54 protein-coding genes and 1 tRNA gene (3 of these 55 running past the window's edge) are annotated in these 57,671 nt (G+C 49.6%); 30 read left to right on the forward strand and 25 right to left on the reverse strand.

The annotated features are described in order from the left end of the window. A protein-coding gene (locus tag ACN4EK_RS11080) for an ABC transporter ATP-binding protein (RefSeq protein WP_431657930.1) crosses the window boundary here: on the forward strand, positions 1–1,574 show its 3' portion. Its footprint begins 244 nt before the window's first position; the window shows 1,574 of its 1,818 coding nt (coding positions 245–1,818); the start codon falls outside the window, past its left edge; it ends in the stop codon at positions 1,572–1,574. A gap of 66 nt (positions 1,575–1,640) precedes the next feature. Here the strand turns inward: ACN4EK_RS11080 and psbA are convergent, their stop codons facing one another. Further along, complete coding sequence (gene psbA, locus ACN4EK_RS11085; protein ID WP_431657931.1) at positions 1,641–2,723, reverse strand: photosystem II q(b) protein; 1,083 nt, start codon at positions 2,721–2,723, stop codon at positions 1,641–1,643. 656 nt (positions 2,724–3,379) lie between these two features. Here psbA and ACN4EK_RS11090 point away from each other — a divergent pair. Together ACN4EK_RS11090 and ACN4EK_RS11095 are read left to right on the forward strand one after the other, a co-directional pair. Continuing rightward, on the forward strand, positions 3,380–4,486 hold the full coding sequence (locus tag ACN4EK_RS11090; RefSeq protein WP_431657932.1) for a potassium channel family protein: 1,107 nt from the start codon (positions 3,380–3,382) through the stop codon (positions 4,484–4,486). A 92-nt stretch (positions 4,487–4,578) separates the two neighbouring features. After that, entirely contained in the window at positions 4,579–4,815 is a 237-nt protein-coding gene (locus tag ACN4EK_RS11095; protein ID WP_431657933.1) for a hypothetical protein, read from the forward strand. A 3-nt stretch (positions 4,816–4,818) separates the two neighbouring features. Here ACN4EK_RS11095 and crtH read toward each other — a convergent pair whose 3' ends face one another. After that, positions 4,819–6,384, reverse strand: a complete 1,566-nt coding sequence (gene crtH / locus ACN4EK_RS11100) for a carotenoid isomerase (protein ID WP_431657934.1) — start codon at positions 6,382–6,384, stop codon at positions 4,819–4,821. Positions 6,385–6,588: 204 nt separating this feature from the next. On the opposite strand from crtH, the gene ACN4EK_RS11105 reads away from it, so the two are divergent. The 5 genes from ACN4EK_RS11105 (at position 6,589) to ACN4EK_RS11125 (ending at position 9,102) form a co-directional block, all read left to right on the forward strand. Beyond that, positions 6,589–6,756, forward strand: a complete 168-nt coding sequence (locus tag ACN4EK_RS11105) for a hypothetical protein (protein ID WP_431657935.1) — start codon at positions 6,589–6,591, stop codon at positions 6,754–6,756. A gap of 20 nt (positions 6,757–6,776) precedes the next feature. Then, positions 6,777–7,427, forward strand: a complete 651-nt coding sequence (gene upp, locus ACN4EK_RS11110) for a uracil phosphoribosyltransferase (protein ID WP_431657936.1) — start codon at positions 6,777–6,779, stop codon at positions 7,425–7,427. Between the two features lie 171 nt (positions 7,428–7,598). Beyond that, a complete protein-coding gene (locus tag ACN4EK_RS11115; RefSeq protein ID WP_431657937.1) occupies positions 7,599–7,958 on the forward strand; it encodes a hypothetical protein in 360 nt (119 codons plus the stop codon). 121 nt (positions 7,959–8,079) lie between these two features. After that, positions 8,080–8,382: a YggT family protein gene (locus ACN4EK_RS11120; RefSeq protein ID WP_431657938.1), complete on the forward strand. Its 303-nt coding sequence runs from the start codon at positions 8,080–8,082 to the stop codon at positions 8,380–8,382. 102 nt (positions 8,383–8,484) lie between these two features. Further along, positions 8,485–9,102 carry a molybdenum cofactor guanylyltransferase gene (locus ACN4EK_RS11125; protein WP_431657939.1) on the forward strand — a complete coding sequence of 206 codons (618 nt, stop codon included), beginning with the start codon at positions 8,485–8,487 and terminating at the stop codon, positions 9,100–9,102. Here ACN4EK_RS11125 and ACN4EK_RS11130 read toward each other — a convergent pair. After that, positions 9,095–9,877, reverse strand: a complete 783-nt coding sequence (locus tag ACN4EK_RS11130) for an ABC transporter permease (RefSeq protein WP_431657940.1) — start codon at positions 9,875–9,877, stop codon at positions 9,095–9,097. The genes ACN4EK_RS11125 and ACN4EK_RS11130 overlap by 8 nt on opposite strands. 430 nt (positions 9,878–10,307) lie before the next feature. Between ACN4EK_RS11130 and ACN4EK_RS11135 the strand changes: the two genes are divergently transcribed. From ACN4EK_RS11135 to ACN4EK_RS11150, 4 genes are all read left to right on the forward strand, one after another. After that, on the forward strand, positions 10,308–10,643 hold the full coding sequence (locus ACN4EK_RS11135) for a hypothetical protein (RefSeq protein WP_431657941.1): 336 nt from the start codon (positions 10,308–10,310) through the stop codon (positions 10,641–10,643). Between the two features lie 301 nt (positions 10,644–10,944). Continuing rightward, complete coding sequence (locus ACN4EK_RS11140; RefSeq protein ID WP_431657942.1) at positions 10,945–11,478, forward strand: Dps family protein; 534 nt, start codon at positions 10,945–10,947, stop codon at positions 11,476–11,478. A 172-nt stretch (positions 11,479–11,650) separates the two neighbouring features. Further along, positions 11,651–13,201, forward strand: coding sequence for an FAD-dependent oxidoreductase (locus tag ACN4EK_RS11145; RefSeq protein WP_431657943.1), 1,551 nt, complete (start codon positions 11,651–11,653; stop codon positions 13,199–13,201). 12 nt (positions 13,202–13,213) lie between these two features. After that, on the forward strand, positions 13,214–14,032 hold the full coding sequence (locus tag ACN4EK_RS11150) for a SirB1 family protein (protein WP_431657944.1): 819 nt from the start codon (positions 13,214–13,216) through the stop codon (positions 14,030–14,032). 91 nt (positions 14,033–14,123) lie between these two features. Here the strand turns inward: ACN4EK_RS11150 and ACN4EK_RS11155 are convergent, their stop codons facing one another. Beyond that, positions 14,124–14,585, reverse strand: coding sequence for an SRPBCC family protein (locus tag ACN4EK_RS11155; protein ID WP_431657945.1), 462 nt, complete (start codon positions 14,583–14,585; stop codon positions 14,124–14,126). A 128-nt stretch (positions 14,586–14,713) separates the two neighbouring features. Between ACN4EK_RS11155 and ACN4EK_RS11160 the strand changes: the two genes are divergently transcribed. Further along, complete coding sequence (locus ACN4EK_RS11160) at positions 14,714–15,343, forward strand: precorrin-8X methylmutase (protein ID WP_431657946.1); 630 nt, start codon at positions 14,714–14,716, stop codon at positions 15,341–15,343. A 3-nt stretch (positions 15,344–15,346) separates the two neighbouring features. On the opposite strand, the gene ACN4EK_RS11165 is transcribed toward ACN4EK_RS11160, so the two are convergent. The 4 genes from ACN4EK_RS11165 to ACN4EK_RS11180 all read right to left on the reverse strand — a co-directional run bounded on the left by ACN4EK_RS11165 (position 15,347) and on the right by ACN4EK_RS11180 (position 19,897). Further along, positions 15,347–16,369, reverse strand: coding sequence for a phosphate ABC transporter permease (locus ACN4EK_RS11165; RefSeq protein ID WP_431657947.1), 1,023 nt, complete (start codon positions 16,367–16,369; stop codon positions 15,347–15,349). 549 nt (positions 16,370–16,918) lie between these two features. Then, positions 16,919–18,559, reverse strand: a complete 1,641-nt coding sequence (locus ACN4EK_RS11170) for a DUF3352 domain-containing protein (protein WP_431657948.1) — start codon at positions 18,557–18,559, stop codon at positions 16,919–16,921. A 447-nt stretch (positions 18,560–19,006) separates the two neighbouring features. Next, positions 19,007–19,360 carry a phenylpyruvate tautomerase MIF-related protein gene (locus ACN4EK_RS11175; protein ID WP_431657950.1) on the reverse strand — a complete coding sequence of 118 codons (354 nt, stop codon included), beginning with the start codon at positions 19,358–19,360 and terminating at the stop codon, positions 19,007–19,009. Between the two features lie 6 nt (positions 19,361–19,366). Then, on the reverse strand, positions 19,367–19,897 hold the full coding sequence (locus ACN4EK_RS11180; RefSeq protein ID WP_431657951.1) for a flavin reductase family protein: 531 nt from the start codon (positions 19,895–19,897) through the stop codon (positions 19,367–19,369). Positions 19,898–19,999: 102 nt separating this feature from the next. Here ACN4EK_RS11180 and ACN4EK_RS11185 point away from each other — a divergent pair, with 102 nt between their 5' ends. From ACN4EK_RS11185 to ACN4EK_RS11215, 7 genes are all read left to right on the forward strand, one after another. Continuing rightward, positions 20,000–20,305 carry a hypothetical protein gene (locus ACN4EK_RS11185; RefSeq protein WP_431657952.1) on the forward strand — a complete coding sequence of 102 codons (306 nt, stop codon included), beginning with the start codon at positions 20,000–20,002 and terminating at the stop codon, positions 20,303–20,305. Positions 20,306–21,026: 721 nt separating this feature from the next. After that, positions 21,027–23,009 carry a SpoIIE family protein phosphatase gene (locus tag ACN4EK_RS11190; protein WP_431657953.1) on the forward strand — a complete coding sequence of 661 codons (1,983 nt, stop codon included), beginning with the start codon at positions 21,027–21,029 and terminating at the stop codon, positions 23,007–23,009. Positions 23,010–23,223: 214 nt separating this feature from the next. Continuing rightward, entirely contained in the window at positions 23,224–24,075 is an 852-nt protein-coding gene (locus ACN4EK_RS11195; protein ID WP_431657954.1) for a diguanylate cyclase, read from the forward strand. A gap of 158 nt (positions 24,076–24,233) precedes the next feature. Continuing rightward, positions 24,234–24,824, forward strand: coding sequence for a slr1658 family protein (locus tag ACN4EK_RS11200; protein WP_431657955.1), 591 nt, complete (start codon positions 24,234–24,236; stop codon positions 24,822–24,824). A gap of 74 nt (positions 24,825–24,898) precedes the next feature. After that, positions 24,899–25,240, forward strand: coding sequence for a slr1659 superfamily regulator (locus tag ACN4EK_RS11205; protein ID WP_431657956.1), 342 nt, complete (start codon positions 24,899–24,901; stop codon positions 25,238–25,240). An 8-nt stretch (positions 25,241–25,248) separates the two neighbouring features. Then, a complete protein-coding gene (locus ACN4EK_RS11210; RefSeq protein WP_431657957.1) occupies positions 25,249–27,069 on the forward strand; it encodes an adenylate/guanylate cyclase domain-containing protein in 1,821 nt (606 codons plus the stop codon). 63 nt (positions 27,070–27,132) lie between these two features. Then, a complete protein-coding gene (locus tag ACN4EK_RS11215) occupies positions 27,133–28,995 on the forward strand; it encodes a leucine-rich repeat domain-containing protein (RefSeq protein WP_431657958.1) in 1,863 nt (620 codons plus the stop codon). Positions 28,996–29,004: 9 nt separating this feature from the next. Here the strand turns inward: ACN4EK_RS11215 and ACN4EK_RS11220 are convergent, their stop codons facing one another. From ACN4EK_RS11220 to ACN4EK_RS11240, 5 genes are all read right to left on the reverse strand, one after another. Further along, the gene (locus tag ACN4EK_RS11220) at positions 29,005–29,253 is read right to left on the reverse strand and encodes a hypothetical protein (RefSeq protein ID WP_431657959.1); all 249 of its coding nucleotides are present in this window, start codon (positions 29,251–29,253) and stop codon (positions 29,005–29,007) included. 60 nt (positions 29,254–29,313) lie between these two features. Continuing rightward, on the reverse strand, positions 29,314–30,582 hold the full coding sequence (locus tag ACN4EK_RS11225; RefSeq protein WP_431657960.1) for an RNA-guided endonuclease InsQ/TnpB family protein: 1,269 nt from the start codon (positions 30,580–30,582) through the stop codon (positions 29,314–29,316). Next, on the reverse strand, positions 30,575–30,970 hold the full coding sequence (gene tnpA, locus ACN4EK_RS11230) for an IS200/IS605 family transposase (protein WP_431657961.1): 396 nt from the start codon (positions 30,968–30,970) through the stop codon (positions 30,575–30,577). Before tnpA ends, ACN4EK_RS11225 begins: the two co-directional genes overlap by 8 nt. Before the next feature lie 119 nt (positions 30,971–31,089). Beyond that, entirely contained in the window at positions 31,090–31,566 is a 477-nt protein-coding gene (locus ACN4EK_RS11235) for a Uma2 family endonuclease (RefSeq protein WP_431657962.1), read from the reverse strand. Positions 31,567–31,623: 57 nt separating this feature from the next. After that, positions 31,624–33,813, reverse strand: a complete 2,190-nt coding sequence (locus ACN4EK_RS11240) for a lytic transglycosylase domain-containing protein (protein WP_431657963.1) — start codon at positions 33,811–33,813, stop codon at positions 31,624–31,626. A 305-nt stretch (positions 33,814–34,118) separates the two neighbouring features. Between ACN4EK_RS11240 and ACN4EK_RS11245 the strand changes: the two genes are divergently transcribed. Beyond that, a complete protein-coding gene (locus tag ACN4EK_RS11245; protein ID WP_431657964.1) occupies positions 34,119–35,591 on the forward strand; it encodes a leucyl aminopeptidase in 1,473 nt (490 codons plus the stop codon). 80 nt (positions 35,592–35,671) lie between these two features. Here ACN4EK_RS11245 and ACN4EK_RS11250 read toward each other — a convergent pair whose 3' ends face one another. Then, a complete protein-coding gene (locus ACN4EK_RS11250; protein WP_431657965.1) occupies positions 35,672–36,190 on the reverse strand; it encodes a GNAT family N-acetyltransferase in 519 nt (172 codons plus the stop codon). 195 nt (positions 36,191–36,385) lie between these two features. On the opposite strand from ACN4EK_RS11250, the gene ACN4EK_RS11255 reads away from it, so the two are divergent. Together ACN4EK_RS11255 and ACN4EK_RS11260 are read left to right on the forward strand one after the other, a co-directional pair. Beyond that, positions 36,386–36,459, forward strand: a tRNA-Asp gene (locus tag ACN4EK_RS11255). Positions 36,460–36,544: 85 nt separating this feature from the next. Beyond that, positions 36,545–37,897 (forward strand): class I SAM-dependent methyltransferase, encoded by a 1,353-nt coding sequence (locus tag ACN4EK_RS11260; protein ID WP_431657966.1) that lies wholly within the window; start codon positions 36,545–36,547, stop codon positions 37,895–37,897. Positions 37,898–37,902: 5 nt separating this feature from the next. On the opposite strand, the gene murJ is transcribed toward ACN4EK_RS11260, so the two are convergent. Then, the gene (gene murJ, locus ACN4EK_RS11265; protein WP_431657967.1) at positions 37,903–39,582 is read right to left on the reverse strand and encodes a murein biosynthesis integral membrane protein MurJ; all 1,680 of its coding nucleotides are present in this window, start codon (positions 39,580–39,582) and stop codon (positions 37,903–37,905) included. 149 nt (positions 39,583–39,731) lie between these two features. Here murJ and ACN4EK_RS11270 point away from each other — a divergent pair, with 149 nt between their 5' ends. After that, positions 39,732–40,118, forward strand: coding sequence for a hypothetical protein (locus ACN4EK_RS11270; protein ID WP_431657968.1), 387 nt, complete (start codon positions 39,732–39,734; stop codon positions 40,116–40,118). Between the two features lie 7 nt (positions 40,119–40,125). Here the strand turns inward: ACN4EK_RS11270 and ACN4EK_RS11275 are convergent, their stop codons facing one another. The 6 genes from ACN4EK_RS11275 to ACN4EK_RS11300 form a co-directional block, all read right to left on the reverse strand. Further along, positions 40,126–40,992, reverse strand: a complete 867-nt coding sequence (locus ACN4EK_RS11275; RefSeq protein WP_431657969.1) for a carbon dioxide-concentrating mechanism protein — start codon at positions 40,990–40,992, stop codon at positions 40,126–40,128. Between the two features lie 112 nt (positions 40,993–41,104). Next, positions 41,105–41,740: an LbetaH domain-containing protein gene (locus ACN4EK_RS11280; RefSeq protein WP_431657970.1), complete on the reverse strand. Its 636-nt coding sequence runs from the start codon at positions 41,738–41,740 to the stop codon at positions 41,105–41,107. Positions 41,741–41,798: 58 nt separating this feature from the next. After that, complete coding sequence (locus tag ACN4EK_RS11285; RefSeq protein WP_431657971.1) at positions 41,799–43,847, reverse strand: ribulose bisphosphate carboxylase small subunit; 2,049 nt, start codon at positions 43,845–43,847, stop codon at positions 41,799–41,801. A 92-nt stretch (positions 43,848–43,939) separates the two neighbouring features. Further along, complete coding sequence (locus tag ACN4EK_RS11290) at positions 43,940–44,239, reverse strand: EutN/CcmL family microcompartment protein (RefSeq protein ID WP_431657972.1); 300 nt, start codon at positions 44,237–44,239, stop codon at positions 43,940–43,942. A 6-nt stretch (positions 44,240–44,245) separates the two neighbouring features. Then, positions 44,246–44,587: a carbon dioxide-concentrating mechanism protein CcmK gene (locus ACN4EK_RS11295; protein WP_431657973.1), complete on the reverse strand. Its 342-nt coding sequence runs from the start codon at positions 44,585–44,587 to the stop codon at positions 44,246–44,248. A 118-nt stretch (positions 44,588–44,705) separates the two neighbouring features. Then, positions 44,706–45,014: a carbon dioxide-concentrating mechanism protein CcmK gene (locus ACN4EK_RS11300; protein WP_431657974.1), complete on the reverse strand. Its 309-nt coding sequence runs from the start codon at positions 45,012–45,014 to the stop codon at positions 44,706–44,708. Positions 45,015–45,660: 646 nt separating this feature from the next. Between ACN4EK_RS11300 and ACN4EK_RS11305 the strand changes: the two genes are divergently transcribed. The 6 genes from ACN4EK_RS11305 (at position 45,661) to ACN4EK_RS11330 (ending at position 55,093) form a co-directional block, all read left to right on the forward strand. Continuing rightward, complete coding sequence (locus ACN4EK_RS11305; RefSeq protein ID WP_431657975.1) at positions 45,661–47,496, forward strand: NAD(P)H-quinone oxidoreductase subunit F; 1,836 nt, start codon at positions 45,661–45,663, stop codon at positions 47,494–47,496. A gap of 66 nt (positions 47,497–47,562) precedes the next feature. Then, complete coding sequence (locus ACN4EK_RS11310; RefSeq protein ID WP_431657976.1) at positions 47,563–49,086, forward strand: NADH-quinone oxidoreductase subunit M; 1,524 nt, start codon at positions 47,563–47,565, stop codon at positions 49,084–49,086. A gap of 98 nt (positions 49,087–49,184) precedes the next feature. Then, the gene (locus ACN4EK_RS11315; RefSeq protein ID WP_431657977.1) at positions 49,185–50,330 is read left to right on the forward strand and encodes a CO2 hydration protein; all 1,146 of its coding nucleotides are present in this window, start codon (positions 49,185–49,187) and stop codon (positions 50,328–50,330) included. Between the two features lie 422 nt (positions 50,331–50,752). Beyond that, the gene (locus ACN4EK_RS11320) at positions 50,753–52,594 is read left to right on the forward strand and encodes a sensor histidine kinase (protein WP_431657978.1); all 1,842 of its coding nucleotides are present in this window, start codon (positions 50,753–50,755) and stop codon (positions 52,592–52,594) included. Between the two features lie 439 nt (positions 52,595–53,033). Next, a complete protein-coding gene (locus ACN4EK_RS11325) occupies positions 53,034–53,642 on the forward strand; it encodes a DUF3038 domain-containing protein (RefSeq protein WP_431657979.1) in 609 nt (202 codons plus the stop codon). Continuing rightward, positions 53,639–55,093: a DUF4335 domain-containing protein gene (locus tag ACN4EK_RS11330; RefSeq protein WP_431657980.1), complete on the forward strand. Its 1,455-nt coding sequence runs from the start codon at positions 53,639–53,641 to the stop codon at positions 55,091–55,093. Before ACN4EK_RS11325 ends, ACN4EK_RS11330 begins: the two co-directional genes overlap by 4 nt. Before the next feature lie 160 nt (positions 55,094–55,253). Here ACN4EK_RS11330 and sufU read toward each other — a convergent pair whose 3' ends face one another. After that, positions 55,254–55,730, reverse strand: coding sequence for a Fe-S cluster assembly sulfur transfer protein SufU (gene sufU, locus ACN4EK_RS11335; protein WP_431657981.1), 477 nt, complete (start codon positions 55,728–55,730; stop codon positions 55,254–55,256). Positions 55,731–55,903: 173 nt separating this feature from the next. Further along, on the reverse strand, positions 55,904–56,413 hold the full coding sequence (locus tag ACN4EK_RS11340) for a hypothetical protein (protein WP_431657982.1): 510 nt from the start codon (positions 56,411–56,413) through the stop codon (positions 55,904–55,906). A gap of 663 nt (positions 56,414–57,076) precedes the next feature. Further along, positions 57,077–57,671, reverse strand: the 3' portion of a protein-coding gene (locus ACN4EK_RS11345) for an HD domain-containing protein (protein ID WP_431657983.1). The gene runs 29 nt beyond the window's last position; the window shows 595 of its 624 coding nt (coding positions 30–624); its start codon lies off the right edge, out of view; its stop codon occupies positions 57,077–57,079. Continuing rightward, positions 57,666–57,671, reverse strand: the 3' end of a protein-coding gene (gene map, locus ACN4EK_RS11350) for a type I methionyl aminopeptidase (RefSeq protein WP_431657984.1). The gene runs 768 nt beyond the window's last position; 6 of the gene's 774 nt are visible here — the last part of the coding sequence; the start codon falls outside the window, past its right edge — the gene reads right to left on this strand; the stop codon is at positions 57,666–57,668. The genes ACN4EK_RS11345 and map overlap by 35 nt, the downstream gene beginning before the upstream one ends.

Consider the following 57,671-nt stretch of genomic DNA (forward strand, 5'->3'; position numbering starts at 1 on the left):
TGATTGGTCTAGCCTCCGTGGGTCGGGCACCCTTGCAACCCTGGCTAGGTCCCTGGTTTAACTGGGATACCGCCTTTCGGGCGCGACGGGATCATGCCAGAAAAGCCCTAGAAAAAGTCTTGACCTTACCACTGGAATTCTATGACGAGAATAATCCTGGACGGATTGCCGCCCGCGTTGCCAAAGGGCTATCTAACCATACCTGGACCTATCCCGAAGTCACCGGGCAATTAATCCCTAAACTGTTTCGGGTTGTGGGAATTTTTGTGGTGATCTGGTTAATTGAATGGCGGATTGCTCTGCTGTTTTCGATCTCCTTCATGTTGATTTTGGGCTATAGCCTGTTGGGGTTAAAACAACTGGCAGCCCAGGAGGAGCGCTTAGACAAATATATGGAGGATACGGAAAGTCGCACCTCGGAGATCATCACCAATATCAAAACAGTAAAAGCGTTTGCGACGGAATCCCAGGAGTTAGTGCGCCATCAGCAACGGCTCGATCGCGAGTTCAAAGTGCTGGACTACCGGATTCATTTAGGGTACGTCAAGCTTGGTATGTGGGAGCGAACGATCGTCCAAAGCTGTGTGTTTATTGTGCTGGCATGGACGTTATGGGAAACCAGCCAGGGCAATATTTCCCTGGGACATTTTATTACCACCTTAACGGTTTCCAGCATGGCATACGCTGAAGTGGATCCCATCTGCCAACTCGCTGAGGTGTTTGCCCGCCGCTATGCCGCGATGATGCGGTTCCATGAGTTCATGCAACTTCCCCCCGGACAGGATGCCGGCAATCTGGTGCTTGATCCCACCAGCGCTCCCCACTATCAGTTCACGGGTAAAGTCGAGTTTGCCCACATCACCTTCGGCTACCAGAGCGATCGCCCCGTGTTGCAAGACATCAATCTCTTGATTGAACCGTACCAAACCGTAGCCCTCGTCGGGCGATCGGGGTCAGGGAAATCCACCTTAGTCAAACTGCTATTCCGTTACTTTGATCCCCATCAAGGCGGTGTCCTGGTGGATGGGCAGGACGTTCGGCGGTTAGACATTACCGCTTACCGGAAACGGCTGGCGATCGTGCATCAAGAGGTGGATATTTTCAATGGCACCCTGCTATCCAACCTGACCTACGGCAATCCCCAGGCAACCTTAGCGCAAGTGCGGGAAGCCTGTCGCATTGCTCAGGCAGATGAGTTCATTCAGCAAATGCCTCACGGGTACGCCACGATCGTTGGGGAACGAGGAGTGCGACTCTCCGGCGGTCAACGGCAGCGGATTGGTATTGCCAGGGCACTCATTACCGAACCGGATGTACTGGTATTTGACGAAGCCACCTCCAGCCTGGACTACGAATCGGAACGGGCCATTCAACTAGCCATGCGATCGATTCTGGGCACTCGCACGTTGATTATCATCGCCCACCGCTTAAGCACCGTCCGGGAGGCTGACAAAATTGTGGTGTTAGAGAACGGTCGGATTGTAGAAGTTGGCAACCATGAGCAACTCCTGCATCATGGCGGCATCTACCACCGCTTACATTCCCTCCAAGAAACCGGAGAGTTGTTAGTCTAAACCCAATTCTATCCATGAAAAAAGCGTCCCCCAAGGAGGACGCTTTTTCGCTACAAGGTTAAGAGATTAACCGTTGATTGCCGGAGCGGTCAGAGCCACTGGAGTAGCTTCACCAGCCGCCAAGTCGAGCGGGAAGTTGTGAGCGTTACGCTCGTGCATCACTTCCATCCCCAGGTTAGAGCGGTTTAACACGTCTGCCCAGGTGTTGACAACCCGACCTTGAGAATCCAACACGGACTGGTTGAAGTTGAACCCGTTCAGGTTGAACGCCATGGTGCTGATGCCCAGTGCCGTGAACCAGATCCCAACCACCGGCCATGCACCCAAGAAGAAGTGCAAGGAACGGCTGTTGTTGAACGACGCGTATTGGAAGATCAACCGACCAAAGTAACCGTGAGCCGCCACGATGTTGTAGGTTTCTTCTTCTTGTCCGAACTTGTAACCATAGTTCTGAGATTCGGTTTCGGTGGTTTCCCGCACCAGCGAGGAGGTCACCAACGAACCGTGCATGGCGGAGAACAAGCTACCACCGAACACGCCAGCCACACCCAGCATGTGGAAGGGGTGCATCAGAATGTTGTGCTCCGCTTGGAACACGAACATGAAGTTGAAGGTACCGGAAATACCCAGAGGCATCCCGTCAGAGAAGGACCCTTGACCGATCGGGTAGATCAGGAACACGGCGGTTGCAGCAGCCACAGGAGCGCTGTAAGCGACGCAGATCCAGGGACGCATGCCGAGGCGGTAGGAGAGTTCCCATTCCCGACCCATGTAAGCGAACACGCCAATCAGGAAGTGCAGGACAATCAGTTGGTAAGGACCACCGTTGTACAGCCACTCATCCAGAGAAGCGGCTTCCCAGATCGGGTAGAAGTGTAGACCGATCGCGTTGCTGGAAGGGACAACCGCACCAGAGATGATGTTGTTGCCATAGATCAGCGAACCAGCGACGGGCTCACGGATGCCATCAATGTCTACGGGGGGAGCCGCGATGAAGGCGATGATGAAGCAGATGGTGGCGGTTAGCAAGCAAGGAATCATTAGAACGCCAAACCAACCGACATAAATCCGGTTGTTGGTGCTGGTGATCCACTCGCAAAACCGATCCCATGCATTGCCGCTTTCGCGTCTTTGAATGGTTGTGGTCATGGTTGTGATAATTGCTGAATAACGACGATATGACTCCAAAGAGTCGGTATGAATGTTCGGTAAGTTTTACCTGACCTCAGAATATCGAAATCTATTTTCATTTTTCTAGGAAATCGCGTTAATTTTTATCAAGCAAATCAACATTTTTATTTACAAGAAAATCTAACTTTAGAGCCAGGAAGTTACGGCTATATATAGCTTTCAACAGTCACCTGACCAGGCAAGGCAAGTTACAAAACAATAATTTTGTTTATATTTATTCATTTCTTAAACTTGGACAACGTTGTTTCAAGCGTTCAGGTTAATTCTACAGTTACTTTGGTTACTGGCTTCCAGGCAGTTGAGCGATTGTTCTTGAGCTATAACAAAAAGTAAAATTATGTGTTTAAAATCAGATGTAATGCAATATTTCTTTACCATCCTAGTTTGACTCACGAATCTATGTAATTACCCTGAATTAAGGGGCTGAAGGGGTAGCTAATCACCTGAGTAGTTAACTAAAGCCTATTGAATTGCAGCACATCTCCTCATCCCTGAGGAGATTAATTTCCTAAGTTTGGAGCCATCTAGTAACGTTGCTTCCATGAAGAATTAGCCAGGTTATTCTATTGACAATCACGTTAGCGATCATCCGTATCATTTGAGCTAAAACCTCTGTGAATAAAGGCATTCTTGCTAATTCCCAAGCCAGGGTAGAACAGCATTATTACCAAACCCAACAACAGTTACTGTGGGGAATTGTTGCCCTAATTGGGGTGCTATTTCTTGGCACCAGTTGGTATCACTTGGTAGAAGGCTGGCGGTGGTTAGACGCGGCTTATATGACCGTTATTACCCTGGCAACCGTCGGGTTTATGGAAATCCATCCCCTGGGCGATCGTGGACGCTTGTTCACCATCTTTTTAATCCTGTTAGGAGTCGTTGCCATTGGCTATATCGTCAACCGATTTACCGATGCCTTAATTCAGGGTTACTTTCAAGAAGGCTTACGCTTACAACAGCAGCGACGACGTATGGATGCTTTATCAAACCATTACATTCTGTGTGGCTTTGGTCGCATGGGTCAGCAAATTGCTGCCGAATTTCGCTTAGAACGTGTACCCTTTGTCGTCGTGGATGCCAATTCAGAGCCGATCCAACTGGCTGAACAATTGGGGTATCCAGCCCTACAAGCCGACGCAACTTTGGATGAAACCCTCCTCAAGCTAGGAATTGAGCGAGCTGAATGCCTGGTAGCTGCATTACCGTCAGATGCCGAAAATCTCTATACCGTTATTTCCGCCAAAGCCTTGAATGCCAATGTGCGAGCGATCGCCCGCGCCAGCACTGAAGAGGCATTAAAAAAACTCGATCGGGCAGGAGCCGATGCCGTGGTTTCTCCTTACATTACCGGGGGTAAACGGATGGCCGCCGCCGCCCTCAGACCCCAAGTGATGGATTTTGTCGATGGAATTCTAACAGGGAGCGATCGCACATTTTATATGGAAGAGTTTCAGTTATCTGCCTCTACCTATATTGGTCAGACGCTGCGAGATGCTCGGTTGCGATCGCAGTCTGGGGCCTTAGTGCTAGCCATGCGCCGCACCGATGGCACATTAATCGTCGGGCCAACGGCTGATACCCTACTACAACCCAACGATCACTTAATTTGTCTTGGTACGGATGAGCAATTGCGGCGATTAAATCAAATTCTTTCCCCCGTACATCGCCATTCACCTCGCCCCCCAGGCATCCATAACTGCTCAAGTAGTTCAGTAAATTGAGCCGAGGAGCAGCCATCTGGCTACCGAGTGATTCAAATCACCAAGTAAGTGAGATCGACGTTCCAAGCTAACTAAGAACTATCGGATATAACTTGGGTGGGAGTTCTCGATCGCGGTGGTTAATTATGGGACATAAAGGACATCTGCCTCGACCGGAAATTAAACAGATGGTCGAGAAAATCACGACCTCTGGCAGAATTAGTCGGGCCGATCAGCAGCAATTTATGTCAGCCCTACTCTCTCAAACCATGATCGGTTCAGCAGAACAGGAACTAATCAACCGCGTATTTGATTTATTACGGGCAGGACGACTCCGGGTGGTGGATTAAGCTCTAAAAACCCAAATCCACCGCCACGCGATGGGCACAGGCAAACCCCGAAAACGCGACAGCATTCAGCCCTTGCCCCGGAAACGTACTATCTCCCACACAATACAGCCCCGGAATCGCAGTGCGGTTAAACGGCATACCTAATAAGCCCGCTAATTTACGCCTGGGAATCGGGCCGTAGGTACCATCCTCCCGTCCCAGAAACCGCCGATGGGTACGGGGAGTTCCCACCTCTTGATAGTCCAAATATTGACTTAAGTTGGGGAAAATTTTCTCCAATCGCTCGATCAGGCGTTCGGCTGCTGCTTCCTTCTGATGCTGGTACTCGATCGCTGAGAGATTCTGCCAATTGGCAATCCAGCTTGGGGTAAACGTATGAATGATGTGGTGATCCGGTGGAGCGAGGGTTGGATCAAGCAGGGTAGGGATCGACACGAAAATCGTGCCCTGTTCCGTCTCCATCTGACTCCAGCCTTCCAGCAGAATGTGATGACATTCCGTTCCCGGTGGTAGGGCGGCGGCTTGCACCCCTAGATGTAAACTCAGGAAGCTGGGTGATTTCTGATAACGGTGCTGCCAGCGTTGCTCCGATCGCGGCTTTTGTTCACTGGGCAGTAACTTCTCAAACGTATCCCAGCGAGTAGCATTCGAGACAATCCGCTTAGCATAATAGGTTTCCCCTGTAGCCAGTTGCACTCCGATCGCCCGCCCCTGGTCTTGCAGAATTTGGGTGACTCTGGCTTTGTAGCGGATCTGTCCACCGTGGGCTTCCAGTCCTTCGACTAACTTTTGGGCAATCTGCCCCACTCCGCCTTTGGGATAATTGATGCCCCCATAATGGCGATCGCTAAATACCATGCCAGCGTTAATCATCGGTGTACGATCGGCGGGAACCACCGACCAGCAATAGCATTCCATATCAATAAACTGAAGCAGGGCTGGATCACTGATGTAACGGCGGGCAATATCACCCGCATTCTGGGGCAGATATTTGACTAAGCCCAGGCAAGCCAGGGGATGCTGGAAAAACACGCGCATTAAATAGCGAGGTTCTTCTAGTGAGAGCAGTTCCATCGCATTCAGACAGTTAAACACCTGCCAGCACTCGTCATAGAACCGCCGAATGCCATCTCGTTCGTGGGGAAAATGGACGGTTAGTTCTTGCAAGAATTTCTCATAATCCCGATGAACTTTTAGGTCTAATCCGTTCGGGAGATGATAGTGGATCTGTACCGGATCAGGCATGGTTTCTAAAGTCATACCAACAGCATCGAGGGCTCGGGTGAGGAGATTGGTCGTCCCCCGATCGCCAAAGCCAAAGATCATAGAGGCACCGACATCAAACCGATACCCTTGCCGCTCAAAATATCCCGCACTCCCGCCAGGAATTAGGTAGCGTTCTAACACTAAAACCCTGGCTCCTTTTGCTGCCAGTTGGGTAGCTGTCACCAAACCACCAATCCCCGAGCCAATCACAATCACATCAAACACCGAATCCTGAGGTAATTCGGCTGTTGCTGAGGAACTGGAATCGCTGACTGGAGAAGAGGGTTGAGAAGAAATCGCCATGAATACTACCACAGGACAAATACGCCACTGTTTTAGTGTATCGAGAAGTGGGCACTGCCAAGGTAGGGCTAAATAGGGAAAAGGGGATCAGTCTGCGATCGCTGACCAATCCCACCTGCCGATCCTTCAGAGAGGAGAACACTGAAAATTACTATACGCTTATTGCAATATAATGTCAAATCTATTGAAACTAATTCTCAATAGATGAGTCGTGATCCGGATCTATTGGGGCAGGCGATCGCTCCGGTTGTGCCAAACGCCCTCACGTTCTCACCAGCCGGGATAGACTACCGACCTGTATCAAGGCGGATTTTTCGAGAGTTCTTCAGAAAGACCCAAGAAGAGTATGATGGGTCAAGCTTAGTCCTGTAGAGCATTTCATCGATCACGTTATGGCGGCTCAATTGCGTGTTTACGTTCCACCTCATCCATTAATCCAGCATTGGCTAGGGGTTGCCCGCGATGCCTCAACTCCCTCCATCCTGTTTCGCAGTGCCATGACCGAGTTGGGACGGTGGTTAACCTATGAGGCAATCCGCGACTGGTTGCCATTGCAAAACACCACGATCGATACGCCTCTGGCGACCTGTCCAGCCACCTTTATTGATCCGCAAGTCCCGGTGGCGATCGTGCCGATTCTCCGGGCGGGATTGGCATTGCTGGATGGTGCCCATGCTCTGCTGCCCTTGGCCTCGATTTATCATGTCGGCTTTGTCCGGGATGAGGAAACCCTGGAAGCCAGTTGTTACTTAAACAAATTACCTGAACAATTTGCGCCGCAAACCCGGATTTTAATTAGTGAGCCGATGTTAGCCACTGGCGGCACGATCGTTGCCATGATGGAAGAATTAACCCGGCGAGGTGCTGATCCAGCCTTAATCCGGATTATTTCAGTTGTCACCTCTCCCCCGGCTCTGCAAAAACTGAGTGCCGTTTACCCTACACTCAACATCTACGCTGCCGCGATCGATGAAGTGGTTAACGCCCAAGGCTTTATTGTGCCAGGACTCGGTGACGCGGGCGATCGTACCTTTGGCACGTAATCTGCACCAGGCATCTCCAGTCGTCGGTATGGTCAGGTTCAGCGCTAGCAGTTAAGCTGAAGACATACTGGAATCGGAGGCATCAGCCAATTGATTTGCAGTTCAGGTAGGCTGTTAACAGAAAGGCGAACAGGTTAATCATTCATCACATCCCCACAGTGTTAGGCAGGCATGAGTCAGCAGGATAATTTTGCAGGTGGATTCTTTTTAGGTGCGATCGTCGGCGGTATCGTTGGCGGAGTGTTGGGAGCCGTCCTAGCGACCCGGCAACTGGCTGACCCGGAGGTGGATGACGAAACCGGGAATAGTTCCCCTGCCCTAGAAGGTAAGCCGAATCGGAAAAAGCGTCTACCCCGCTCAGCCAATGGACAGGTGGACAACATTGAAGCGGCGCGGCGCAGTTTAGAAGATAAGATTGCCCAACTGAATGATGCGATCGATGATGTGCGGCAACAGTTAGGAGGAGTTCACAATCCTCAACCCAGCGATATTGCGCCGCCAATCTCGAAGGAACGGCAAGAGCCCCGCTAACACCGACGCGACAAAATGTTACGTTGGCAAATAAATTGACATTGCCGCAAGCCTGCCACTATCCGTTAGACTAAATCCAAGGATTTTGTCATTGTCGCTATTACAGAGAGCAAGCCAACCTATGGAACTTACCTATCTTGTTCTGCAAACAGTTAGTACCTTTATTGGGATCTATATTGCCTTACTAATTGTGCGGATTCTGCTCAGTTGGTTTCCTAATGTCAACTGGTATAACGCGCCCTTCTCAATCTTGAGCCAGTTAACGGATCCGTATTTAAACATTTTCCGTAGTATTATTCCTCCCCTGGGCGGGATCGATTTTTCTGCGATTCTGGCAATTCTCCTTCTTCAGGTGATTCAAGCCACGGTGCTGCCCAGTGTGGCTCGTTTAGTCGTTGGACTGCAAGCTGGCTTCTGGGCTTAGATTGCCATTGGCTTGCGTCTTCATAGATAGCAGGATAGTGAACCTCATGGTTGAGTCCATTAAAACCGTGGGGTTTCTTATTGGCATGAGAACAACGGCTGTATGAGTTTGAAGCAGTCTCTTAGCGCGATCGTCTTAGCGGGTGGTCAAAGCACTCGGATGGGACAGGATAAGGCACTGATGTTGGTGCATGGCACCCCGTTGTTACACCGTGTCTGCCAGGTCGCCTTGCAATGTACGCCTCGGGTCTATGTTGTTACGCGATCGATCGAGCGCTATGCTGCGATCGTGCCACCTACCTGCCAATTGATCCAAGAAAATTTTCCTCCTGCCGCCCCACCCCAGGGCCCATTAGTCGGTTTTGCTCAAGGCTTAACTCATGTTCAGACTACTTGGGTGCTACTACTCGCCTGCGATCTACCCAACTTAGATGCCCGAATGCTCCGGAGTTGGGCAGAGGAATGCGATCGGGCTCAAACCGCCGTCGCCCTGCTGCCCCGCCATCAGGATGCCATTACCTGGGAATCGCTCTGTGGCTTTTATCGAACTGATTGTTTACCTCACCTGCAAACTGCCATTGCTGAGGGCGAACGATCGTTTCAACGGTGGCTGCGATCGCAGGTAGTCCAGGAATTGCCAGTCCCAGATCCCGCAATACTGTTGAACTGTAATACTCCAATAGATTTATTACAGGTCAGGACACAAACGGGAATTAGCTAGAGGCACTGGTATAAAAGCGCAGCGCAAAGCGCCAAAATCCGGCAGAGGCAAGCAGAAGCACGATCGCTAACACTCCCGCGCCCAACACCCAAACCAGTTCACCTCGACCCAAGAGAACTTCCGTCGGCACTGTTGTCAGGAATGCCACAGGCACAATGAACGTAAAGAAGAAGCGATAGGCAGATGGGTAGGCTGCCATCGGAAACCGTCCGGCTTCCAGCAGTCCCCGCAGGACTTCAGTCACATTGTAAATTTTCACAAACCAGATGCTCATGGCTCCCAGCACGAACCAGAGGCTATAGAGAATCAGAAAACCAAAGCCGATCGGAATCACACTAAACACATAATCCCGCAGTTGTAACCCTAACTGGCTCCCGGCATAGGCAATCAACACGACCCCAAACAACAGATCCGGGACTCCCCAGGGGGAGAGGGTATGGGCAGATAACCAAAACTGGGAACTGACAGGCTTAAGCAGCACAAAGTCCAGCGTCCCTTGCTGAATATGGCGAACAATTCGATTCAGGTTCGGGGCTAGAAAGGTGGCTGAAAACCCCTGAAGCAAGGTAAACACCCCCACAACAACCAGCGCTTGCTGCCAGCTCCAGCCTTGAAAGGTATAGCCAGTGCGATAGAACAAAAATAGCCCGAACAAACTGCCAGCTAACCCTCCCAGGCTACTTAATGCGGCTAACAGGAAGTTAATTCGATATTCCAATTCAGCCGCGATCGCGGTTGACCAAAATAAGCGCAGGATACGCAGGTATCGACCCATTTCAATATTCTTGTGACTGTGTTCAGCTTAACAAGTTCTGGCTGAAAAAGGCGACGGGGATTGACTTTACACGATCGCTTTATGATTGTGGTCTTACTTCAGGAAGATCACAACTTCTGTCTGTTGGTTGATTCCGTTCTTAATCGCTTCAGATTAAAAAGTATCTTGGGTAGCTTAATCAGGAAATCACCTTGAAGCTCAAGGTCTTACATAAGAACTCCTGAACTCCAATTAGGGCGCATAGTAGTTTTCTACTATACAACGGCTGTCTTTTTCATCGCTCAACGATACCTAGTCAGGCTGAAAATAGGACAAACACGATCGTCATTAGTTTTGGTTTAGACAGCAGGTAGTCCTTTGGTTTACAGGTAAGCTAACGCTCCTATCAATTTCGTTTTTTGTAATTTTGACATTTTGGAGGTCAATTATTATGTCTCGTGTATTTCGGTTTTTAGCCGCTACCGTTCTGTGCGCTGTTATGTTTTTTGCTAATTTAGCTCCCGCATTAGCACTACCCGCCAATACCGCCAGTAAGAGTGCGCCTGAAAAGGGTGAAGCTCAACTGGAACAAATTTTGGATGATTCTGAAAATGCTTTACAGAACGGAGTTCCTGGATTAAAGGCAACTCAGGGCAAAGCTCAAGAAGGGATCAATGAAGTTCAGGGAGCCGCCGATCGGGACAAAATGAAGCGCCCTGAAAACGCTGAAGCCACTTCTGTCATCGATCGCGTTGAGAACGCCTTAGAGAAAGTGGTCGATCGCTAATTTGAGCTAAGACATTAGTCAAGCCCCTTACCAGGATCGTTATAGAGGCATTTAACCAATGCCTCTTTTTTACGGCTTAAAGCTATTAGCAACTAATAGATAAGCTCCTTGATGTCATGCTTTTTTTAAGCCTTAAATCAGCAATCATCCTAGAGCTAATCTAATCGGTTAACCCATTATCTTCATTGAATCTCATCTCAAGAAAGATCTCTGTACCAACATCTCTCCCTCCGATGATTGATGTCTGTTATCAATAAATTTGTTGTACTAGTAAGCGACGTTGAAAAGCAAGTATTGGGCAATGGACAGAATTAATATTGGATTGACAGAAGAACAGCGTCAGGGTGTGATTGAACTCCTGAACCAGGACGTTGCAGATGCCTATTTACTGTTAGTAAAAACTAAAAAATTTCATTGGGATGTGATCGGACCCCAGTTTAGAACCCTGCATCAATTATGGGAAGAGCATTACGAGGCATTAACGCAAAATATTGATGCTTGTGCTGAGCGGGTACGGATGTTGGGTGGCTACCCGATCGGTACTTTAGCTGGTTTCCTTAACTCAGCAACCTTGAAAGAAACTCCCGATACGATCCCTAACGCAACTGATATGGTGGCTCAATTGGTCAACGATCATGAGCAAATCATTCGTAACCTGCGGGAACAGATCGATCGCTGTAGCGATGAGTTCCATGATGAGGGGACAGCCGACTTTCTGACTGGCTTAATGGAAGAACATGAGGAGATGGCTTGGATGTTACGCTCCTTCATCGAAGGTCAGTCTGTGGAGCCTAATGGAGTGAAGCCCACCACTAAGACCGCCGTGGGGGTATAGAAATTGGCGATACCGGTTACCGCATGAAGTTTGGTCAACTATCAAGTAGATGACTTGATACCTGGAGGGACAATGTGAGGGGACGTTCTGAGTAACGTCCTCTTTTTTTCGATCCATGAGTAGCCACCGATCGCGTTAATTTAAGGGCTGAAGGCAAATTCACCCACTGGTTATGATGCAGACTGAAACTATTCTGTCCCAACTTCCTGGCAATGCCCTGGCTGGACTGCGCCGGACAGATGAATTATGGCGAGGTTTACGGGAGAACACCTTACCTGTACCCAACGTGGTGCAGGAATGCTCTGACCACCTGGCAACAATCGCCTGGGATGTGGTGATTTGTGGTGGCACCTTAGGGATTTTAGTCGGCACTGCCTTAGTTCAACGGGGTTGGCGAGTAGCTCTGCTGGAACGGGGGACACTGCGGGGACGGCAACAGGAATGGAATATTTCTCGCCATGAGTTACAGGTATTGGTGGAATTGGGTCTATTGACGGCAGCCGAGCTCGACCAGGCGATCGCCACAGAATACAATCCAGCCCGCATCAGCTTCTTAGGTGGCTCTGACCTCTGGGTACGAGATGTTTTAAACATTGGAGTCGATCCGGTTTATCTCCTGGAAACCCTGAAACAACGGTTTCTTACCCAGGGCGGACAACTATTTGAGCAAATGGCATTTACTGGAGCGATCGTGCATCCGAATGGGGTGGAAATCCAAACCGAACAGCAATCCTTCCCGACTCGGCTCCTACTGGATGCCATGGGACACTTTTCGCCGATCGTCCGGCAATCGCGGCAGGGCAAGCGACCCGATGCCGTTTGTTTAGTCGTCGGCACCTGTGCAACTGGATTTCCTCACAATGACACTGGGGATTTGCTTGTCTCCTTCACACCGATTCAAAACCAATGCCAATACTTTTGGGAAGCGTTTCCCGCCAGAGATGGACGCACCACTTACTTGTTCACCTATCTGGATGCCCATCCCGATCGCCTCAGCCTGGAAGCGTTATTTGACGAGTATTTTCGCCTCTTGCCGGACTATCAGCAGGTGACATTAGAGCAGTTAAACTTCCAACGAGCCTTATTCGGCTGTTTTCCCTGCTACCGTCAAAGCCCGTTAAAGCCACAGTGGCATCGTATTTTAGCGATCGGAGATAGCAGTGGGAGTCAATCGCCGCTCAGTTTTGGGGGGTTTGGTGCCATGATCCGCCATCTCCAGCGGTTGACGGATGGCATTCATGAAGCATTGCAGACCGATAGCCTCGATCGCTCGGCATTAGCTCTCTTGCAACCCTATCAGCCCAATTTAGCCGTGACCTGGTTATTCCAACGGGCAATGAGTGTTGGCATTCATCAAACAATTCCGCCAAACCAAATCAACCAATTGCTATCCAGTGTGTTTGAGCAAATGGCAGCCTTGGGCGAACCAGTATTGAAACCCTTTCTACAGGATGTCGTCCAATTCCCAGCGTTATTTCAAACCTTAATTCGTACCTCGATCGCCTACCCTCAATTAGTTTTACAAATTCTGCCCCAAGTTGGCTGGATGACGATCTTAGATTGGCTGGTTCACTACATCAATCTCGCTAACTACACAGCATTGTTTGCAATTGCCCATACCTTAGAATCATCTGCCAAAAATCTTGCCCCCGTACCGCAATATTACTATCATCGCTGGCTCCAAGCCTTCCAATATGGGGCTGGAAAAGATTACTCCGATTAATCTGATTAACCTATGGAATTCCCCCTTGGACGACAATTTTTTTATCAAGAGGTTCATCAACCGGATGAGCAAATTTGCTTAGAAAAAGCCGCACTTTATCTAGCTCTAGAAGAGTATCCCAGCCTGGATGTGGATGACTATCTAAACGCGATCGACACGATGGCAATGGAAGTCCTGGAGCGGCTACCCAGCGAACCCTATCCCCTCAAAATTATTCAAACCATTAACGGCTATTTGTATGATGACCTCGGTTATCAAGGCAATACAGATAACTATTATGATCCACGTAATAGTTTCTTAAATGATGTGATCGATCGCCGCACTGGCATTCCCATTAGCTTATCGCTGCTTTATCTGGCGATCGCCCGCCGGATTGATTTTCCCATGGTCGGCATTGGTATGCCCGGACATTTTTTAATCCGTCCGACTGTGCAAGAAATGGAGGTCTTTGTTGATCCATTCAATCAAGGTGAAGTTCTCTTTCTCGAAGATTGTCAGGAGCGCTTGAACCAGGTATTTCGCCAATCGGTAGAACTCCGACCCGCCTTTTTTCAACCCGTCAGTTCCCGGCAATTCCTGGTTCGCATGTTGACCAACCTGAAAATGATTTATGTGAATCAGGGCAATCTCCCCAAAGCCCTCGCCGCGATCGAACGGATTCTCTTGTTATCTCCGCAAGCCCCGATTGAGTTACGCGATCGCGGCATTCTTTACTATCGCCTGAATCGACTCACCGAAGCGCGGCAAGACCTGGAAGATTACCTGGCACTGATGCCGACTGCCGACGATGCCTCGGTGATTCGGGAACTGTTAGACGCGATCGAAGACTAATTCTGGCTGGATCGAAAGCCCCTCGCCCGCTCTGGGAGAGGGGTTGGGGTGAGGGCGGTTTGAGTTGTGTCGGTCAATCAACTAACCCCGGTCACTGCTGACTTAAATAAACCGCCTCAGCCACTTGTTTCAAGCGCCGCAGTTGCGCCTGCATATCCTGTTGCGTCCAGGTGGCGGCAAAGGTATCAAACCCAAACCGTACCAGGGAATTAGGAATATTAAACTCGAAGCGATTGACTAAACGAGTCTGTTCTAGCTCAGGATTACACTCCCAGCGATCGCGTCCCTGAAAAAAGCCGTTAAAGCCCCAAACAATCAAGCCCGGTTCCCGCTCAATCACCACACTCTTGAGCGTTGGCTGGAGCAACGGCACCTGGATGACAAACCGACTTTGACTACCCAGGTCAGTAGACCACTCACCCCCCACTGGTTCACAGCGCAGTGCCGGATTTAGCCAGCGATGCATTAAAGTTAAATCCGTCAGACACCGCTCCACCGCGATCGCACTGGCACGAATTTGGATCGATTGCTCAAAGACCCGATAAGACGACATTCCAATCTTTATCCTGCTCTATCTCTATTGCTTACTCTAGCGATGAATCGGTGGTTAATTATATTCTGTTGCTAGGTAGTACAGTTTTTAGAACTGTCGCTGATTTGATTGTGCTGGAAGGAGTCCCGATGGAATGGCATGCTACAGATGCCCAAAGCTTGGCAATCATCGATCGCGAAATTGGTGAGCATGCCTTTTCTCCCGCCGAGTATGAAATTGTGCGTCGGGTGATTTATGCAACGGCTGACTTTGAATACAAATCCCTGATTCGGTTTTCGGAATTGGCACTCCAATCGGGGGCCGCGGCCCTGGCTGCCCGCACCACCGTAGTCGTAGATGTGCCAATGGTACAGGTAGGGATTGCTCCCAATATCCAAAACACCTTTGCCAACCCGGTTTATTGCAGCATGGAAGCAATTACCCGCCCCCAAAAGGAGAAAAGTCGAGCCGCCTGGGGGATTGAAACCCTGGCACGTCGCTATCCCGAAGGCATCTTTGTGGTGGGTCAAGCCCAAACAGCCCTGACCGCGATCGTCGAACTGATTGAAGCGGAGGAAATCCGTCCAGCACTCGTGATTGGTACTCCCTCCGGCTTCGTCGGCATGGATGCTGCCAAAGAGCGGCTAGCCGACTCACTCATTCCCCATATTCGGGTCGAAGGTCGCAAAGGGAGCGCTGTGGTTGCCGCTGCGATCGTCAATGGACTGGTGGATCTGGCATGGCAGGCGTATGGACGGGATCAGAGTGGTATCGGTTAGACCTTACCAATCGATCGTGGGTTTCCGCCGCGAGGTCGAGCGCCGCCGAGAACGACTAGATGCAGGAGTAGAGCGCCGAGAATAGCCCGGATCACGATCGTTGCGGTAGTTATCCCTCTCCCAGTCATCCGCCGCATCATTCCGGCGATCGACAGCCTCATAGTCCACGTTCCGTGGGTTAGTTGGGCGACGACGACTCGATCGCCGTTCGGCGGGATAGGGTTCCCGGACATTCCCATCGGAGTAAGAATCAGAGTAATCCTCTGAGGGCGTTGGGCGTTGGGACGATCGTCGCGATGGAGCACGATCGTTGTATCCAGTCCGGGGCGTTCGCTTCGAGGTGCGGCGGGGTTCTTCAGGATAATCTGCCTCTGACTGACTGCGTGCCCGTAACCGCCGACTCACATCCACAAAGGCATCCCGTTGCAGGTAAGGGTAATCACTCACCCAAATCTTGTTATTCGGAATGTAGATGTCCGACGTTCGCATAATCCGACTGAGGTCGCTGCGGCTCGACAACACCAGCATCTCGGCTGGATCACCAATGTCGATCGCTTCATAATTCCGCTTTAGGGGAACTCGCAGGCGGGTCGCAAACCCCGTATCGTCACCAACCTCAAGGTTCAGACAGCGTTCGCGATTCTCGACAATCACCAGATCCCCACGGGGGTTGACTGTCTCTTCCTGCCCAATCAGTTCTTCTGTGATAAAGACATCCAGCACTTCCCCGCGCCAAAAGCCCGTATAGTTATATTTGCGATACTCCAGATTCCGCAGACTTGCCCACAGAATCGGTGCCCAGAGCCAATACAGACCCACGGCAATCCCAGCAAACAGGAGAAGGAACTCAAACCCTTCCCCTAGAAATAGCACCCGAGTTAACAAAACTGCAAACATGCCAACAACCGAAATCAGCAGGCGGCGCAGAAAATCCGGCAGTTTACCCCAGAAGTACATATACTGAGCGCCCGTTGCCACAGGCGGAATCAGCGTCTCGAAGGTCTTGCGGGTCAGCGGAATTAGCATAAGCAACAGACTCACAGTAGCAGGGCACAAAATGGTTGCCCTAACTGTTACGAGCCTAGCATCTGTTCCACTCGGTTGAAAGCTAGAAGACCCTGATCAGACGGTAATTCAACCCAGTTTTGCGATAGTTAAATCGGGAATTGAGTCGATCCCCGTTGATCCACGGATGAACGCCCATTTAACTTCAACTAAAGCAAATCTAAAATTGAGTAGAATACTGATGGTTTTTAGGCGAAAGATCTAGCATTATAAAAATACATCTGAGGAACGCACTCGGAAGAGCTAAACAACTAGGGGGCAACTACGTTCGTTTAGTTTTTTCGGCTAGGAAAGCGTCCTTACAGGTAGACTGCCTGATCCTGGGGGCTTATAAGGGTCAGGCGATTTTCTTTTTAAACCCATGTTGTCCATGTCCAGGGGACAGATCGCCAAAAAATGCCCCCGATCGCCGTGACCCATTAGACCAGCGATCGGGGGATGATCATTATCTAGCCAAAACCAGGGGCAGTCTTAGCGTCAGTTGCTTGTCTCCCCTGGTATGACATGCAGTTATTTGTTCGCAGGCTTGAGGGCAAGTAATAGCTCTAGTTCACCCGTTGTTTTATCGGGTTGGCTGGAGGTCATCCCAACGCCACGAATCGAGTTTAAGACTGCCATTGTTTCAGGCGGAATGGCAGAGGATTGGCTGGCAAGCACTGTGCCCTTCATCAGATTCATGGTTCTATCCATATCCAGGTAGAAGTAACCGAGATTTTGTTTGGGTAGAGAACCAGTGACGGTCTTGAAGCTATCACTACTATCCAGAGCTTGACTGGGTTTGTTTGCCACCATGTCTACTAGAGCACCGCCGATCGCCACAAATACCGTATCGTTATCCAACCAACCATGTCCGACTAAGGCTCCTGCTCCAGGGGCAGTCCATTCCGTCACCGACTTACCCTGCACATCGCGTTGCCCCACAGTTACCCCTTGGGCTTGCACCAACTCATCGAGCTTTTTAAAGGTGTTTTCGGCGGTCTTGCGATCGCTGGTGTCAAACATCATGACTCCACCAAAGCCAACCTGTGCCAGTAGCCCCTGATTTGAGGGAACCATGCCAATCCCGAACTCACCATCCATCCAGCCAAAGACATCCTTATCCAAATCCAGATTGACCATACCAGCCCCCATCCGCATTTGATCCAGGACTTGCTTACCTTCGGGGGTTGCATTGATTTGCTCGGTTGCCTGCGACCATACCTGACTAATGCCTGCCCCACTCACCAAGGCAAAGGTTTCGGTCGGAAACAGGGATACCACCGTACCGGGAGCCGGTTTATAGGTAATGGTTTTCGCATTCTGATTCAGATTCGCCAACGCTTTCAAGCGAATTCCACTATCATCAATACCTACACCAGCTACTACAGACTTCACCTGCTTGACTTGCTCTAAGGTGGCAGGCGGCAACTGTCCAGCTTCGGGATTATTTGCTATCAACTCTTGAATGGCATTGCCATAGTCCAGCAAGTACAGGGTCGCGACGGGATTTTGTACCCCAATATTTTTTGTCAACGCTGCTTTGGCGTCTGGCTTGGAGGCTAGAGACGGTCCACCTTTAGAGGTGTCGATCGCCTTTTCAACAAGCCGCTTTTCCCCCGCCATCACCAGGAAATCCTGTAGCACCGCCGCATAGGTGGGGGAGCCTTTTTCAGCACTGGTAAATTGCGTGATTTCTACACCTTTATAATCACTCTTGGTGCTTTTTACCCCCCCCTGACTTTCCATTTTCTTAGCAAAGTTCAGGGCAGCGACTTTATCTTTAATCCCAACCACAATCAGCGCATCTGGCTCATCATTTTTGGTCTGAGGATCTTCTGGAAGCACAGCAATCATGACATTGCCAATCCAGGGTTTCAAATCTTTTTCGTAATCCAGTTTGGACTCCTGCAACATCTCTTTTTGCAGATCTTGTAGCCCTTGATTGACTAACTTTTGGGCTTCCGGTGTACCGAATTGTCTCAGTTTTGCCCAGGAGTTTTCATTCGTTGAAATGAAGGCTGCCATGTAGGCTTTATCTGGCACCACTTCTGCACTGGCCAGAGGATTGCCAATATCTTTAGAGGGACTTTTGAGATATAAGTAAGCGGCAACACCACCGGCAGCAATGACAGCAGCACCAACGATCGGAAGTAGAAATTTCTTTCCAGCCATTTTTATATTCCTCGGAGAGCAAGTGAAGGGATCTAGGTCAGCAAACTGAGTAAAGTACGGGTGGCAATCTGACCTAAGCAGGCAAGATGCCCATACCACAGGCAATGAAACTAATTGGTCTGATTATGCTGTGTCTGACTAATAATGCTGTCAAAAGCTGCATTAGGCACAAAAATTTAATCAAGTCTCAGGTACAGCATTCCCTATAGTCTTTATGATCAAACATTCACACTTTATGCATTATTAACCTATAAGCTTCGCTCAAAGTCTTGATGGGTAGGGGATTTGGGTAGTTCTGGGACAGCCAAAATTAGGCGGCTGACTGCATCTATGTCATAGAAACAGGATCATTGGCGACCTTTCCGGAGAAAGCCCAAAGACGACACCCGGCGATCGCCTTAAATCACAGACGATCGCCGGGTGTTACTTCAATTTGCAGGATAGCGATTAACCAAAGGTTGAGCCGTTCCAGCCCCACATTGCCCCTTTCGCGTCAGCAAATTCGATATAAATCCGATTCGTTGGCACTGCGATCGCGGCACTAATCTGCTGGCAAAAGTCCTGGCTCATGGCTTGCGTTTGGGTCGGACTCATACTCCCCACACTTTTGACTTCGACATAGCACACAGGATCAAACGTTCCGGCAAAAGTCATGCTGACCCCTGGTTCAAAAGCCGTCATCACGTAGGATTCTGGTTTACCCGTATGCTTCGCTAGACTAGCCGATAAGTTTTTGAGCAGCGTTTCTACCTGAGCCTGTTCTGGTTGGGCGATCGAGGTCTGCACTTTAATCAATGGCATCGTCGCTTAGCCTCCATATTGCCAACCCGTAGATTCCAACAGGAGCGGATTCCCGTCTCGATGTACCCCTGCCGCAATCACTTCGCCGACAAAGACGGTGTGATCTCCCTGCGGAACCGAGCCAACTACCCGGCATTCCACATAACCCAGCGTATCTGAAATAATCGGGCAGCCCGTTTCACCCACGTAAAACTCAACATCCTCAAACTTATTACCAACTCGGCGTTGCGGCTTAAAGAACTTTTGAGCTAGTTCTTTTTGACCTTCCTCTAAAAAGCTGAGGGCAAACACTCCACTGGCTTGGATCATGGCATGGGATTTGGAGTCCTGCTTGACGCAGTTCACAACCAGGGGAGGGGTAAACGACGCTTGCATTACCCAACTTGCGGTAAAGCCATTCACCTCTTCCCCGTCTTTGACTCCACAAATGTAAAGCCCATGAGGAATTTTGCGCAGTATGGTTTTTTTCGCTTGTTCGTCCAGCAAGGGTTTCACCACCTGATACTTACTACTCTGTTCAGTGTATAGCAATCCCATTGAGAGTTGAGCGCGATCGATCGAACAGGACGATGCGTACCTAAGAAAGCCAGTAGAATAAATTTAAAATTGCCCTATATGTGAGCAGCAGGAGAAATACTCATGCAACCGATGCGCCAAGGTGATGTGATTCTGCTACCAGTAGCCCAGTTAGGTATAGAGACCGGGAACGCGCCGCTGCCGCATTTAACCCTGGCAGAAGGAGAGGTCACCGGGCACAGGCATCAGATTAGTGCAGGCAATGCCGAGTTATATGAACGGGATGGCACGTTGTATCTAAAGGTGTTATCTGCAACAGCCACCTTAACCCACGAAGAACACCAGCCGATCGTTATCCCTCAAGGGACTTGGACAGTTCGGATCCAGCGAGAGTATGAACCAGAAGGCTGGCGCTCTGTAGTTGACTAGCCCTTCACTGACCATTCTTACCTCCTATATACAGCCCGTCTTAGAGGATATTTTAAAAGTATCAAAGTGATTACACTTGCCCGCTTTTCTGGTATACCCGTAGGGCTTTAAGCCCCTAATTCTGGGGGACTTTGAATCCGGTTCCCCCCAGAATTGGGGGGCTAGGGGGGCAGTTCAGGTAACAATTTTGACTTTTCAAACACCCTCTTAAATCATTTATGAGCTAGGGAAAGCGTTGTGAGTGGGTTGTTCTGCAAAAAATCTCTCACAATTCCAATAGGATTGCTATATACAGTTAAGAGTACCGATAGAGGCGGGCTTCTGCTGATAGAACCTCTGTTAGCAGCACTGATTCATACGGATAAAGTTAAATCCAGGGTTATCCGGTAGCACCCCTAAAACCGTTGTAATCGTGTAATAGCCAGATTCAGTTAGCCTGGGTGATGATTACAATAATTCTCCAAATACAGTATTTCAACTGCCATAAAATTTGGTAGTCACTACAAAATTGAGGGCACTCTAAACCAGGATGCCGTTAAGGATGACGGTTACCTTCCTGATGTCAGCACAGGCAGACAATACAACCTGCTTTGTTTCGATCGCCGCTGATTGAATAGAGATTGCACCACCAGGATCAACAACCAACCGCGATCAGCCAACCCATGAGTTGAACAGGTTGGGATTTATTGTCTTGCATGAGCAACGAATTTCTATAGGATTTATGAGCAAGTTCACCCAGTTGTTTAAACCAGCTATGTACCTGATGAATCAACTGAAGTATCCGCAAAAGTTTGCTCTGATTAGTTGCATCTTTTTTATTCCACTCAGCCTGGTGATGTATTTATTGCTGTCAGAAGTCCAGGATCGGGTTGATTTTGCCCATAAGGAGATGCTGGGTAACTCTTACCTGCGACCATTGCACCAATTAAGTGAACATTTACCCGAATATCAATTATTAATTGATCACTCCAGTCATTCCGAGCCGCAATCGCCGGAAATTACCCAACTCCAAACAAAAATTGAACAGGATTTTACTGCAATTCAACAAGTAGAACAGGAACTGGGCAGCACACTTTTATCTACCGATCGATTTCAAGCATTAAGAGAAAGCTGGCAAACTTTGCGTGAGCCAAATCATCAATCCAGCTCTGAAGCTAGAGCCGCTGATTATAAACAACTAATGCGGCAACTGGAATATTTAAGGTTACAGATTGGCGACCAATCTAATTTAATTCTTGACCCAGATCTCGATACCTACTATCTGATGGATGCTACATTACTCAGATTACCAAAAATGCAGCAAACTCTGTCGGACATCCGGTTCATTAGTCAACAAATTAATTCTAATCAAAAACTCACCTCGATCGAGCGATCGCAACTAATTGTCTTAGCCGAAACACTCAAGCAACAGAGTAATGAACTAACGCAAAAGATGGCTGTCGGATTTAATCATAATCCTGCTGGAAACTTACGACCAGCATTAGCGGAACCCTTACAGGAGTTAACCCAAAGCACGAATAATTTAGCTAACTTAATTAACCAATTAGTTAACGCCAACGAGCCGCCAACTCCTTCAGTATATTTCCAAACCGCCAATCAAAGCCTGCAACAAACATTTGGGCTATGGCATACGACGATCGATCAGCTTGATTTCCTGTTGCAGCGTCGGATTAATGGCTTCTTCCAGAAACAAGTTGGCTTAACAGGATTTGTTTTAGTGATTCTGGCGATCGTCATGTATCTGTTCATCGGTTTTTATCAAGGTGTAATGGATACCGTTCGGAGTTTAAGTGCGGCTTCTAAACGCATGGTTGCAGGCACAATGACTGACAGTGTCACCCTTCAAAGCAAAGATGAATTAGCTGAAGTGGTGACATCGTTTAACCATGTAGCTGCCGCCTTAGTCGAGGCAAACCAGGAAGTTTCTCAGTTAAATCAGCGCTTAAAAAATGAAAATTTCCGTATGAGTGCTGAGCTAGATGTGACGCGGCGGTTACAACAAATGTTGCTGCCCTCCGAAGCCGAATTAAAAGAAGTTGCGGGTTTAGATATTGCAGGTTTTATGGAACCAGCGACTGAAATCGGGGGGGACTATTATGATGTGATGCAGCATGATGGCAAAGTCAAAATTAGTATTGGTGATGTAACTGGACACGGCTTAGAAAGTGGAGTCGTGATGATTATGGCTCAAACGGCTGTTCGCACCTTATTAGCCAATGGTGAAACCGATCCAGCTAAGTTTTTAAATGCCGTAAATCGGATTATTTATGACAATACCCGCCGGATGCGATCGCGCAAAAATATGACCCTGGCTGTTCTGGAATATGAAGCTGGAGTTTTACGGTTAACCGGACAACATGAGGAACTAATTATTATCCGGCAGGATGGCAAACTAGAGCAGATTGATACCCTAGATTTAGGATTTCCATTAGGGTTAGAACAGGATATTACGCCCTTCGTTGCTGAGGCAAAGGTAGAGTTAAAACCGGGTGATATTGCCGTCCTTTATACCGATGGGATTACAGAGGCAATGAATGATCAAAAGGCTCAATACGGTTTAGAGCGAATGCATCAAGTGTTACAGCAAAATTGTCATCGTTCTGCCAGTGAGATTCGTCAGGCATTGATTCATGATCTGATGCAGTATATCGGTGACCAGAAAGTTTTTGATGATATTACACTACTAGTGTTGAAACAACAGTGACTTGCCACAAGTTTTCTATCAAAAAATTAAAACTTTAATGACATTACATTTGGAGTACAGAAGTTAGGGGAAAATCAATATACGATCAGAGTAGGTTGCCCATTCCATACCTCAATCCATCATGCTCAGTAGATAAGATGCACCGCTTCATATATAGAGCCGCCCCTATCCCCTCTTTGCTGCTCTTACCTACCTCAAGCACCTACCTGATCGCATGACCAAACACCCGCCGACTGAGGAGAGCCAGACAGCCCAACTGCTGGCAGAAATTCAACACTTGCGGCAACGAGTTGAGCAACTGGATCGTTTAAACCAGGATTTGCAAATTGCTCTGTCTACTACTGCGGAGCATGGGGATCTGATTGAGGCAGAGTTGCAGATTGCCAATCAAAAATTAAAGCTAGAAGTCGCTGAACGGATTCGGGCGGAAGCTAATCTAAAACTGCTCCTAGAAGCGGTATCCAAACGCAGTGATGATCTGGAAATTATTATCCAGACCATCATGGAACATGGGGATGTCATGGATGCCCAGTGGGATCAGAAATGGCGGGAGGAACGTCACCTCGCCACGATCGACGGGTTAACTCAGATCGCCAATCGCCGTCGCTTCGATGAATACCTGGAGCAACAGTGGAAACAAATGATCCGCGATCGCCAGCCTTTAGCGATCGTCCTGTGTGATATTGATCACTTCAAGCGCTATAACGATACCTACGGGCATCTTGCTGGAGATGATTGTCTCAAACTCGTGGCGCAAGTGATTGCCCGCAGCCTCAAACGTCCCAGTGATCTGGCTGCCCGCTATGGCGGCGAAGAATTTGTGGCGATTTTGCCCCAAACTGATCTGGCTGGGGCGATCGTGGTAGCAGAACAGATTCAAACCGCCATTCAACAGCTTCAGATCTCACCTGCCCAGTCCGCTAGCCATTCACAGGTGACATTGAGTATGGGGGTAAGTAGTATCTTGCCGACCCCTGATCGACCGGCTAAAACCTTACTTGATATGGCGGATCATCTCTTGTATATCGCCAAGCAGCAAGGAAGAAATCGCATCATTTCTGGCTAGGGCGATCGACCTTATTTCTACATTTGCTATTTTTTACGGATTAGCCTGGGAATATTAGAAATTAGAACTGTATAGGGAACTTGTCTCGCGATCGCGATCGCTTAACGCTGGCGTTGTATGTTCCTTACACTTGATCTCCTTATCTTGTCAAGGTGTTTATGAATCAAACCAGTACCATTCAGACATTTGGAGAATTCACTGAAACGATTCCTGCCAGCGACGAATATTTAACGCTGCATTTTTCTCCCAGTTCCGCTCCGCGACGGCGACGGTGGGGTAACTATGGACTGTCGGCTGACTTCTTAGGAGATTACTTTGCCGCATTTTTCCCTGGTGATGAAGTCCCGGATAGTAAAATTAATCGGCAGGACACGGTTAAAGCGGCGGTTAGCTATATCGCTAACGAACTGCTGGAAAATGCCGTGAAATATAACCAGGAGACAGGAAACCTGCCGATCAGTATTTCGTTATACCTGTACGAACGTCAGATCATTTTCCATGCGATTAACTATGCAGAGCACTCCAGAGTGGCGCAATACCAACAGTTTATCCAGGAACTTCTCAACTCTGATATTGATGAGTTTTATATGCAACAGCTAGAAAAGACAGCCATGGGCGGCGGCGGTTCCAGTATGGGAATCCTCACGATGATGAACGACTACTCGGCAAGATTTGGCTGGAAATTTGAGTCGTTAGAATCTACCCCAGATACTTTTCGAGTTAATGTTTTAGCGTATTTGGATGTGTGAGCGATCGCGGGTTTGTGCCATCACGATCGCCCCACTTTAAAAGAATCGAGTCAGCGAGTTGGGAGTTGCTAGCTTTGGAAATTAAAACCGACGATTACTGTATTCACCACGATCCGGCATCTGCCACCGTTTTCTTGCAGGGGTTTCTCCGCTTAGATGGCATGGAAGAATATCAGCCCGTGATGGATATTCTGCTCAAGGCAGTAGAAGAAACCCCGGAGTTTACCATTAATCTACGAGAACTAGAATTTCTCAATAGTTCTGGAATTAGCATGTTATCCATGTTTGTCGTTAAGGTGCGCGAAAAAGGGGATGTCAAACTGACCTTTCAAGGCTCCGACAAAATTCTCTGGCAGACAAAATCCCTTAAAAACTTGCAGCGTTTGATGCCCAGCTTAACCCTAGAATTTGTGTAACCCCACTCATGGCAGAGGCACAGTCAATCCACCGTGACCCAGACTCCCTGCTGGCAGAAATTAACCGTCTGTGTCAGGAGGTGGATTGGTTGCGGCAACGCAATCATGATTTAGAAATTTCGTTGCAAACGACCGCCGAACATGGCGATATGGTAGAGGCAGAACTGCATCGAGCCAACCAACAACTGCAAGCCGAAATTGCTGAACGGAAACTGGCTCAGGCAACACTGCAAGAGATTTTAGAAACCGTTTCCCGCGATAAAGCCGATCTAGAAATCATGTTGCAGGCGACGACCGAGCATGGCGACATGATGGAATATCAGCTTTATACCCAGGCTGTCGAAACCATGCGCCAGAGCGAGGAACTGTTTCGGGCGCTTTCCGAATCCACCCCGATTTTGATGATCTTGACCCAACGATCGGATGGGGCAATTACCTATGCCAATACATTTTCCAGCCAACAATTAGGCATCGAAATTCAACAACTGAAAAATCGCAAACTGTCGGAGTTTTTTGTTCATCCAACGGATGCCGATCGGCTGCAAGCACTGTTGGCAACGGAGGGAATCGTCCGGAACTACGAACTCCAGGCAAAACGAGTCAATGGCGATGCTTTTTGGGTATGTGCGTCTGTGCAACCTTTGGTGTTAGGGGGTGAACATACCTTATTGACTACGTTATATGACATTAGCGATCGCAAACAAGCAGAAGAAGCCCTACGGGAATCGCAACGGCAATTGAAGGAGCAAGCCGATGAGTTAGAACGTCGGGTGGCTCAACGCACAGCGGAACTCCAAGAGGCGGAAGCGAAATATCGCAGTATTTTTGAAAATGCGGCTGAAGGCATTTTTCAAAGTACCCCAGACGGGCGATATCTTAATGTCAATCCGACTCTCGCGGAACTGTACGGGTATGCATCGCCGGAAGAGTTAATTGCCAAAATCACAGATATTGGCGCACAAATTTATGTCCAACCCCGTCGCCGAGATGAACTATTAGCTTATCTAAGACGGTTTGACTCCGTTACCGGATTTGAGTCGGAAGTCTACCGCCAGGATGGTACTACCATCTGGGTTTCCGAAAATGTTCGTACCATCAAAACCCCAGATGGCAAAGTAGCCTACTACGAAGGCAGTGTGCGCGATATTAGCGATCGCAAGTCCACCGAAGCCGAACTCCGCCAACAACGCCAGGTTGCCGAACGCCTCCTGCTGAATGTGCTGCCGCAACCGATCGCCGAACGCTTGAAACGCCGACCCACCACGATCGCGGATAGCTTTGCCGAAGCCACCGTTTTGTTTGCCGACATTGCCAACTTCACCGGCTTGTCGTCCCACATCTCGCCTGTAGAACTCGTCGAACTCCTAAACCAGATTTTTTCTACCTTTGACACCCTTGCCGATCACCACAGACTCGAAAAGATCAAAACTATTGGCGATGCCTATATGGTGGTAGGCGGGCTACCGAAACCTCGTCCTGATCACGTTTGGGCGATCGCGGATATGGCACTGGATATGCAGCAAGCGATTACGCAATTCAAAACGCCAGATCAGCAACCGATCAGCCTCAGGATTGGCATTCATACGGGGCCAGTCGTCGCTGGAATTATTGGTACTCGTAAATTTATTTACGATCTGTGGGGCGATACAGTTAATATTGCCAGTCGGATGGAATCCCAAGGGGAACCTGGGCGAATTCAAGTGACCAGTGCTGTGCAAGAGCGGTTGAAAAAACGCTATGACCTGGCAGAACGGGGCACGATCGATGTCAAGGGAAAAGGGGAAATGCAAACCTATTGGCTGATAGAACGCAAGGGATTGCAAGAATGATACAGGAGATAGAGAAGCAATAGGCGAGAATAGGCAGAGAGTTCTGTAGTCTTCTGGTAAACCATGTCTGAATTGCGATCGAGCCAGATACCCCGGTTAACCACCTTTGCCGACTGGTGTCACCACTGCGACGAACTTTCGGCAGCGGCACAGAATACAGTGCAGGCATTATTGAAACGAGCAGGCAAACCGGATTGCCATGAAGCCGAACGCCAACTTGCAGGGCATACCAACGTTAGTTTGGACTTTGATATCGTTGATGTCACTCCGTTAAAGACCCTGCCTAACCTGACTCATCTGATGATCCGGTGTCAGCAGATTGAGCATTTGGAAGAGTTAGTCGCCTGCCCAAACCTGACATCACTGAAACTGGAATGTAACCACCTAACTGACATTACGCCCCTTGCGGCTCTGACCCGGCTGACTCAGTTGACTTTAAATCACACTCAGGTACAGGATTTAAGTCCATTGCGATCGCTGACCAATCTGACTTATCTCAACCTTTACCACACACCTGTTACCGATCTCAGTCCTCTACAACCCTTAATCAATCTCAGTCGGCTCGACTTAGGTAAAAATCAGATTGCCGATTTCAGCCCATTGCAACATCTGACCAACTTAACGTGGTTGTCTGTCCCTGAAAGTCAGTTATCAGATTTAACACCCCTGGAATTCCTCACTAAGCTGGTGCGGTTAGATCTCAGCAGCAATGCCATTACCGATCTCAGTCCTCTACGATCGCTCAACCAGCTCACCATTCTTAACCTGGGTTACAACCAGATCAGGGACTTAAGCCCACTAGCAGATCTTCACAACCTCGCTAATCTCAACTGTTATTACAATCAGATTCGGGATCTCAGTCCTTTGCGATCGCTGTCAAATTTAACCATCCTGAATTGCCCTAACAATCCCCTGCCAACGTTAGGTGTGTCAGATCAGTTGATCGAACGTTGGCAAACTCTGTCTACCCAGCCGATTCAAGCCGATACGGCGATCGCAGCCGTCAAAGCCTTGTATGCCTTATGCGATTGCAAAGAACCAACGGTGATCGTGTGCAGTAGTCCCTGGGCAGGTATGAACGAGTTATTTGCGCGATCGCATTTGTTACCTCAGATGGATCTCCAGTTAGAACAGCGGATTCAACCCGCTTCCCTCAGTCCAGCCCTCTGGAACTATGTGCTGGAGCAAATGCAATTCCGACCCGAGGCAGACCTGCAATTCGCCCAACGACGACAAATTCATCAATCCTATGACCAGCAAGACCCCAAAGCCTGGTTACAGTTCGTCGCTTACTGCACCAAGATAGCGATCACCTCTGGGGTTCTAATGCAACTGATTAGCAGTTTGGAGTACCTCACCACTGAGTTAGGCAGCACTCTATCGCCTGAAGCCACCCAGGGACTTAACTGTCTCAATCAGTTATTTGAAACCTGTGGTTGGATCATGCCGTTTGCCGATGTTTGTGTGGTTTGCGATCGTCCCAATCACCTATCTTTAGATCCAGAACAGCACTTGCATGGTGAGGGAGAGGCGGCGATCGAGTACCGAGATGGCTTCCAAGTCTATGCCCATCATGGCACGATCCTTCCAGCCAACTATGGCAGTATTCATCCCCATCAATGGCAGTCCACCTGGTTACTAGAAGAACCTAATGCCGAACTGCGTCGCGTCTTAATTCAAGGCATTGGCTATGGGCGAATTTGTCAGGAACTTCAGGCGATCGCCCTCGACTCTTGGCGCGAATATACCTTACTCAAAATTGATGCCGATGCTGATATTGAACCGATTCATTTATTAAAAATGACCTGCCCCAGCACCGCCGCCATTCATGTCCTCCGGGTTCCGCCAGATTTAACCAGTGCCAAGGATGCTATCCGTTGGGCGAACTGGGATGTAGATCCAGAGTCGTTTAGCCTGGAGACTTAAATGAGTCCCTTACTCTGCGTCGGGTAGCTCACCAAATTGCGCTTGATACCGGGCTAGTAGGGCTTCTAGTTCCTGCGATCGTTGCTGTTCCTGTTCCGCTCGTTGCCGTTCCTGTTCTGCCTCAGCCTCAGCCGCTATCCGTCGCTGGATTTCTACTTGTAACGTTTCTGCCAACTCATCGGGTAGCAGTAATTTTTCCCCAGTATCCTCTCGGTAAAACATTAGCAGTTTACCGTCTACCTCTAAGCGCAACTGCAACGCTGCACTGCGGCATTCTAACGCTGGAATATAGGTTTCACCTTTTGATACTCCCCAGCCCTAAAGGGACGGGGATTCTTGAGCAACCCACAAACGGATTCTCAAAGGCGCAATCAAAGCACCCCTACTGACTCCACTCAGATCTAGTCTGAGTTTTGCCGCTACTTTTCTAAGAATGTTGCCTGCTCCATTGCAGTCAGCATTTATTTTTGTGCCATCAGCAGAACAATATAAACCACGCTGGACACGCTTCCCTGATTCTTGCCACCCTTCGGGTTTTTCGCCAAATGTAGGTAGCTCATCCGAATCCAGAAAACTTGCCTTGCTAGTGTAGCTCTCCTCTGTCTCAACAAACTTCAGACCGTATTGCTGGCAAAGTTGAGCAATCCTATCTTTCAGCCTGCCCGTTGGAATCTGGACAAACTTCTGATTAGTTTTGCTGCCAAGGTTTATTTCTTGCCGTTGTCCCTTATTCCAGCCAAAAACAACTGTGCCAATTCCATGTTCCAAACAATGATTCAAAACGAGTCGAGCCGCTTTATTTACAGCATCCCTGATTTGTCGATTCCGTTTTTCTGTGATGCCAGCTAATTGCTGACTCCAAAAGCCTTGGGGCTGATTTTCTTTCAGGACAGATACTCGTTTGTTGTACCACTGGTTCAAGCTTTTTAAGTGCAGCCCATCAACAATGAAGCTTGTCCCAATATTAGAGACGCAGGTTAGCCAGTTATCCAGCCCTGGGTCAATGCCTAACACCTTGTCAAAATCAACCTCAGCTTCCACTGTAGGTAGCTTGTAGACGAGTTCTAAATAGAACTGCCCATTGCGAGGGAGGATTCGATATTCCCGAATTGATTTGTATTCAAGGTTGGATGGCATTGGCAGATAGAACGCATCTATTCCAAACCACGCTTTAACTTTACTGCCAAGCGGAAAACGCAACCCTTCAGACTTCAATTTGACTGCTTGACCAGGGAACGTGACTAAGTTCAACCCACCTTTCCGGTATCCCGGCAATTTTGGCCTTTGGTCTACCTTGCCATTTTTGACAACTTTCAGTAGTCCAAAGAAAGACTTAAAGGACTCTGCAACAGTGGTCAGACATTGTTGTGCGACCTGGGAGTGCAACGCCTGAAAGTGAGGATTGCGACTCATTTCACGATGCAAGTCAAACTTACTGGGAGCCTTACCAGTCTTGAAATACAACTGTCGGGATAGATAGTTGCCACAGTTACTCAGTTTTGCCGACTCACCACAAATAAACTCAAGAATTGCTCGAAGCTCTGAGTCTGAACTAATTAGAATTTGCTGGCATCCAAAGCTAGACATTTTTTTGATTTTCGATGTACTGCTTAATGACTGAAATGGGCGCACCGCCAACAGTCGAGACGAAATAGCTATTAGTCCACAGTGTAGGTAGTCGAGATTTTAACCAAGGAAATTCCTGTCTTAAAATGCGTGATGTTCTACCTTTCAGGTATCGAATCAGCTTAGCAATCCCGAATTGTGGGTTTACCTCAACCAATAAATGAACGTGATCAGGCATTACCTCCATTTCAATCAACTCTGACGTGAATTCGGCACAAATCTCTTGAAGCAGTTCTTTAAGCCGAACCTCTACCCCATTGACTAAAACTTTGCGTCGATACTTAGGGCACCAGACAACGTGATATTTGCAGGAATAAACAACGTTATGGTTTGACTTGAATTTGCTCATGCTTCATTATACAGCAGTGAGCTATCTAATCCGGGAAAGCCACAGAAGCCGCTTTGTTACTTACATTAGGCGGCTAAAGCCGCGAATCGCTTACATCCCCATGCCTGAACTCAGGGGCTTTAGCTCGTTTTTGGTAAGTAATAGCCTTGCAATTGGTTCTCTAACCATTCGCCTTTGGGGTCAAACAACCAATATTCCTGCACCTCCAGTTGGGCATACAGTTCTTTTTTAAAGCTGATGTCGTGTAAGCGAGTGCTTTGAGACGTAAACTCAAAAATGACGCGAGGAACCTGCCCCTCTTCCCAAATTTTGTAGCTGTCCCAACCACCTGGCTCCACGTCAAAAATGACCATGACATCGGGAGCCACCCGCAACTTCGGCAACCCTTGAGCATAGTAGAGAAATTGGTTCGCCAGAACAGTAGCGCGTTGCCCTTTCAGATATTGTCTTAACACCTCTAAGGTGGTCAGCAGGGCATACAGATGATCGTAGGTCTCCGCCACAGGTTCACCATCACTCGCCGGATAAATCGGTTCCGCAGGAGCAGAAGAGGTGGGAGTTTGGGGCGCGATCGCGGTGATATCGCTGGCAGTCATGCTTTCACCATGCTATTAACCTGAACCCTTTTATCCTAGAAGAATTTCTCCCTGACCTCACTGAACAGGTTTCGGATGTTGGGCAGACACCTGAGCTAATTTCTGGGAAATCGTTGGGTTATATAGCCGCAGATAGTTCCAGTAGTTTTCAAACACGGATTTCACATAACCCCGCGTTTCGTTATAGGGAATCGCTTCCACAAATTCATCTGGATCAGCAATGCCTTTCTTCGTCACCCAACCCGCAACAGCACCGGGTCCAGCATTGTAACTGGCAACCGCCAGCATAGAGTTACCAGCATATTCGGCATGGGTGTAATCCAGATACCAGGTGCCCAGCTTAATGTTGTCATCGGGATCATTCAGTTGGTATTGCTTCAACTGGATCTTTTCCGCCACCCACATCGCCGTATCCGGCATCACCTGCATCAAACCAGTTGCCCCTACCGACGATCGAATTCCGGGCATAAACCGCGATTCTTGCCGAATTAAGGCGGTCACTAAAAGGGGATTTAACTGTCGTTCCTGCGACCAATTTTCGATCGACTCTAGATAGGGGAACGGATACAACGCCTGCCAATAGCTAACTTGCTGCTGTAACTCCTGATATTGAGTTTTCTCCTCTGGTTTTTCCCGTTCGCTCAAGTACGACACCATGAAGATGCCATCCAGGTAGTCACCGACCCCGAGCCGCAGGACACCATCCGTGAATTGCTGGGCAACCGTCGGTTCCATCTGAGTCTGAAATTCCGTTTGCCATAGCGTCCAGGCATCCTGGTCTTGACCCAGTTGATACAGTTCCCGCAAGGTTTCCGACCCCACGGGTAACTCCGGACGAGCCGCAGGACGAATCACTTCCGGTTGCAACTGGCGCACACTGGTAAAGTCACCGACCTCCCAGCCCAACATCGAAGCCGATCGCCACGCGTAGTAGGACGATGGATACCGTGTCAGCACATACTCAAAGGCTTGTTTAGCATCCTCCGGTTTCCCCAGTTCGTTTGCCCACTTGCCCACCCAGAATCCGGCTTCTGGAGCCTGTTCACTCGTAGGATTATTGGTCAGGATCGGGGCTGCCCATTTCCAAGCGGTCTGAATATCCTTGGCGGCGGCGCGTTCCCGAGCCAATGTCCAGCGCAATTCGGCAGCAGCATCGGAATTGCCATGCTGGGATAACAGCAGTTGGCGGATTTGGGCAGCGGATTCTCGACTATTTAACTGATCCAGTAATTTCGATTTTTCTAGCAACGCCTCCCCCGCCCGATCGGGAAAGCGATTGATCATTTGATCCAGATAGCCGATCGCTTCCGGCGCACTGGTCAAGCGAGACAGCCGCAGTAACCCCAAAGAGGTTTCGCTGGCATCCGGGAACGCATTCACCAGCCGTTTGTAGGCATCCACTGCCCCTGGTTTTTCTCCCAGTTGTAGCCCCCGACCAATCCGATAGGCGTTGCGGGGAGTAAACGGTGCCCGGGCATACGCCAGACCAGCTTTACCATACGCCTGTTTCTCCCAGTAGCCAAAGGCGATCGCCTCCCAGTCTGCCGGAGTCAGTTGGCTGGCATAGTCCTCGGATAACCGATTTAGAATGCTGACATAGTTATCTACATGCAGCCCATGCTTTGCTACGAGTAATAATAGTTGGGGTTGCTTGGGATTCTGTTTGAGTCGCTGTTGGACAATCTCGATCGTCCGAGGGTGGGCAGGAAATTGCGCGATCGCCTGATCCCAATACTTCGGTTCATTCCGACCTAACGCATACAACGCTTCGGCAGTGACCGGGGCTTGAGGATGCTGCTCTAATAAGGCTTTCCAGGTGGTCTGGGCTTGCGCTTGCTCTCCCTTCTGGGTATAGGCCTGTGCCCGTTGCCGCAACACATAGGGAGCCAGCATTGGGTAATCAGCTTCTAAGCCATCCAGCTGTTTCAGGGCTTGCTGTGGCTGTTGTTGTTGGAGCAGATCGCTAGCCAGAAGATAACGGGCGCGGTTTTGGTCTATCGAGGCTTTTGGTTTTTGTTGCGCGATCGCCTGCAACTTTTCAGTCCGTTGCGTCGGCGGTAAAGATTTCAAGGCATTGATTTGCCGCACCTGAACCTGATCCGGCTGAGGAAGCTCAAACGTAGGTTGAGTTTGCTCTTCAGGACGCTGCCAACGGTTTAAGGCTCCAGCGGATACCCCACCAATCAACACCGTCACTAATCCAAGTTTGATGAAGCGATAAGTTTGTTTCTGACGTTGTTGCTGCATCGCCCTCTATCCAACGGAAGAACCTCAAACCGTTTTAACATTTTTCAGCCAACCTGGAGAGGGAAGCAGGATACAGTTTGCCTGACTTTAGCCCTGCTTAATATTTTTGAGTAGATAAATTTATTTAACTAGAGATAACAACCTCAGGATTTATTCGTTCTGAGTAAATAATCTTGAACCAGCGTTTCAACCTGGCTTTATGTCAGAACGCATTCCCATCGATTCATCTCCCCCTGCTCCACACGCCATCTATCGTTTTGATCAATACTGGAAGTCAGGACACAGGAATTTTGAGGACAGCCTGAATGGATTTGCGAGTAACGGATACCGCCTACCTGGACTGGTCTGGAGATGCATTAGCGATCGGCTTTTTTGAGGAACAGGTCGAGCTAACCGGAGATCTGGCGGCATTAGATGAAAAACTATTTGGCACGTTGAAAGAATTGATTGCCGAAGTGGAATTCAAAGGGAAAGAAGGCAGCACTGCCGCCGCCCGAGTTGGCAGTGGCAGTGCCATTCGTAAGGTTATGGTGATCGGACTGGGCAAACCAGATAGCTTCAAGCTCGATAGTCTGCGACGGGCAGGTGCTGCTAGTGCTCGGTTAGCCAAGAAAGAGAAATGTAAAACTCTAGGAATCAGCCTGCCAGCCTGGAATCACAATGCAGCACTCAGTGCCCAAGCGATCGCGGAAGGGGTAGAACTCGCTTTGTATCAAGACAACCGCTTCAAATCCGATGCCGAGGATAAAGTGAGCAAGGTAGAACAGGTGGATCTGCTTGGGTTTGCCGACCAGGCAGCCGCGATCGAGCGGGCAAAACAGATTTGTTCAGGGGTAATTCTGGCGCGGGAACTTGTCGCCGCCCCAGCCAATATCGTCACTCCCATTACTCTGGCAGACACCGCCACCGCGATCGCTCAAGATCATGGTTTAGAGCTAGAAATTCTGGAACGGGAAGAGTGTGAGCGGCTCGGAATGGGCGCATTTCTCGGCGTTGCCCAAGCCTCCGATCTCCCTCCCAAATTTATCCACCTGACCTACAAACCCGAGGGCACACCCCGCCGTAAGTTAGCCATCATCGGTAAGGGGTTAACCTTTGACTCCGGTGGTCTAAACATTAAAGGGGCAGGCAGCGGCATCGAAATGATGAAAACCGATATGGGCGGTGCCGGAGCCACCTTGGGAGCGGCAAAAGCGATCGCCCAACTGAAACCTGATATGGAAGTTCACTTCATCTCCGCTGCCACCGAAAACATGATCAGTGGTCATGCCATGCATCCCGGTGATATCCTGACGGCTTCTAACGGCAAAACGATCGAGATTAACAATACCGATGCTGAGGGTCGCCTGACCTTAGCCGATGCGCTTGTGTTTGCCGACAAATTAGGGGTAGATGCGATCGTCGATTTAGCCACCTTAACGGGAGCCTGTGTGATTGCCTTGGGCGACGATATTGCTGGGTTGTGGAGTCCCGACGATGCGATCGCCCAACAACTGAATCAAGCGGCAGATCTGGCAGGGGAAAAACTCTGGCGGATGCCGATGGAAGAGAAATACTTTGAAGGCATGAAATCAGTCGTGGCAGATATGAAAAATACCGGACCTCGACCCGGTGGTGCCATCACCGCCGCCCTGTTTCTGAAGCAGTTTGTCAAAGACACCCCCTGGGCGCATTTAGACATTGCTGGTCCAGTCTGGACAGATAAAGAAAACGGCTACAACAGCACTGGAGCGACGGGGTTTGCGGTTCGGACATTGGTGAACTGGGTGACTGGGTAGTTCAGTAGATTAGGGCGAGGGGAAAATGGAGAGATGGGGAAGCAGACTCACGGTTGCCAACACCATCTTCTTCATTTCTCCTAAACTTTGCGTCCCAAAATCACTACATCACACAGACCAATTTCAGCGAATTCGGCGATTTGCGGTAAGTAGCCCCATTGGGTAAATCCAAATTGCTCAAATAAGCGCAGACTAGGGTGATTATGGGCAAAGATCACTCCAATTAAGGTTTTGATCCCCAGGTTGGGACTTTGGGCGATCGCCTGTTGTAACAACTGCCGTCCGACTCCTTGACGACGGTAATTTGCGGCGATGTAAATACTCAGTTCCACCGTGGCATGGTAAGCCGCTCGACTGGAATAAAACGACTGAAACCCTAGCCAACCGGCAATCTCCTGGTCAATTTCTAGTACCCATAATGGTCGTCGCTCCGGTGTATGAGCCTGGAACCAGGGCAGTCGGCTTTCGACTGAAATTGGCTCTATATCAGCAGTCACCATCCGGCTGGCGATCGTGGAATTGTAAATGTTGACGATCGCTGGCAAGTCCGCTAACCCGGCATCCCGAATATTCATTCCCGTTGATTCAGACCTCGACATTGGCTGGAACTTATCACAAAGTGAGCCTGCCCGGAGTTTTGGCTACACATCGGTTCACGAAGGTCGGTTGATAATCAGGCAACAACCCGGACGGTTGAGAAAAATCCAAATCATGTTTGACAAATTCGCAAATACTTGCAAGAATAGAATTCGTGTCAAAAACACAGCGACACGCACCAAAACAAGCAAATACCTGGGACAGTAGTTCAATTGGTTAGAGCACCGCCCTGTCACGGCGGAAGTTGCGGGTTCGAGCCCCGTCTGTCCCGTTCAGCATCATTAATCACATAGTTGAGAGTCAGGCAAGATCAGCAGAGTAACCAATATTTTGCTGTTGTCTAACCTTATGATGTTATGGACATTCCAGGATTGATTGCCCAACTGCCAACGCTGGCTCAACAGGGTGCAATACAGGATGACAGTCCAATATTGCTCCAGTTTCAGGATATCTTGGAGCAAACGGGCGGCAGGACAACGCTGGAAATTATGCAATTACTGCATACGGCGATCGACTACCTGGAAGCCGGTGAAGTCTACTGTGAGGTCGGTTGCTCGACGGGGGCAAATTTAGTCGCCGCATTCATCAATCACCCCGATCGCATGGCGTATGCGATCGTTAGCCGATCCGAAGAAAACCTCTCGACCTCAGTCATCGATCACCTGAGTCAATTTGAGCTACAGGATCAGGTTTTAGTCTCTGATCAGGGCTTAGAAGTTTTCTTACACAGTTTGCAGGCAAGTCGGTTAGAGAACCGGATTGGTCTTTATTTCGCTCACAGCCAACCCGATTATCGATCGCAACTCTTGGGGCTATTGCGGGTACAGCCGTTTCTGGCCGATCGAGCACTGATCATTTTGGCAGAACCTGATTCCAGTCTGGTGCAACAGGCCAGCCAGGATTTCCTCAGCCTTTATCCGCAAACCGCCGTAGCGCTAGAGCGGTCAACCGTAGCGAATAACGGGCTCTGGCAAGAAGTAATGCTCTTGAGTTGGGATACCCATCGGACTGAGAACATCTCCCAGCCAGCCTCCCAGGTTCTAGGAGCAACGACGATCGCGGCAAGACCACCCGCAGCAGACCACCAGCTTCTCCCCAACGTCACCGTCGGACAAGCCACACAGCCACAATCCTGCCTACAATGGCCATTGACCCCATCCAGAATGGCGGTAAAACAGGTGTTGCATGTGGGATGTGGGGTTTACCATCCTTTGGCGTTACCTGTGGCGCTGCGCCCTCCAGAGTGGCAGGAGGTGCGATTAGACATCGATCCTCAGGTTAAACCGGATATCGTCAGTTCGATCACCCACATGCCAATGATCCGTGATGCCTCCTTTGAGGCGGTTTACTCGTCCCACAACCTGGAACATTTATACGCCCATGAAGTACCTCTAGCACTCGCCGAGTTCTATCGGGTCTTAAAACCCGGTGGCTTGGCATTGATTACTTTGCCCGATCTGCAACAGGTAGCGGCACAGGTAGCCCAGGGCAGTTTAGAAGAACCGCTCTGTGCCATGCATGGAGTGCCAATCGCGGCGGTAGATATCCTCTACGGGTATAGAGATGCGATCGCCGATGGCAATGTCTATATGGCGCATCGCACCGGATTTACAGCAGAAACGTTACGACAACATTTGGCAACCGCCGGATTCCAACGGATTGAAACCTCTACCGTTGAGTTTAATCTTTGGGCTATCGGGTACAAGTAAGTGAATCACGTAGCCCCCCGCCCCCGGAACAACTTCTGCCGTACTCGATCGACAAACAAGGTCACTTCTGGCAGTTTCAATTGCGCTGCAATGATCGCAAATACCCCTAAACCCACTGCACTGGCGATCGCTAGTTGTGCCAGTTGAATCAATAACCCCTCTGTGCCCCACAGAAGTTGTGTCCCCCACAGGGCTCCCCAACAGGCGACTCCCGCGATCGCGCTACCCAACGTCAACCCTAAAACTGGAACTGCCCACTCCCGTAGTGGTAGCCCATGCAGGCGACGATTCAGAATCCACAACATTACTACCAGTGATACTAAATTCACACCTACCGTTGCCAATACCAGACCGGGCGCACCGAACGGTTTTACCAGCAGAAAATCAAGTAGAGCATTTAAGAAAATGTTGACCACACTGATTCGGAACGGGGTATCACCGTCGCCTAAGGCATAAAATACCCGCACCAGCACATCTCGCCCCAGGTAAACAAACATCCCTACGGCATACGCCACCAGTACCGCCGCCGTCAGATAGGAGTCCTCTAGTTTAAAGGCATACCGCTCATACACCACCCGCGATATGGGCAGCGCCAAGACAATCATCAGGGCACTCAGGGGCAGCATCGTGACAGCCGTCATCAGCAGCCCCTGCCGAATACGTTGTTTTAATTCTGGCCAATGTTCTGGCGCTGCCAGCCGGGAAAACAGCGGCATCAACGGCACCAAAATCATATTGGACAGAATTCCCAACGGGGTTTGAATCAATAATCCGGCATAGCCCATCGCAGAGACAGCAGCGGCAGCATTAGGGATAAAGGAGGCAAAGAATAAATCTGTCCAGACATTAATTTGCAACATGCCGGAGGAAAAGGTGGCAGGGCCCATGATGTTGAGCACCTCCCGCACTTCGGGTTTAGCGAAATCGAAGCGTAGTCGCAATTTGCCTAAGCCCGATCGCCATTGCACAGGTACCTGCACTAACCACTGCAATAAGGCTCCTGCCAGAGTTGTCCAGGCGAGTACAGCTCCCCCCAGAGCGGCATATTCGGGCAAAATCATGCGATCGCCCAGGTAAAAGGCTAATCCGCCCAACCCCAGTAACACGGTAATGCTGGAAAACAACGGACTAATGGAGGGCAACCAATACTGATCGGCAGCATTCAAACTGCCAAAGCCAATGCCGATCAAGCCTGCCAGCACCGCCATTGGTGCCATAATTTTGAACTGCTGGATGGCAATATCCTTTGTCTGCTGCATCGTTTGCCAGGTTTCAGTAGATATACCCGTAGCCGCCGCTTGTTCAGGACTAATAAATAATCCTGGGGCAACCAAATGCATCAGGGGTTCAGCAAACAGAATTAAACCCACCATCACCACCAACAAAATGCCTACAACCAGTGTGGTAATGGTTTCCACGATCGCAGCCACTTCCTTGCGATCTCGCTTTGCCAGGACACTGACGATCGCACTATGGAAGGGCCCATTAATGCCACCCAGGAGAATCAGTAAAAAACCAGGGATGACATAGGCAAAGTTATACGCGCCAAAGGCGGGACCGACCCCAAAGGCTGCCGCGATCGCCTGCTGCCGGACTAAGCCAAACAGTTTACTAATTAACGTTGCGATCGCAACAATCCCGGCAATCCCCGCTAAAGAGCGGGCTGTTTTGTTTGAATCAGCCACCTAATCACTCCATGACAACGAAGCTTCACTTAGTTTACGCATGAATTGGGGAAGATCCCGCCATTACTCACGGGCTTTTCCCCTACTAATCCGGGGTTGTACTGAGGAATTATAGAAGTGTAAGTATTTGCCGAATTGGGCGGGCCGTTATGGACTATCTCTACTACATCGCCAATACCAGTCTGACCCTGCGAGTGATCGAGTTTCTGCTGGATAGCAAACTTCCGGTTCGCTTCATTACCGTAATTCACCAAATCGATGGTTGGATTGTCAAAGTGAAAATGAACCAATATCTCGATCCCTACGATCATGGGAATTTTCGCGCCTTCATGAATGAATTAGGCATTCCCTACGAGCCAGGCATTCGGGTACAAATGGCGCTTTGGAGCCTGGAAACTGGACAATCCCCCGTAGATGTGATGCAGCGTTATCAGGTCGCCGTCGTCTCCCATGGCGGTCCCGATCGCGTTGAGGTGGAAGAATTTCGCAACCAGTTCGTGCAGGGCTTAGGCTATTGCCCTGAAACGCTGGCTTAACGGCGAATCATGACTCTCCCTCTGGACGAGCCGCCATCGACCGATCGGAATCTGGCACTTCAATCTCGATCGCGTCCGCTAATTCTCGGGGTGGCTCAGTCGCCAGAGATTGCAAGGTAGCTGGCAATTCCAGCCGCTCAGGCTCAGCTTCAGAAATGGCTAATGGTTGGCGCTCCTGTTTCAGTTCAGGCAAAGCCACCAATTCTTTTTCGGTTTCCTTCACCGCAATAGGCAGGCGTAACGGTTGCAGTTCCTCAATCCAGCAACTCGCTAACGGCAGCGTTTGATCCAGATCTTCCAGAGGACGCGGCACTAACATCACAGCATGCAGTTCGCCAATCCGCTCGGCTTCCACCATGCCAATATCTAACGCCATCGCCACATTTGCCACGGTACCTCGGACGATCGCCGTACATAGCCCCGCCCCGATCGTTTCGTAGGCCGCCAAGACCACATCTGCTGATTTCAGCATGGCATCAGCAGCCCCTACCATTGCCGGAAACCCGCGAGTTTCTAGCAACCCTACTGCCTGATTACTTAATTTACTGTGTCCCCGACCTGATGCCAGTTGTGCCAACCGATTGCCGATCGGTAACACCACTTCCAAATTAGGCATGGGTCGCGGTAGCACCAGTGTGGATAACTCTTGTCCAAATTGCTGTGCCCGTTCCGCCCCTTCCTGTACCGCCAGCCGAACATCGGCTACAGAACCCCGCACGATCGCCGTACAGTGCCCACCCCCAATCTTTTCATAGCCTACCAGGGTGACTCCTGATGATTTCAGCATGTGGTCGGCAATGCCGACGATCGCCGGAAAGCTCTGAGCAGAAACTAAACCCAGGGCAGTATCTGTAAAGTCTTCTCGTCGGCTCATGCAAATTCATTAAAAACGCTGGCTTCGGTCGGTACTCCTATCCTAATCGCTATTCGCAATTCGCTGTTAGCCATTAGGAATATTCTCCGATCGCATCTAGCTGAAGGCTGATCTAATCCTCCCAGGGATCGTCGGTGGTTGGACGATCTCTAGATGGTATAGAGGGATTCGGCGACTGACGATGCGGAAATAGTTTCACCAACATCTGGTTCACATAAACCTGACCGTAAACATTCATCCCAGGGTTTTGGGTGGCTTGTGAGTCATTCAGGGGTTCGATCGCCCCCGGCGGTTCCGCAGCAGGAGGTGTTACCCCAGGAGTTGCGGGCTCTGGATAGGTGACGGTATCCGTGACCTGCAAGGGTTCTGCGGCTAATTCCCCTTCTGGACTCCGACTCGTATCCCCAATCAGTGAACCGGGTGGAACAATTTGCCCCCACGCAACGATACTATTCAACACCGTAGTTGCCGCCCCGATACAGGCATTTGCCCCGATCGTCACTTGACCAATCAGTAGAACTTCTGCCCCAATATTGGCACCTTCACCCACCTCTAACACACCGTTTTGGGCGTGCAGAATCGCACCAATACCAATACAGGCTCCAGTTTTGATAATAATCCGACTATTTGGATCAGCTTGCAGCAAAACTCCGGGAGCGATCGCTACCCCTGCCTGGATCGTCACTTCTCCATTGACATAGTAGTGAGACGTACTGATCGGTTGCAGTTGCAGTGTTGGCAAGGACATGGATAACCCCCCTTGGACGCAGAGGGCACGATCGCTCGCGCCCCAACTGTCCGAACAATTAGCGACCAACTGCTTGCTTCTTCGGCTGCTGAATCATCAGTTCAGCCACCCGTCGCTTCGCTTTTGGATCAATTCCAATCAACCGCACATACTCGCCAGGATGCTCATTTACAAACGCCTCTAAGGCATTGAGAACATCCGTCTCGCGGGTCGATTGAATCGTAGCACCACTTTGCCAGGAACTGGTCTTATAGCGGCGTTCATCGGCAAACTCTGTTCCAATCCGGTTGCCTTGAGCTAAAAGCTGACGCACTTGCTCAACCACTGCCCGATCTAACCGACCGGCGGAACTGGCGCTACCGTTAGTTGCAGAATTGCTATAGTTAGGAGCCGCATAACTCGGGGTAGAACTCGCTGGAGCTTTCGCCGCACTGGCAGCATTCTTACTCCCAGGACGTTGAATCACGGTTTCAGCCACCCGCCGCTTGGCTTTCGCATCAATGCCAACGACTCGCACATAGGCATTAGGATGTTCACTCAGGAACGTTTCTAGTGCCGCGATCGCATCCGCCTCCCGGCGAGCTTGGATGGCTGGAGCACTCGTCCAGGAGCTGGTTCGGAACCGCCGTTCATCGGCATACTCCACCCCCAATTGACACCCTTGAGCAATCAACTGGCTCACCTGCTGCACGACATCGTGACTCAGACGACTACTCGAACTGAAGCCACCTGATCCAGAGGTTGATGGGGTCGAGGAGGCAAACGATCGATTACCACCACCCTGCACAACTTGCTTGCCATTGGGACGCTGAATAATAATTTCAGACAGCCGCCGCTTGGCTTTGGTATCAATTCCAATCAACCGCACATACTCACCAGCATGGTTTGCCATACAGTCTTCCAGTGCCGAAACGACCTCCGTCTCACGGGTCGCTTGGATGGGAGCACAGCTACTCCAGGAACTCGTCTGGAAATGACGCTCATCGGCATGCTCAGTGCCAATCCGAGCCCCTTGAGCCAGTAAATTCCGGATCTGGGCAATCACATTCCCACTCAGATGACTGGACTGCACCTGTCCATTGGAATGATTAACGGATGCGGCACTATAGGTCGATCCAGAGGATGCCGCACTCCCCGAAAACTGGGGCGATTTCTGGCCAGGACGTTGAATAATCCGTTCTAACACCCGCTTTTTCGCCTTCGGGTCTATGCCAATTAGGCGAACATAATGTCCAGAATGCTCACTTAGGCAGGCATCTAGTGCTGACAACACATCTGATTCGCGGCTCCCTTGAATAGGCGCACAACTCTTCCAGGAACTCGTCTGGAAGCGACGTTCATCCGCATGTTCCGTTCCGATCCGATAGCCCTGTGCCAGCAATTGCCGCACCTGGCTGACTACATCTGCGTCCATACTCCCTCCCTGTTCGGCATGACTGTGGGAACTGCCATTCCCACTAGGGTCTGCCGGTATTGACTGATCAAGCTCATTCCGAATTGGGGCAATACAGGCAACATTATCCGCACAGCGATAGCCCGATCGCAGTGCTTCATTAACTTGCACAACGTGACTGGTAAACTTCACGTCAGCTTCCTGTGCCGCCGGTAAGCGATCCGCCTGTTGCTGAGTCGTAATGATCGAGCCAGACGGTATGTACCTCCCAGGCGGTATTTCCACATTTTCAATCAGGCAATGCATCATGACGATGCAGCCATCTCCCACCCTGGCATTAAAGACCGTGGAACGAAATCCAATAAAACAGTTATCACCCACATAGGCTGGCCCATGAATCAATGCCATGTGAGCGATCGAACTGTTGCTCCCAATCCAAACCGAATAGGCTTCCCCGTCGTTACCGGCTACCCGACCCTTTTCCAAGCCATGAATCACCACCCCATCCTGAACATTCGTGCTTTCGCCAATGTAGAAAGGATGACCTTCATCGGCCCGAATGGAAGTGCCCGGAGCAATCAGCACATTCGCACCGATCCGGACATCTCCAATCAGGTTGGAGAAGGAGTGAACATAAGCTGTTTCATGGATCTGGGGTTCAGCCAGGCCTTTCGACCAGGGAGTAGGGGGAGCCGCATAACTACGGACTACCATAAATTAATTCTCCAAACTGAAAACGCAATGCAGCACTTTGCCGTCGTAGGTACAGGACATGAATTGAGCGATCGTTAAGCCGTTGATTCACTTCAGTATTGATCACGCTTGCTATAGAGCAGGCGATTTTCAATCCCAACTGTGTCGATGATGGCAATCACGGCGGCATCCACTGGACGTTGTTCACTCCCCGGAACCTGACGCGCCGCACTGCCCCGACTCACCAGAACCCACTCTCCAATTCCTGCACCGACATTATCGGCAGCTACCTCATACCCGGCTAAGGGTTGCCCATCCTCGTCGATGAACTGCAAGACCAAAAACTTGCTGCCTCGGAGGCTCGGCTCTTTTTGGGTACTGGTAACCGTGCCACGGACTCTGGCAATTTGCATCAGGCGTTACGAGCGGTTAAGAGGACGAATACCACTGACGCTTTCCCGGAATGGCTCTACTGCCTCGGTGTAGCGAATCGGCAGAACATACTCCAGGTTTTCGTGAGGACGAGCAATGATGTGGGTGGACAGCACTTGACCGCCATTCACCCGCTTGACGCTCTCAATCCCAGCCGCAACAGACGCTTGAACTTCAGATACATCACCCCGGACGATCACCGTCACGCGACCGCTACCAATCTTCTCGTAGCCCACCAGGGTAACGCGAGCGGCTTTCACCATTGCATCTGCTGCTTCCACTACAGCCGGGAAGCCCAGAGTTTCAACCATTCCAACTGCAATTGCCATATCTAAATACTCCCTTCCAAAATCAAACGTTGAGTCAACTTGTCAAACTTGAATAACCGCGCCAAAACTTCTGTCTAAAACTGTGGCTTAACTATTGTGAATCAACAGATCAGCCCGCTTAAGACCGGAATTGTTCAACTGCCTCGGTGTAGCGAATCGGCAAGACGTACTCCAGGTTTTCGTGAGGACGAGCAATGATGTGAGTGGAAAGCACCTCACCACCATTCACCCGCTTGGCAGATTCAATTCCTGCCGCCACTGAAGCCTGAACTTCAGATACGTCTCCCCGCACAATCACAGTGACACGACCGCTGCCAATCTTTTCGTAACCTACAAGAGTGACCCGAGCCGCCTTCACCATTGCATCGGCAGCTTCCACCACAGCGGGGAAACCTCTTGTCTCGATCATTCCGACTGCAATTGGCATTGACTAATCTCCTACATAAGTGAAACTAATGAAAAAGACAAGGAATGAAAATTTAGACGGAGATGCCGAGTTTTCAAGCCTTATCAGGGTTTCTGCTGTACTGTTCTAAGAATACGGTTGTCGTCAGTACCAGCGCAATATAAAGACCAATGATAGTTACAAATTTCAGGTATTAAAGAAGCTTATTCAAAGGCGACTGTCATTCGTTCAGGACGAAATTGCTAGCCTGACTGGGTTTGGATGGAACCCTCGATCGAGCTAATATCTGCCTAAACATTGTTCTGACTAACTAAAACCCCTGAGCTATCAATGGTTTCAGATCAGCCCAAACTTGATGGATGATTGCTCACGATTCGAGTTCTCACCTCGTTCATCATAAACCTTTTTGGTAACCAACTTAATCAGATTCTTACTTAAATATAAATTACACTTATATATAAAAGTTCGTGTTTCTCCATGATTGTTTTTCTGGTTGAAACGTTTTATGGTTGAGGCATTACGGAATTGTCTGAAATTGGTATTAAGGTTTGTTAAATAATTTTTAACTGGAAGCAATTCTTACTTTTCGTCCCTTAGCTAGATGGCTCTAGAGACGGTTTCATTGATATTCAGGATTCATCTGTTTGAGCGTTAACAATTAGTTTCAATGCAACAGTTTTTTCTGCAAACCAGTTGGTGGATTCCTTGTTATGGCTTGCTTGGTGCTGTCATAACCTTACCGTGGGCGATTGGGCTTGTCCGCCGAACCGGTTCCCGTCCCGCCGCGTACCTTAACCTGTTAATGACCGTTCTGGCATTAGTGCATGGCGCGATCGCGTTTCAAAGCAGTTTGGGGCAGAACGGTCAAGTCGTGGTCAGCCATTGGTTGCAAGCCGCCGACCTCGATATCACCTTTACGCTGGATTACTCCTCCGTTAGTTTAGGAGCGGCAGAACTCGTTACCGGACTGAGCCTATTCGCCCAGTTTTTTGCCCTGGGATATATGGAAAAGGATTGGGCACTGGCTCGGTTCTTTGGCTTGATGGGCTTTTTTGAAGGAGCCATGACGGGTCTGGCATTAAGTGATTCACTGTTCCTGACCTATGCCCTCCTGGAAATGTTAACGCTGTCTACCTACTTGCTTGTCGGGTTCTGGTATGCCCAGCCCCTGGTGGTCACGGCTGCCCGCGATGCCTTTTTAACCAAACGAGTTGGCGATGTCCTCCTGTTAATGGGAGTTGTGGCATTAGCGACCTTCTCTGGCACGTTTAGCTTTACAGAACTGGCAGATTGGGTAGAAACGGCTGACCTTTCTCCTACGACCGCCAATCTATTGGGGTTAGCTCTGATTGCGGGGCCTGTTGGGAAGTGTGCCCAATTCCCCCTACATGCGTGGTTGGATGAAGCGATGGAAGGTCCCAATCCGGCTTCAATTTTGCGGAACTCGGTGGTGGTGGGATGTGGAGCGTATGTGCTGATCAAACTTCAGCCCGTACTAATTTTATCTCCGGTTGCCTCTATGACCCTGGTGGGATTAGGTACCCTCACCGCGATCGGGGGTTCACTGGTGGCGATCGCCCAAATTGATATCAAGCGATCGTTGTCCTATTCAACCAGTGTGTATCTAGGGCTGGTCTTTATTGCGATCGGGATGCAATGGACTGGGTTTGCTCTATTGCTACTCCTAACCCACGGCATTGCCAAAGCGCTCCTATTTATGAGTACCGGGTCGATCATTATCACGACTAGCAGCCAGGATGTGACGGAAATGGGGGGGCTATGGTCTCGAATGCCAGCAACCACAACCGCCTTTATCGTCGGTGCCGCTGGTTTGATTGGTCTATTCCCGCTCGGTGGCTTCTGGGCAATGCGGCAAGGCATCAACGCCTTCTGGTATGGCGACCCCTGGTTAGTCGGAGTTCTGCTGGTTGTTAATGCGTTAACGGCGCATAATCTGGTGCGGATCTTCCGGTTAGTGTTTTTAGGCGAACCGAAGCCCAAAACTCGCCGGACACCAGAAGTCCCCTGGACAATGGCAGTCCCGATGGTGACGCTGACTGTATTTACGCTGCTAGTACCAGTGATTCTGCAATACCTATCGCTGCTCCCAGACTGGATGTATATGAACTGGGAAGGGTCGGGACTCTTAGTTTTGTCTGGGGTATTGGGCTGTATTTCTGGGGCAGTGATTCACTTAAACCGCGCCTGGAGCCGACCGGTGCAAACGCCATTACGGTTCATTCAAGACCTGTTAGCCTACGACTTCTATATTGACCATCTGTACCGAGTCACGGTTGTCTGGGCAGTCAACTCGATCTCTCGGTTGAGTTATTGGTTCGATCGCTATGTGGTCGATGGTGCTGTGAATTTCGTCGGGCTAGCCTCCATCTTTAGTGGAGAAAGCCTGAAGTATAGTATCTCCGGGCAATCTCAGTTCTATTTGCTCACAATTTTGCTGGGCATTAGTGTCCTGGGCATTGTACTGACCTACTCTCTGTGGTAGTTGCCCAGCCTGCCTTAACCCATCATCTACTTACATCAGTCAACCGCCCTTTTATTCCTTCGCCCTATGCTCAGTGCCCTGATTTGGTTACCAGTGCTTGGAGCCATTTTGATTGGCTTATTGCCTGCCGCGATCGCCGATAAACATGCCCGCTCAGTTGCCTTAGGCTTTACTGGGCTAACCTTTACGCTATCGGTCTTACTATTAAATCAATTCGACAGTAGTAGCATCGGTTTGCAGTTTCAGGAACTGTTGCCCTGGATTGAACCCCTCGGATTAAGCTATCAGCTAGGGCTGGACGGACTCTCCTTACCATTGGTGGTGTTGAATGGCTTGCTCACCTGTATTGCGATTTATAGTAGCGCCCCCTCCACACAACGCCCCAAACTTTACTACATCTTGCTATTGCTGCTGAATGCTGGCGTGGCTGGAGCCTTTCTGGCGCAGAACTTGTTGCTGTTTTTCCTGTTCTATGAAGTCGAACTGATTCCCTTATACTTCCTGATCGCCATCTGGGGAGGTGCCCGGAGAGGCTATGCCGCCACCAAGTTTTTGATCTACACCGCCCTATCTGGCATTTTAATTCTGGCGGCATTTTTAGGTGCAACCTGGCTCAGCCATGCCCCAAGTTTTGAGTATGGGGAAATTCATACCCAGATATTACCGATCAAAACTCAGCTTATTTTGCTAGGCGTGTTGCTGGTTGGCTTTGGCATCAAAATTCCCCTGGTTCCCTTTCATACCTGGCTACCTGATGCCCACGTCGAGGCTTCTACCCCAATTTCGGTGCTGCTCGCTGGGGTGTTACTGAAGTTGGGCACGTATGGACTATTGCGGTTTGGGTTGGGCTTATTTCCAGATGCCTGGACAATTCTGGCTCCGGGTTTAGCAATTTGGGCAGTGGTGAGCGTCCTGTATGGAGCGTTTACCGCGATCGCGCAAACGGATATGAAAAAGATGGTGGCCTATAGCTCGATCGGTCACATGGGCTATATTCTGCTGGCGGCAGCCGCGGCTACTCCCCTCAGCATCCTCGGCACCATTTTTCAGATGATTAGTCACGGGTTAATTTCTGGCTTGCTGTTTTTGCTAGTTGGGGTGGTTTATCAGAAAACCGGCACTCGTGACATTAATGTTTTGCGGGGACTGTTAGCCCCTGAGCGCGGATTGCCCGTGATTGGTAGTTTGATGGTGGTTGGAGTGATGGCAAGTGCTGGAATTCCTGGCATGATGGGCTTCATCTCGGAATTTATGATTTTCCGCGCCAGTTTCCCAGTGTTTCCCGTTCAAACCCTACTATCCATGATCGGAACTGGTTTAACGGCGGTTTACTTCCTGCTCTTAGTCAACCGCACCTTTTTCGGTCGCTTACCCGAGCAATTCTCGAATTTGCCTCAGGTTTATTGGTCAGAGCGAATTCCGGCGGTGATTCTTGCCATTCTGATTGTGGCATTAGGACTACAACCCAGTTGGTTAGTGCGGTGGACAGAAACGACCACAACCGCCTTACTCGCTCCACCTGCCGTAATTGCCACGACCCCAGCCCCAGTTGCGATCGCTCATCCATCCCTGCCCGTTCCTAACCCGTAGCAACTTTGGGGAGCCCTAGAACTGTCTTTCTTGCTTCCCTATCGTCCTTATCTTGATTACCTTCCCCACTCTTCCCATTCGCGAATCCCCTTAGCACTATGGTCAGTACCCACGATCGTCCGGTATCCACGCATCCACTCGCTGATATTATTTACCGACTGGAAACGGGTGGAGCCCTTTTACCCGAGTCTCCCGATAATGTGCTGGAAGTGGTTGGGATTCTGAAGAGCTATGGGGTCGTGCTGGATGCCTACTGGCAAAACCTGACCTATATTTCTGAGCATCAATTCCTGGTGCTATTTCCGTTCTTCAAGTATTTCAATGGTGAGGTGTCCTTCAACAAGTTAATGCGACATTGGTGGCACGATCGCATTAATTATGAATTTGCAGAGTATTGCATGAAGGCGATGCTCTGGCATGGGGGTGGCAAACTGGATGAGTATCTGGATACCCCTGAATTTAGCCAACGAGCACAAGCGGCGATTCAAGCCAAACTGAGTGGTAATTTCCTCATGCAAGGCGTGGGCACAGTATTTCCAGATTTTCTACCGGAGCAAGTGCGACAACTTGCCTACTACAGTGCTTTAGGGCAGTTCTGGAATGTCATGAGTGCCATGTTCCTGAACTTGTCCGATCGCTACGATCGCGGAGAAATCACCACAATTCAAGATGTGGTCAACCATGTGCTGAATGGCTTGGTGGCAGCGGCAAATAAACCCATTACCTATGCTGTAGAAGTCAAAGGAAAAACCTACGAAATTATTCCCAAGTCGGCAGGGCTAACTTTCCTGATGGATACAGCAGTGCCCTACGTGGAAGCTGTTTTTTTCCGGTCATTTCCGTTTATGGGTACGGTATCCTACAATGCCCAGGCCTACCAAATTCCACCGGATCAGGCTCGCTTTACCTATGGAGCGCTCTATGCTGACCCCTTACCGATCGGAGGAGCCGGAATTCCCCCTACTCTGCTGATGCAGGACATGCGCCACTTCTTGCCATCCTATCTCCGCGAGTTTTATCAACAGCATTCCATCCGGGGAGAAACGGATCTCCGGGTCAGAATCTGTGTCAGTTTCCAAAAATCTATGTTTTGTGTCACGACCGCTGCCATTTTAGGATTGTTGCCCCACGCATTAGACACCACCGATCCCAAAGAGCAACGCGCCAATCGTAAATACTTAGAAGGCTGGATGACTCGCCTGTTAAACTCGCGGCTGTCGAATGTGCAGGTATGTGAGGTTTAAACACCGTGTAAAGTTTCACGCGGCTACCGTAACACCAATCCGCCCAGTGGGCATGCTGACATCAGCCAAGATGATATATACTTAAGCTCTCTTCAGGGAATATGGTGCAATTAACCTCCATGAGTCCTGATACCATTGCGTATATACTGTCAGGTTCTGTGCTCAACGGTTCATCCTTGCTTTCACCTTCTTCGTTAAGATCGCCATAATTAGGGGTATCAACCGTATCGTGTGCTGCACGTACTATTCGTGATACTTTGAGGGACTTTTTGTCCGAAACTATGGACCCGATTCACCCTTCCAGTCCCACTGAGACAGATCTCAGAACGTCATCGAACCGCTCAAAACCTGCTGCTAAATCTAAACGACGGCACTCTGAACCTCAGCCATCCAGACCTCCCCAGGATGAGGAGATTCAACAGTTGAAGGTCGAGCTGGCGATCGCTCAAATTGGCATTAAAATTCATCAGTCTCAGTTGCTCAAGCCGCTGCTGGAAACAGCCGTTACTGAAGTGCGCCAATTTCTTCAGGTCGATCGTGTATTGATCTGGCGACTCAGACAAAAGTGGCGAGGCTCGGTTGCCGTTGAGTCAGTTGCTCCTGATTGGAAATCCCTTTTAGGGAAATCGGTGGCTGATGCCTGTTTGCTGAAGTCTCAGGGAGAACCTAACTCTCCAGCCAGCATCACCGCGATCGCGGATATTCAGACCGCCGACCTATCGCCCCATCAACGGCGGGTACTGACCAATCTCCAGGCTCAAGCCGTTCTAATTGTGCCCATTCCTCGCGGTTCTGCTCCGTTAGACCTGGTGACAGAGGCAGCCCATCCGCCGATCTGGGGCTTACTGGTCGCGCACCATTGTCAAGCACCTCGCGTCTGGCATTCCTACGAAATTCAAGGGTTGCGGCAGCTAGCCGAGCAGATTGGGATTGCGATCGCCCAGGCGGACTTCTTCCAACAGCAACAACGGTTAAACGCCAATTTAGAACGCCAGATTCAAAAGCGCAGCGCTCAGTTACAACTGGCATCGGAGTTTGAAGCGACCTTGAAGCGGCTGACTGATCGGGTACGCGATAGCCTGAATGAAGATCAAATTTTACAAACGGCAGTGCGGGAAGTAGCCATTACCACCGGAGCGATCGGCTGTAATGCCTCGTTATATGACCTGGAACGTCGCACATCGACCATTCGCTACGAATACACGAACGATTTAGCCCCATTTCAGGGGCGGATCGTCAAGATGAACAATTACCCGGAAGGTTATGAGCAACTGTTGCGCGGACAGTATTTTCAGTTTTGCTCACTGTTACCCAATCCGGTACGGGGTCAGGTGGCGATGCTTGCCTGCCCGATTCTAGATGACCAGGGCGTGTTAGGAGATCTCTGGTTAATTAGCCAAAGTTACCATGCCTTCAATGAACAGGATATTCGCCTGGTACAGCAAGTGGCGAACCAATGCGCGATCGCGATTCGCCAAGCCCGCTTATATCAAAAAGCCCAGGCGCAGGTGGCAGAACTAGAGAAATTGAATCGGCTGAAGGATGACTTTCTCAGCACCGTTTCCCACGAACTGCGCACCCCGATGTCTAACATCAAACTCGCAACCCAGATGTTAGAAATCCATCTGCAACGCCTGAATTTATTTGATCAGGCACATCCGTTAACGAAATATTTCCGCATCCTCAATGCTGAGTGCCAACGCGAAATTAATCTGATCAACGATTTACTGGATCTATCCCGGTTAGAGAGTAAGCACGAGCCACTCAATTTAATGCCGGTGGCGTTGCAAACCTGGATTCCGTTCCATGTGCAGCCATTTATCGAACGTGCCCATAGTCAAAATCAGGAATTACAAGTTCAAGTGGCGAATACTCTGCCGCCCTTAATCACAGACCCCCATTGTCTAGAGCGGATTTTAAGTGAATTACTGAATAATGCCTGTAAATATACCCCTGCCCACGAGCAAATTACCGTCTCTGCCGTGGCAACCCCCGATCGCATTCAACTCCAGGTCAGCAATTCGGGAGTAGAAATCTCTGCCACTGAACTCGATCGCGTATTTGATAAGTTCTATCGCATTCCCAACAATGATCCCTGGCGACATGGGGGCACTGGCTTAGGACTGGCACTCGTGAAAAAGTTGGTCGAAACCTTAAATGGCAGGATTGAAGCCAGCAGCCGCAATCGGTTGACCTGCTTTATGGTAGAGCTACCTATAAAATCCGATTTGGAGTTAGCCCCAATCACTTCCCGGTCGCTATAGCGATCCGATGGGGATTGTGAAGAGTTCCAAGGAAACCGCTTTCACCAACCCCCCGTTACTTCACTAATGATTTAGCCCTGCGATCGCAGTTAACTGATGCGGTGTCCTGATTTTTGGGCAAGTTTAAAGGGGAAGCATTCCCTCGATCGCCCGACGAACCAGATCACGAAATCTCGATAGGATGGCTATAGAGGAATCCGGAATTCTTTAACTAGGTTGATCCATCCTGGAGAGACTAGGTGTAGGGTGTAAGGATTATTATCAGGAACCTCTGATGAATTTTTGTCGTGATGTGATGTAGAACCGAGAAATCGTACACTATAAGGTTGCAAGTTCTAAATACTCCGAGGTAGTTCTGAACTACTTACGCCCAGGCGCTGAGTCGAATTAATACCTGCCTGCCTACAACTCAGTTGAGTTTTGTCCCTTCGTGAATGTCATGCAATTGAACAGTCTACCTGCCCAGCCAAGCATCCCGTACATTTTAGAGAGTCTGCCCAATCCACCCCTGGCAGAGGAGTCTTGCCCTCGGCGGGCACGTACCCATATTGACCTCATGCTGTTGGCGATCGAAGCCCTAGAGCTGGGTAGCTCCGAAGCCATTTTGATGATGGCACACGAATTGGAACTTCAAGAGATTATTAAGAACCGGGTGACGTTATGGCGGTTACGAAATACCAATCCCTTACGACGATTTAATCAGCGGCGTGGGCTGTCGTTAGTCGAAGGGAAGGCATTAGTTGTGGTCGGGTGTCATTTAGCCAAGCGCTTAACTGTGCTAATTCGCCAATTACTGATGGCACACCAGCAACTGACTGAGAAGAACCTATCCATGGAACATCACTTCCGACTGAATGATTATTTAGAACGGTTTCGCGCCCACTTTCGATCGCGGATGAACCCTCGTCGGGCCGCCGTAGCCGCCTATGAATCGGATGAAAAGCTGAATCAGTTAGCGATGGATTTACTCGCGCAGTTGTTATTTTGTACAGGAACCTATGGGATGCAGCGGTTTTGGGTCAGTTTATTTGATGGGGAGGTAGCATGACCATTCAACGTCAATACAGCCTACCCAACTGCACCCTGATTTTAGAAGGATTAGGGGATAGTGCGGCAGCGATCGCGGCTCAGCCCGACCCTCGCCCTCTGATGTCGATTTTAATCAACGCCGAATGCTATCTGTCTGGGCAAGAAAAACCCCTCAGTGGTGGTCGAGAGTTTTTTGAGGCACTGGTGAAAACCGTAAACCACTATACCCAGGAATTATTAAGTGGTTTACATAGTCACCTGTCCACCAAGGATGAAACCGCGCTAATTCAGTTGCAACAGGTGAGCCACCAAATTCATCGCTTAAGTGTGCGATCGCCCATGGCGACCCCCAGTCCGGAGGGCACAGTCCAGGCGACCCAGCAGATCAACTTAAGTACGGTGCAACTGTTTGATCTGGTAGAAGCGATCGATCAGTTTTTGGCAGATTCGCGTACCCTACCCGATCTAGCCTTTAACTTACAGCCTCTCTCCAGACGATCAATTGCCCGACCGGTTAGTGTCTCTAAACAAGTTGTGCCCGCCGCGATCGGCTTATCGGGTTTGGCGGCGGCGGCGGTAGCCCTGTCATTTTTGGGAGTGCCTAAAGTCAAGGAACCGACCTGTTTACGTCCCGAGGATCCCGCCTGCGAAGCCTTTAAGACAGCCAGCACGACTCCAGGGGCTTCTCCCTCTCCAAATGGCTCCCCTAAACCAATCTCGACCCAGACCCCGAGCGATGCGGCTAGCCCCAGTCCCACCGCCAGCCCTGATCCGCAACTGGCGGCATTGGCAGTCCCGTTAACGGAGTCGCCTGAGATTAACGATCCGACGGAGGTTGAAACTTTACGCCAGCAGCTTTTTGACAAGATCGACCAGGCATGGCAATCGCGATCGATTCCACAAGATCTGGTGTATCGGTTAGGAGTCCGCGAGAACGGTGACATTATCGGTTACAAGCCCGTCAATCCAGCCGCCGCCAGCTATGCCAAACAAACACCGTTGCTAGATTTGTTAACCATCCCAGCTCCCGAGAGTAGTCCTTCCAGTGAACCCCTGGCGCAATATAAGGTGCTGTTTACTGCCAGTGGTGGCTTAGAGGTCGATTCCTGGAAAGACGTGATGGCAGAACCAGTTGCTGGCACTGGCACCGAGATTACCGAAACTGCCCAGTTGGAGGAGATTTTACCCAGGCTTCAGGAGCAAATTAACCAAAACTGGGAAGGTACTCCTACCTTTAGTGAAGACTTAGTTTACCGGGTGCGCGTAAAACCAGACGGCACGATCGTTGGGTATCAACCCGACAATCAGGCGGCAACAGAGCAAGTACAAGACACTCCCTTTGCCAAGTTGGGTAGACCAGAGGCAGATGGTAATACTGGATCTGCACAGGAGCCGTTCGCGTTGTTTAAAGTGGTGTTTGTGTCACCAAATGGACGGGTTGAAATTAGTCCCTGGCGTGGTTGGCAGTAGGTTCAATCACCATCTGGACTGCCCCCCAACCCCCAATTCTGGGGAAGCCGAACCTTAAAGTCCCCCAGAATTGGGGGATTCAGGGGGCGATCTGAGTGAATCGTGTCCTTAAGTCAGTGCTATTCACCCATGTCTGGCTCTTTGGTCAGGTTAATTTAAGCTACTCGTTACTGACAAAATCATCAGGTTGTCCATTCTCGGCTACCTCTAAAGCCGCTTTTAACGTATGCCAGGTGAGGGTGGCACACTTAATTCGCACTGGAAACTGCGATACACCCTGCATCACATTCAGTTTACGAAACTCCTGGGGAAACTCTGCCTGCCCCTGCATCATGGTCTGAAACCGTTGCACCATTTCCAGAGCTTCAGCGATCGGGCGACCCGTTAAGGCTTCCGCCATCAGATCCGCCGAAGCCATGGCGATCGCACAGCCTTCCCCTTCAAACTTTACGGCTTCGATCGTATCGCCAGCCGCATTTAATTTCAGGGTGAGTTCGATCGTGTCACCACAGGAGGGATTATGTCCTTTTTGATAGCGATCGACCGGATCGGTCTTGCCTCGATGGCGAGGTTTTTTGTAGCGCTCTAAAATGACTTGCTGGTAAAGATCGCGAAGATTCCCTAAAGAAGACGACATGAGTCAGCCAGGTTAAAGATTGTTCATATTCTTCATCCTAGCAAGAATAGCCCCATGCCGTTGGTTAGCCACCCAGAATCATGCATCAATTAAACATAAATGATGCAGGTTAAAGAAATTTCTCTATCCTGCATCAGAAACGTTATGAAGGAGAAAATCACATGACCCGATGACTAAATACTCGATCGCCCCAGACGATCCGTTAATTTAAACAGAGTTAAACCCGCCGTTAGCTTAATCAGTTCTAACACCCAATAGCTCACATGAAGTTGATCCATGCCCGTGGGAATTGCGGCAGTTGGAGCGAATAAATTCAAATGGGCACCGAGGGCACTCATGTGAGGAGTTAACCAATAGGTGTCAACACAAACAATTCCTAATAGCAAAATGGCAAGAAAACTGATGATTTCATGGAATCGTTCACCGATCGCATGGGTGTAACGCAATACAAAAGCAGCCGTTAACACGATCGCGGCACATAATAATTCCAACCGATTGAATACCCAAAACAACGAGTAACCGGCGGAAGCAAATCCTGGCTCAACCATCATGCCAGACAGATAAAGAGAGGGCATAATCACGCCGTCTAAAATTACAGTGCCACTGAGCCAAAACAGCACTGTGAGTGAAAGAATTCTCTGCCATCCAGGGCGAGCGAAATTCTCTTGTGGAACAGTAATCATAGGTTATGACCTCATTCAATCCCTGTCTTCAGCTTATCGAAGCTACTTTCTTATAGGTGAAATGGCATAGAAATATTTACCTAAATTGATAGATGAAAAGCTGCAATCGTTAACCTTTAAAACTGAGTCATTAAGCATCTATTTAAAGCTAATGAGTCTGACAGACGGCTGCCAGACTCATGCTTGAAATGTAATGATTGAAGATAGCAACTAGTAATGGTGTACTCAACAACAATGCTGTAACCCACCAGAACAAACAACGTCCTTCCTTATCCTCCTCCTTAGCACGAATGTACAAAGTCAATAGGTCATAGTGGAAGTGATCAGTTGTGGAAATGTTCAGTGAAAGCAGCCAGTAAACGCTGGCTCAAAATGCGTTACATCAGTTAACGCAGTAGGGTGATATGACGAAGTTTAGTGAACAACTGGTCTACCACAAACCTGGCGGTTACAGTGACCTCGGGAGGGGAGACACAATCCCGAAAGCCTTACCGTTTAAGAGATTCTGCTTCTCTCTGTGTCCTACTTATTAGATTAGCACCAAGTATTTGGCAGAACAGTACCTTTAGCAGAAGTTGATGTGTACTTAAAAAAGTACATATTTGCACAAATTGAGTAACACAAATAGCCGCCTAACGTGGCGGAGCGATCGCTACCTCAACATCAGCCCTCTTGCAAGTAGCCAGCCGCCACGCACTGTTGAATCATCTGTTCAACAAATTCCCATAGGGCAGGCGCACCCGTTTGCAACGGTGACATGCGATGCAAAACTAAATCGCAGGTAATCCCATGTTTGCGCCAGCTATAGCCTTGAGTTTGCCAGTTATTCAGTAGGGGTTGCAGCCGATCGAGACAAGCCGCGAACTGAGCCGCAGGCGTAACCTGAGCTTCAAACTCATCCCAGAGCGATCGCACCTCGATCGCTTGATCCGGTGGCAATAAGCTAAACAGGCGATCGGCAGCTTGCAGTTCCCGTTCTTGCTTGCTCAAATTCCCTTGTATGTCATAGCAGAAGGTATCGCCAGCATCGATCTCGACTAAATCGTGAACCAGCAAGAGCTTGATCACATGCAGTAGATCAACCGGAACAGGGGCATACTCTGCCAGGACGATCGCCATCATGGCAATATGCCAAGAATGTTCAGCCGTATTCTCCTGGCGGGAGGCATCGGTGAGTAGAGTTTGACGCAGGACGGTTTTCAGTTGATCGATTTCGATCACAAACTGAATTTGCTGCGTTAGTCGATCGAGGTCAGGC

This window comes from Pantanalinema rosaneae CENA516 (assembly GCF_050753385.1).
Classification (GTDB): Bacteria; Cyanobacteriota; Cyanobacteriia; order Leptolyngbyales; family Leptolyngbyaceae; genus Pantanalinema; species Pantanalinema rosaneae.

Excerpts from the sequence above, each read along its gene's own strand:
- psbA (WP_431657931.1), bottom strand. The coding sequence starts at position 2,723 with ATGACCACAACCATTCAAAGACGCGAAAGCGGCAATGCATGGGATCGG.
- crtH (WP_431657934.1), bottom strand. The coding sequence starts at position 6,384 with ATGGCGATTTCTTCTCAACCCTCTTCTCCAGTCAGCGATTCCAGTTCC.
- ACN4EK_RS11105 (WP_431657935.1), top strand. The coding sequence starts at position 6,589 with ATGAGTCGTGATCCGGATCTATTGGGGCAGGCGATCGCTCCGGTTGTG.
- upp (WP_431657936.1), top strand. The coding sequence starts at position 6,777 with ATGGCGGCTCAATTGCGTGTTTACGTTCCACCTCATCCATTAATCCAG.
- ACN4EK_RS11115 (WP_431657937.1), top strand. The coding sequence starts at position 7,599 with ATGAGTCAGCAGGATAATTTTGCAGGTGGATTCTTTTTAGGTGCGATC.
- ACN4EK_RS11120 (WP_431657938.1), top strand. The coding sequence starts at position 8,080 with ATGGAACTTACCTATCTTGTTCTGCAAACAGTTAGTACCTTTATTGGG.
- ACN4EK_RS11125 (WP_431657939.1), top strand. The coding sequence starts at position 8,485 with ATGAGTTTGAAGCAGTCTCTTAGCGCGATCGTCTTAGCGGGTGGTCAA.
- ACN4EK_RS11130 (WP_431657940.1), bottom strand. The coding sequence starts at position 9,877 with ATGGGTCGATACCTGCGTATCCTGCGCTTATTTTGGTCAACCGCGATC.
- ACN4EK_RS11135 (WP_431657941.1), top strand. The coding sequence starts at position 10,308 with ATGTCTCGTGTATTTCGGTTTTTAGCCGCTACCGTTCTGTGCGCTGTT.
- ACN4EK_RS11140 (WP_431657942.1), top strand. The coding sequence starts at position 10,945 with ATGGACAGAATTAATATTGGATTGACAGAAGAACAGCGTCAGGGTGTG.
- ACN4EK_RS11145 (WP_431657943.1), top strand. The coding sequence starts at position 11,651 with ATGATGCAGACTGAAACTATTCTGTCCCAACTTCCTGGCAATGCCCTG.
- ACN4EK_RS11150 (WP_431657944.1), top strand. The coding sequence starts at position 13,214 with ATGGAATTCCCCCTTGGACGACAATTTTTTTATCAAGAGGTTCATCAA.
- ACN4EK_RS11155 (WP_431657945.1), bottom strand. The coding sequence starts at position 14,585 with ATGTCGTCTTATCGGGTCTTTGAGCAATCGATCCAAATTCGTGCCAGT.
- ACN4EK_RS11160 (WP_431657946.1), top strand. The coding sequence starts at position 14,714 with ATGGAATGGCATGCTACAGATGCCCAAAGCTTGGCAATCATCGATCGC.
- ACN4EK_RS11165 (WP_431657947.1), bottom strand. The coding sequence starts at position 16,369 with ATGCTAATTCCGCTGACCCGCAAGACCTTCGAGACGCTGATTCCGCCT.
- ACN4EK_RS11170 (WP_431657948.1), bottom strand. The coding sequence starts at position 18,559 with ATGGCTGGAAAGAAATTTCTACTTCCGATCGTTGGTGCTGCTGTCATT.
- ACN4EK_RS11175 (WP_431657950.1), bottom strand. The coding sequence starts at position 19,360 with ATGCCATTGATTAAAGTGCAGACCTCGATCGCCCAACCAGAACAGGCT.
- ACN4EK_RS11180 (WP_431657951.1), bottom strand. The coding sequence starts at position 19,897 with ATGGGATTGCTATACACTGAACAGAGTAGTAAGTATCAGGTGGTGAAA.
- ACN4EK_RS11185 (WP_431657952.1), top strand. The coding sequence starts at position 20,000 with ATGCAACCGATGCGCCAAGGTGATGTGATTCTGCTACCAGTAGCCCAG.
- ACN4EK_RS11190 (WP_431657953.1), top strand. The coding sequence starts at position 21,027 with ATGAGCAAGTTCACCCAGTTGTTTAAACCAGCTATGTACCTGATGAAT.
- ACN4EK_RS11195 (WP_431657954.1), top strand. The coding sequence starts at position 23,224 with ATGACCAAACACCCGCCGACTGAGGAGAGCCAGACAGCCCAACTGCTG.
- ACN4EK_RS11200 (WP_431657955.1), top strand. The coding sequence starts at position 24,234 with ATGAATCAAACCAGTACCATTCAGACATTTGGAGAATTCACTGAAACG.
- ACN4EK_RS11210 (WP_431657957.1), top strand. The coding sequence starts at position 25,249 with ATGGCAGAGGCACAGTCAATCCACCGTGACCCAGACTCCCTGCTGGCA.
- ACN4EK_RS11215 (WP_431657958.1), top strand. The coding sequence starts at position 27,133 with ATGTCTGAATTGCGATCGAGCCAGATACCCCGGTTAACCACCTTTGCC.
- ACN4EK_RS11225 (WP_431657960.1), bottom strand. The coding sequence starts at position 30,582 with ATGTCTAGCTTTGGATGCCAGCAAATTCTAATTAGTTCAGACTCAGAG.
- tnpA (WP_431657961.1), bottom strand. The coding sequence starts at position 30,970 with ATGAGCAAATTCAAGTCAAACCATAACGTTGTTTATTCCTGCAAATAT.
- ACN4EK_RS11235 (WP_431657962.1), bottom strand. The coding sequence starts at position 31,566 with ATGACTGCCAGCGATATCACCGCGATCGCGCCCCAAACTCCCACCTCT.
- ACN4EK_RS11240 (WP_431657963.1), bottom strand. The coding sequence starts at position 33,813 with ATGCAGCAACAACGTCAGAAACAAACTTATCGCTTCATCAAACTTGGA.
- ACN4EK_RS11245 (WP_431657964.1), top strand. The coding sequence starts at position 34,119 with ATGGATTTGCGAGTAACGGATACCGCCTACCTGGACTGGTCTGGAGAT.
- ACN4EK_RS11250 (WP_431657965.1), bottom strand. The coding sequence starts at position 36,190 with ATGTCGAGGTCTGAATCAACGGGAATGAATATTCGGGATGCCGGGTTA.
- ACN4EK_RS11260 (WP_431657966.1), top strand. The coding sequence starts at position 36,545 with ATGGACATTCCAGGATTGATTGCCCAACTGCCAACGCTGGCTCAACAG.
- ACN4EK_RS11270 (WP_431657968.1), top strand. The coding sequence starts at position 39,732 with ATGGACTATCTCTACTACATCGCCAATACCAGTCTGACCCTGCGAGTG.
- ACN4EK_RS11275 (WP_431657969.1), bottom strand. The coding sequence starts at position 40,992 with ATGAGCCGACGAGAAGACTTTACAGATACTGCCCTGGGTTTAGTTTCT.
- ACN4EK_RS11280 (WP_431657970.1), bottom strand. The coding sequence starts at position 41,740 with ATGTCCTTGCCAACACTGCAACTGCAACCGATCAGTACGTCTCACTAC.
- ACN4EK_RS11285 (WP_431657971.1), bottom strand. The coding sequence starts at position 43,847 with ATGGTAGTCCGTAGTTATGCGGCTCCCCCTACTCCCTGGTCGAAAGGC.
- ACN4EK_RS11290 (WP_431657972.1), bottom strand. The coding sequence starts at position 44,239 with ATGCAAATTGCCAGAGTCCGTGGCACGGTTACCAGTACCCAAAAAGAG.
- ACN4EK_RS11295 (WP_431657973.1), bottom strand. The coding sequence starts at position 44,587 with ATGGCAATTGCAGTTGGAATGGTTGAAACTCTGGGCTTCCCGGCTGTA.
- ACN4EK_RS11300 (WP_431657974.1), bottom strand. The coding sequence starts at position 45,014 with ATGCCAATTGCAGTCGGAATGATCGAGACAAGAGGTTTCCCCGCTGTG.
- ACN4EK_RS11305 (WP_431657975.1), top strand. The coding sequence starts at position 45,661 with ATGCAACAGTTTTTTCTGCAAACCAGTTGGTGGATTCCTTGTTATGGC.
- ACN4EK_RS11310 (WP_431657976.1), top strand. The coding sequence starts at position 47,563 with ATGCTCAGTGCCCTGATTTGGTTACCAGTGCTTGGAGCCATTTTGATT.
- ACN4EK_RS11315 (WP_431657977.1), top strand. The coding sequence starts at position 49,185 with ATGGTCAGTACCCACGATCGTCCGGTATCCACGCATCCACTCGCTGAT.
- ACN4EK_RS11325 (WP_431657979.1), top strand. The coding sequence starts at position 53,034 with ATGCAATTGAACAGTCTACCTGCCCAGCCAAGCATCCCGTACATTTTA.
- ACN4EK_RS11330 (WP_431657980.1), top strand. The coding sequence starts at position 53,639 with ATGACCATTCAACGTCAATACAGCCTACCCAACTGCACCCTGATTTTA.
- sufU (WP_431657981.1), bottom strand. The coding sequence starts at position 55,730 with ATGTCGTCTTCTTTAGGGAATCTTCGCGATCTTTACCAGCAAGTCATT.
- ACN4EK_RS11340 (WP_431657982.1), bottom strand. The coding sequence starts at position 56,413 with ATGATTACTGTTCCACAAGAGAATTTCGCTCGCCCTGGATGGCAGAGA.